This is a genomic window from Rhizobium sp. Root1203, from assembly GCF_001424945.1.
Classification (GTDB): domain Bacteria; phylum Pseudomonadota; class Alphaproteobacteria; order Rhizobiales; family Rhizobiaceae; genus Rhizobium.
Window position 1 is genome coordinate 113,308 of record NZ_LMCW01000056.1, and the last position, 57,671, is coordinate 170,978.

General features: G+C 59.5%; 52 protein-coding genes (2 of these 52 only partly in view). 34 read left to right on the forward strand and 18 right to left on the reverse strand.

The features are described from left to right. The 7 genes from ASC97_RS28720 to ASC97_RS28750 form a co-directional block, all read left to right on the forward strand. On the forward strand, positions 1-603 hold the 3' portion of the coding sequence (locus tag ASC97_RS28720; RefSeq protein ID WP_162246729.1) for a GntR family transcriptional regulator. 522 nt of this gene lie to the left of the window's left edge; 603 of the gene's 1,125 nt are visible here — the last part of the coding sequence; the start codon falls outside the window, past its left edge; its stop codon occupies positions 601-603. 318 nt (positions 604-921) lie between these two features. Beyond that, positions 922-2,475, forward strand: a complete 1,554-nt coding sequence (locus tag ASC97_RS28725) for a hypothetical protein (RefSeq protein ID WP_057471733.1) — start codon at positions 922-924, stop codon at positions 2,473-2,475. Between the two features lie 56 nt (positions 2,476-2,531). Further along, the gene (locus ASC97_RS28730) at positions 2,532-3,890 is read left to right on the forward strand and encodes an extracellular solute-binding protein (protein ID WP_057471734.1); all 1,359 of its coding nucleotides are present in this window, start codon (positions 2,532-2,534) and stop codon (positions 3,888-3,890) included. A gap of 118 nt (positions 3,891-4,008) precedes the next feature. Further along, entirely contained in the window at positions 4,009-4,944 is a 936-nt protein-coding gene (locus ASC97_RS28735; protein ID WP_082530217.1) for a carbohydrate ABC transporter permease, read from the forward strand. Continuing rightward, on the forward strand, positions 4,941-5,774 hold the full coding sequence (locus ASC97_RS28740) for a carbohydrate ABC transporter permease (RefSeq protein ID WP_057471735.1): 834 nt from the start codon (positions 4,941-4,943) through the stop codon (positions 5,772-5,774). Before ASC97_RS28735 ends, ASC97_RS28740 begins: the two co-directional genes overlap by 4 nt. A gap of 46 nt (positions 5,775-5,820) precedes the next feature. Then, the gene (locus tag ASC97_RS28745; protein ID WP_057471736.1) at positions 5,821-7,377 is read left to right on the forward strand and encodes a sulfatase; all 1,557 of its coding nucleotides are present in this window, start codon (positions 5,821-5,823) and stop codon (positions 7,375-7,377) included. Positions 7,378-7,430: 53 nt separating this feature from the next. Further along, on the forward strand, positions 7,431-8,516 hold the full coding sequence (locus ASC97_RS28750; RefSeq protein WP_057471737.1) for an ABC transporter ATP-binding protein: 1,086 nt from the start codon (positions 7,431-7,433) through the stop codon (positions 8,514-8,516). Between the two features lie 28 nt (positions 8,517-8,544). On the opposite strand, the gene ASC97_RS28755 is transcribed toward ASC97_RS28750, so the two are convergent. Beyond that, on the reverse strand, positions 8,545-9,570 hold the full coding sequence (locus ASC97_RS28755; protein WP_057471738.1) for an AraC family transcriptional regulator: 1,026 nt from the start codon (positions 9,568-9,570) through the stop codon (positions 8,545-8,547). Between the two features lie 166 nt (positions 9,571-9,736). Here ASC97_RS28755 and ASC97_RS28760 point away from each other — a divergent pair, with 166 nt between their 5' ends. From ASC97_RS28760 to ASC97_RS28785, 6 genes are all read left to right on the forward strand, one after another. After that, a complete protein-coding gene (locus ASC97_RS28760) occupies positions 9,737-10,600 on the forward strand; it encodes a sugar phosphate isomerase/epimerase family protein (RefSeq protein ID WP_057471739.1) in 864 nt (287 codons plus the stop codon). Beyond that, a complete protein-coding gene (locus ASC97_RS28765) occupies positions 10,597-12,117 on the forward strand; it encodes a sugar ABC transporter ATP-binding protein (protein WP_057471859.1) in 1,521 nt (506 codons plus the stop codon). The genes ASC97_RS28760 and ASC97_RS28765 overlap by 4 nt, the downstream gene beginning before the upstream one ends. After that, positions 12,114-13,100 carry an ABC transporter permease gene (locus tag ASC97_RS28770; protein WP_057471740.1) on the forward strand — a complete coding sequence of 329 codons (987 nt, stop codon included), beginning with the start codon at positions 12,114-12,116 and terminating at the stop codon, positions 13,098-13,100. The genes ASC97_RS28765 and ASC97_RS28770 overlap by 4 nt, the downstream gene beginning before the upstream one ends. After that, the gene (locus ASC97_RS28775; RefSeq protein ID WP_057471741.1) at positions 13,097-14,080 is read left to right on the forward strand and encodes an ABC transporter permease; all 984 of its coding nucleotides are present in this window, start codon (positions 13,097-13,099) and stop codon (positions 14,078-14,080) included. Before ASC97_RS28770 ends, ASC97_RS28775 begins: the two co-directional genes overlap by 4 nt. A 61-nt stretch (positions 14,081-14,141) precedes the next feature. After that, complete coding sequence (locus ASC97_RS28780; RefSeq protein WP_057471742.1) at positions 14,142-15,269, forward strand: substrate-binding domain-containing protein; 1,128 nt, start codon at positions 14,142-14,144, stop codon at positions 15,267-15,269. Between the two features lie 199 nt (positions 15,270-15,468). Beyond that, the gene (locus tag ASC97_RS28785; protein ID WP_057471743.1) at positions 15,469-16,362 is read left to right on the forward strand and encodes an aldose 1-epimerase; all 894 of its coding nucleotides are present in this window, start codon (positions 15,469-15,471) and stop codon (positions 16,360-16,362) included. Positions 16,363-16,482: 120 nt separating this feature from the next. Here ASC97_RS28785 and ASC97_RS28790 read toward each other — a convergent pair whose 3' ends face one another. Then, complete coding sequence (locus tag ASC97_RS28790) at positions 16,483-17,634, reverse strand: mandelate racemase/muconate lactonizing enzyme family protein (RefSeq protein ID WP_057471744.1); 1,152 nt, start codon at positions 17,632-17,634, stop codon at positions 16,483-16,485. Positions 17,635-17,752: 118 nt separating this feature from the next. Here ASC97_RS28790 and ASC97_RS28795 point away from each other — a divergent pair, with 118 nt between their 5' ends. The 9 genes from ASC97_RS28795 to ASC97_RS28835 all read left to right on the forward strand — a co-directional run bounded on the left by ASC97_RS28795 (position 17,753) and on the right by ASC97_RS28835 (position 27,456). Further along, positions 17,753-19,486: an SMP-30/gluconolactonase/LRE family protein gene (locus ASC97_RS28795; RefSeq protein ID WP_057471745.1), complete on the forward strand. Its 1,734-nt coding sequence runs from the start codon at positions 17,753-17,755 to the stop codon at positions 19,484-19,486. Positions 19,487-19,504: 18 nt separating this feature from the next. Continuing rightward, positions 19,505-20,599 carry an ABC transporter ATP-binding protein gene (locus tag ASC97_RS28800; protein ID WP_057471746.1) on the forward strand — a complete coding sequence of 365 codons (1,095 nt, stop codon included), beginning with the start codon at positions 19,505-19,507 and terminating at the stop codon, positions 20,597-20,599. Beyond that, positions 20,596-21,402, forward strand: coding sequence for an SDR family NAD(P)-dependent oxidoreductase (locus tag ASC97_RS28805; protein ID WP_057471747.1), 807 nt, complete (start codon positions 20,596-20,598; stop codon positions 21,400-21,402). Before ASC97_RS28800 ends, ASC97_RS28805 begins: the two co-directional genes overlap by 4 nt. An 80-nt stretch (positions 21,403-21,482) precedes the next feature. Beyond that, on the forward strand, positions 21,483-22,760 hold the full coding sequence (locus tag ASC97_RS28810; RefSeq protein WP_057471748.1) for an ABC transporter substrate-binding protein: 1,278 nt from the start codon (positions 21,483-21,485) through the stop codon (positions 22,758-22,760). 59 nt (positions 22,761-22,819) lie between these two features. After that, on the forward strand, positions 22,820-23,752 hold the full coding sequence (locus tag ASC97_RS28815; RefSeq protein WP_057471749.1) for a carbohydrate ABC transporter permease: 933 nt from the start codon (positions 22,820-22,822) through the stop codon (positions 23,750-23,752). A gap of 1 nt (position 23,753) precedes the next feature. Beyond that, on the forward strand, positions 23,754-24,590 hold the full coding sequence (locus tag ASC97_RS28820; protein WP_057471750.1) for a carbohydrate ABC transporter permease: 837 nt from the start codon (positions 23,754-23,756) through the stop codon (positions 24,588-24,590). Continuing rightward, positions 24,587-25,498, forward strand: a complete 912-nt coding sequence (locus ASC97_RS28825; protein WP_057471751.1) for a dihydrodipicolinate synthase family protein — start codon at positions 24,587-24,589, stop codon at positions 25,496-25,498. The genes ASC97_RS28820 and ASC97_RS28825 overlap by 4 nt, the downstream gene beginning before the upstream one ends. A gap of 10 nt (positions 25,499-25,508) precedes the next feature. Next, positions 25,509-26,684: a mandelate racemase/muconate lactonizing enzyme family protein gene (locus ASC97_RS28830; RefSeq protein WP_082530219.1), complete on the forward strand. Its 1,176-nt coding sequence runs from the start codon at positions 25,509-25,511 to the stop codon at positions 26,682-26,684. 160 nt (positions 26,685-26,844) lie between these two features. Beyond that, positions 26,845-27,456 (forward strand): DUF1349 domain-containing protein, encoded by a 612-nt coding sequence (locus ASC97_RS28835; protein ID WP_057471752.1) that lies wholly within the window; start codon positions 26,845-26,847, stop codon positions 27,454-27,456. Positions 27,457-27,498: 42 nt separating this feature from the next. Here the strand turns inward: ASC97_RS28835 and ASC97_RS28840 are convergent, their stop codons facing one another. Continuing rightward, entirely contained in the window at positions 27,499-28,218 is a 720-nt protein-coding gene (locus ASC97_RS28840; protein ID WP_057471753.1) for a FadR/GntR family transcriptional regulator, read from the reverse strand. 312 nt (positions 28,219-28,530) lie between these two features. Here ASC97_RS28840 and ASC97_RS28845 point away from each other — a divergent pair, with 312 nt between their 5' ends. From ASC97_RS28845 to ASC97_RS28860, 4 genes are all read left to right on the forward strand, one after another. Next, complete coding sequence (locus tag ASC97_RS28845; RefSeq protein WP_057471754.1) at positions 28,531-29,514, forward strand: arabinose ABC transporter substrate-binding protein; 984 nt, start codon at positions 28,531-28,533, stop codon at positions 29,512-29,514. A gap of 66 nt (positions 29,515-29,580) precedes the next feature. Next, the gene (gene araG, locus ASC97_RS28850) at positions 29,581-31,086 is read left to right on the forward strand and encodes an L-arabinose ABC transporter ATP-binding protein AraG (RefSeq protein WP_057471755.1); all 1,506 of its coding nucleotides are present in this window, start codon (positions 29,581-29,583) and stop codon (positions 31,084-31,086) included. 15 nt (positions 31,087-31,101) lie between these two features. After that, a complete protein-coding gene (gene araH, locus ASC97_RS28855; protein WP_057471756.1) occupies positions 31,102-32,052 on the forward strand; it encodes an L-arabinose ABC transporter permease AraH in 951 nt (316 codons plus the stop codon). A 207-nt stretch (positions 32,053-32,259) separates the two neighbouring features. Beyond that, positions 32,260-33,036: an SDR family oxidoreductase gene (locus tag ASC97_RS28860; protein ID WP_057471757.1), complete on the forward strand. Its 777-nt coding sequence runs from the start codon at positions 32,260-32,262 to the stop codon at positions 33,034-33,036. 64 nt (positions 33,037-33,100) lie between these two features. On the opposite strand, the gene ASC97_RS28865 is transcribed toward ASC97_RS28860, so the two are convergent. Together ASC97_RS28865 and ASC97_RS28870 are read right to left on the reverse strand one after the other, a co-directional pair. Next, complete coding sequence (locus ASC97_RS28865) at positions 33,101-34,108, reverse strand: porin (protein WP_057471758.1); 1,008 nt, start codon at positions 34,106-34,108, stop codon at positions 33,101-33,103. A gap of 504 nt (positions 34,109-34,612) precedes the next feature. Further along, complete coding sequence (locus ASC97_RS28870; protein ID WP_057471759.1) at positions 34,613-35,305, reverse strand: FadR/GntR family transcriptional regulator; 693 nt, start codon at positions 35,303-35,305, stop codon at positions 34,613-34,615. A 155-nt stretch (positions 35,306-35,460) separates the two neighbouring features. Between ASC97_RS28870 and ASC97_RS28875 the strand changes: the two genes are divergently transcribed. Continuing rightward, positions 35,461-36,759, forward strand: coding sequence for an MFS transporter (locus ASC97_RS28875; RefSeq protein WP_057471760.1), 1,299 nt, complete (start codon positions 35,461-35,463; stop codon positions 36,757-36,759). Between the two features lie 14 nt (positions 36,760-36,773). Next, complete coding sequence (locus ASC97_RS28880) at positions 36,774-37,676, forward strand: dihydrodipicolinate synthase family protein (RefSeq protein ID WP_244481616.1); 903 nt, start codon at positions 36,774-36,776, stop codon at positions 37,674-37,676. Positions 37,677-37,687: 11 nt separating this feature from the next. Here the strand turns inward: ASC97_RS28880 and ASC97_RS28885 are convergent, their stop codons facing one another. After that, positions 37,688-38,452, reverse strand: a complete 765-nt coding sequence (locus ASC97_RS28885; RefSeq protein WP_057471762.1) for a FadR/GntR family transcriptional regulator — start codon at positions 38,450-38,452, stop codon at positions 37,688-37,690. A gap of 135 nt (positions 38,453-38,587) precedes the next feature. On the opposite strand from ASC97_RS28885, the gene ASC97_RS28890 reads away from it, so the two are divergent. Further along, complete coding sequence (locus ASC97_RS28890; RefSeq protein ID WP_200959560.1) at positions 38,588-40,315, forward strand: IlvD/Edd family dehydratase; 1,728 nt, start codon at positions 38,588-38,590, stop codon at positions 40,313-40,315. Between the two features lie 672 nt (positions 40,316-40,987). Here ASC97_RS28890 and ASC97_RS33665 read toward each other — a convergent pair. The 4 genes from ASC97_RS33665 to ASC97_RS28905 all read right to left on the reverse strand — a co-directional run bounded on the left by ASC97_RS33665 (position 40,988) and on the right by ASC97_RS28905 (position 44,785). Then, a complete protein-coding gene (locus tag ASC97_RS33665; protein WP_274534185.1) occupies positions 40,988-41,305 on the reverse strand; it encodes a response regulator transcription factor in 318 nt (105 codons plus the stop codon). 13 nt (positions 41,306-41,318) lie between these two features. Continuing rightward, positions 41,319-41,966 (reverse strand): helix-turn-helix domain-containing protein, encoded by a 648-nt coding sequence (locus ASC97_RS28895; protein ID WP_057471763.1) that lies wholly within the window; start codon positions 41,964-41,966, stop codon positions 41,319-41,321. A 1,451-nt stretch (positions 41,967-43,417) separates the two neighbouring features. Further along, positions 43,418-43,786, reverse strand: coding sequence for an ArsR/SmtB family transcription factor (locus ASC97_RS28900; RefSeq protein ID WP_057471764.1), 369 nt, complete (start codon positions 43,784-43,786; stop codon positions 43,418-43,420). 129 nt (positions 43,787-43,915) lie between these two features. Next, positions 43,916-44,785 carry a LysR family transcriptional regulator gene (locus ASC97_RS28905; RefSeq protein WP_057471765.1) on the reverse strand — a complete coding sequence of 290 codons (870 nt, stop codon included), beginning with the start codon at positions 44,783-44,785 and terminating at the stop codon, positions 43,916-43,918. A 411-nt stretch (positions 44,786-45,196) separates the two neighbouring features. Here ASC97_RS28905 and ASC97_RS28910 point away from each other — a divergent pair, with 411 nt between their 5' ends. From ASC97_RS28910 to ASC97_RS28925, 4 genes are all read left to right on the forward strand, one after another. Then, positions 45,197-45,430 (forward strand): hypothetical protein, encoded by a 234-nt coding sequence (locus ASC97_RS28910; protein ID WP_057471766.1) that lies wholly within the window; start codon positions 45,197-45,199, stop codon positions 45,428-45,430. A gap of 122 nt (positions 45,431-45,552) precedes the next feature. After that, complete coding sequence (locus ASC97_RS28915) at positions 45,553-47,016, forward strand: phospholipase D-like domain-containing protein (protein ID WP_057471767.1); 1,464 nt, start codon at positions 45,553-45,555, stop codon at positions 47,014-47,016. 95 nt (positions 47,017-47,111) lie between these two features. Continuing rightward, complete coding sequence (locus ASC97_RS28920) at positions 47,112-47,921, forward strand: endonuclease/exonuclease/phosphatase family protein (RefSeq protein WP_057471768.1); 810 nt, start codon at positions 47,112-47,114, stop codon at positions 47,919-47,921. A 204-nt stretch (positions 47,922-48,125) separates the two neighbouring features. Beyond that, positions 48,126-49,145, forward strand: a complete 1,020-nt coding sequence (locus tag ASC97_RS28925) for an alpha/beta hydrolase (RefSeq protein WP_443216791.1) — start codon at positions 48,126-48,128, stop codon at positions 49,143-49,145. Between the two features lie 60 nt (positions 49,146-49,205). On the opposite strand, the gene ASC97_RS28930 is transcribed toward ASC97_RS28925, so the two are convergent. From ASC97_RS28930 to ASC97_RS28955, 6 genes are all read right to left on the reverse strand, one after another. Further along, on the reverse strand, positions 49,206-50,699 hold the full coding sequence (locus tag ASC97_RS28930) for a sensor domain-containing diguanylate cyclase (protein WP_057471769.1): 1,494 nt from the start codon (positions 50,697-50,699) through the stop codon (positions 49,206-49,208). A gap of 192 nt (positions 50,700-50,891) precedes the next feature. After that, complete coding sequence (locus ASC97_RS28935) at positions 50,892-51,935, reverse strand: sulfate/molybdate ABC transporter ATP-binding protein (protein WP_057471770.1); 1,044 nt, start codon at positions 51,933-51,935, stop codon at positions 50,892-50,894. A 10-nt stretch (positions 51,936-51,945) separates the two neighbouring features. Next, positions 51,946-52,818: a sulfate ABC transporter permease subunit CysW gene (gene cysW / locus ASC97_RS28940; protein ID WP_057471771.1), complete on the reverse strand. Its 873-nt coding sequence runs from the start codon at positions 52,816-52,818 to the stop codon at positions 51,946-51,948. After that, on the reverse strand, positions 52,808-53,665 hold the full coding sequence (gene cysT / locus ASC97_RS28945) for a sulfate ABC transporter permease subunit CysT (protein WP_057471772.1): 858 nt from the start codon (positions 53,663-53,665) through the stop codon (positions 52,808-52,810). The genes cysW and cysT overlap by 11 nt, the downstream gene beginning before the upstream one ends. 8 nt (positions 53,666-53,673) lie before the next feature. Next, entirely contained in the window at positions 53,674-54,699 is a 1,026-nt protein-coding gene (locus tag ASC97_RS28950) for a sulfate ABC transporter substrate-binding protein (protein ID WP_057471773.1), read from the reverse strand. Positions 54,700-54,914: 215 nt separating this feature from the next. Next, entirely contained in the window at positions 54,915-55,373 is a 459-nt protein-coding gene (locus ASC97_RS28955) for a PTS sugar transporter subunit IIA (protein ID WP_057471774.1), read from the reverse strand. 374 nt (positions 55,374-55,747) lie between these two features. Here ASC97_RS28955 and ASC97_RS28960 point away from each other — a divergent pair, with 374 nt between their 5' ends. Continuing rightward, positions 55,748-56,791: an NAD(P)-dependent alcohol dehydrogenase gene (locus ASC97_RS28960; RefSeq protein WP_057471775.1), complete on the forward strand. Its 1,044-nt coding sequence runs from the start codon at positions 55,748-55,750 to the stop codon at positions 56,789-56,791. A gap of 22 nt (positions 56,792-56,813) precedes the next feature. Here ASC97_RS28960 and ASC97_RS28965 read toward each other — a convergent pair whose 3' ends face one another. Then, positions 56,814-57,383 carry a DedA family protein gene (locus tag ASC97_RS28965; RefSeq protein ID WP_057471776.1) on the reverse strand — a complete coding sequence of 190 codons (570 nt, stop codon included), beginning with the start codon at positions 57,381-57,383 and terminating at the stop codon, positions 56,814-56,816. A 45-nt stretch (positions 57,384-57,428) separates the two neighbouring features. Further along, positions 57,429-57,671 carry the end of an FAD-containing oxidoreductase gene (locus tag ASC97_RS28970; protein WP_057471777.1) on the reverse strand. Its footprint extends 1,125 nt past the window's final position, so 243 of the gene's 1,368 nt are visible here — the last part of the coding sequence; the start codon falls outside the window, past its right edge — the gene reads right to left on this strand; the stop codon is at positions 57,429-57,431.

Genomic DNA, 57,671 nt, shown 5'->3' on the forward strand with positions numbered 1-57,671 from the left:
TCCGGCGTCGATATCGATCGCATCGGGACAGATTGGGAAGAGGCGCTGGAAATGGCGCTTCGTCACCTTTCGGACCTCGGGCACCGCGCTATCGGACTTGTCTCGCTCGATACGATGGCGCAGCCCATATTGGCGGTGCGCCGTGCCTATTCCCGGATCGGAATGCGCCGCGATCTCGATCTCGAACTGTCTTCACCCATTCTGCTTGAGGGCCTGCCGCATCCTACGCAAAGCGTCGGCAAGGCGCTTGAAGAGGCGCTGTCGGCCGTGCGGGATGGAGAGGGCAGGCTGCCTTTCTCGGCAATGATAACGGTCGGCTTCTCCGACACCACGGGGATCCGGCAGAGTCTTGAAAGGCTGGGTCTGCGCAGCCCCGACGATTTGAGTGTCTACGTGCTCGGCCACCACGATGTTCCGACGGAGCATTTCGGTTTGATGACCATGGCCGGGAGTACCTACCTCGAGGCGGCGCAGCAGTTGATTGGGTGCATCCGCCGCCGCCTTTCCTCTCCGGAGTTGCCTCCGCAAGTGGTCTATCTGGAGTGCCGGGAGGTAATACGTCATAGCACCGGCGCGGCTCCGTCTCTCAAAACGCCGTCGTGACGGCGGTAAAGCCTGGCTTTTGACCGGTCGCGTCAGACGCGCGTCATGCCGGGCCTGATTTCGATCTGCTAGCGCATTTTGTGCAAACCGCCCCAGGCTGATCGGCCGCCGGGCGGTTTTTGCATGCGCGTGCTTCACCACATATTGCAAAGCGATTTTTATCAACGAGCCGAAAAACAGCTTGCAATACGCTTGGCTTGCGCGTAGCAATACAATACATATTGTACTGGTAAATACGCAGGGGAGGCGTCATGCCGCAATTGTACTCGCTCATTGCCGCAGCATCAGCGCCATACTCGCTTGTGAGGCGGGCCTGCCATGCTCGGTGAGCGTCTTCCGCCGCGCCTGTCGCCGCTCGCCAGCGAGCTCGGCTTTCGTGCATACTACGGCGATATCCACAATCATTGTGACCTTTCGTATGGTCACGGACGGTTTGAAGATGCTTTGGTACGATCACGCCGGCAGCTTGACTTCGTATCTGTCACGCTGCACGCTTTCTGGCCGGACATGCCGGTCGACGATCCGCGTGTTGCCCATATTGTCGACTTTCACGTGAAGGGCTTTGCCAAGCTTGAGAAGACCTGGCCGGAGCATTTTCGCCAGATCGAGGCATTCGACGATCCTGGGAGCTTCACCGTTTTCCCTGGCTACGAGATCCATTCCTTCGCGCATGGCGACTACACCATTGTCTACCGGGATCTCGACCAGCGACAATTGATCGAAGCCGACACGCCGGGCTGTCTGCATGAGCGGCTCCGATCCGCCTATGGATCGCGCGCGATGGCCTTTCCCCACCACATCGGCTACCGTCTGGGTGCCCGCGGCATCAATTGGGGCAGTTTCAACGAGGACCTGTCGCCGGTTCTGGAGATCGTCTCCATGCACGGATGCTCCGAGACGTCGATGGTGGACCGGCCGTTTCTGCATTCAATGGGGCCAAGCGACGGCCATTCGACAGCGCGACACGGATTGAATCAAGGGCACATCTTCGGCTTCCTCGGCAACACCGACCATCACAGCGCGTACCCCGGTTCTTACGGTCACGGCCGCTCGGCGGTATACGCGGCGGAAAACGACCGGACAGCGCTTTGGGATGCAATCGGCAAGCGTCGGACGAATGCGCTGACCGGCGACAACACGCATCTCTTCACGGCCATCGGCGACATCGCCCAGGGCGGAACAGTATCGCCCTCGTCCAATGCGAGGCTGGATATCGAGGCCGTGGGCGGCAGCTTTATCGACTTCATAGATGTCATTAGAAGCGGCCGTATCGTCTCGCGCGTCACGCCGGATCTGCACCAGAGCCCTATCGCCACTGATACAGACGGAATGATCGAAACGATCTTCGTCATCGAGTTGGGCTGGGGCGCGCGCGGCACGGTCCATGATTGGAAGGGATCGATCAGCCTCTCGGGCGGGGAGATCCTGGCAGTCGAGCCACGTTTGCGCGGCGCGGAAATCGTCTCCCCACTCGAAGGCAGCGATCTCGCACGCGACCGGGATTCGGTGGAGCTGGACGGAAACGTCATCGATTTCGAAATCCAGTCGAGCGCCAATCCCAACAACTCGACAGTGGCGACGCAAGCGATTGCAGCGCGGGTTCGGATACGCCCGGATTCGACGTTCCACGCCGTGTTCAATGGAAAGGCAGTCGATGTGAGCGCCTCCCGATTGCTGGAGAGTGCGCTTTCAGGAAATCTCGGTCCGATCGACAGCCCAGCATACCGTTTCCATCCGCTGCCGCTGCCGCACCAATGGCAGTGGCGCGGTCACGTCGACTTGAACGATCTCAAGTCAGGCGAATGGCTCTACGTCCGCATGCGTCAGTCAAACGGTCAATGGAGCTGGGCAAGCCCGATCTTCTGCAGGTGAGCGCCACCGACGAATAACTCAACGGTTCGATCGAATTATAAAGGGAGAGCAAAGCAATGAGATCAAATTTCGAATATCGCAGACGCAGTGTCCTGAAGGGTATGGGAGCTGCGGGGCTCGGTGCGGCCGCGATGGCTGCAGGAATGCGTCCACTGTATGCATCCTCGGTTTCACCGATCACAATCGTCGTCAATCAATCGCCCTGGTTCGAGAGCTTCCGCAAGACCGTCGAACTCTACGAGACAGAAACCGGCAACAAGGTGGAACTCGACGTCAATCCGTTCGCGGGCTCGCTCGAGAAGCAGCGCAACTCGGTGCGCGCCAGCAGCGGCCAGTACGATCTGCTGATCATGAACTCGGGCTGGTTCACGGAAATGTATGCCGGCGGCTTCGTCGAAGCGATTACCGACATCGATCCGGGCTTCAAGCTGGATCCGGAGGTCTATACGCTCGGCAACACCATCTACTACAATGCGGACAAGAAAAGCCTCACGCCCGACGGCAAGCTGATGTCCATGCCGGTCTCGCCGCTAATTCCGATGCTTTACTATCGAGGCGACCTCTACAAGGAAAAGGGCCTGAAAGCGCCGGAGACGTTCGCGGAACTGGAAGCGAATGCCCGCGCCTTGCATTCGCCGCCAGGTATGTACGGCATTGTCCAACGCGGTGCACGCGGCCCTCACACGGTTGCCTACGACTTCTATCCGTATCTCTTCGGACATGGCGGCAACATCTTCAAGGATCAGGCGGCCGGCGACTATACGGTCATGATCAACAATGCCGAGGGCCTCGAGGCACTCGAATACTATGTGCGCCTTGCCAAGGAGGCGGGCCACCCGAAGACGGCGGCTCTCGATCAGGCAGAGGTGATCCAGAACATGGTGACCGGGCATGCGGGCCACATCATGATGGTCATTGCGGCATGGTCGCAGATGGACGACCCGGCCAAGTCGGCAGTCGTCGACAAGATCGAATGGGCACCGCCGCCATCGCTGCCGGGTCTTCCTACGGCACCGGCGCTGGGGCACTGGCTCGCGGGCATTTCGAAGAACGTTCCGGACGATCGCAAGCGCGGCGCGGTCGAATTCCTGCGTTGGTTCCAGACCAAGCAGGCGCAACTGGCGACTGCCCAGGCGGGTGGTATCCCGATCCATGCCGCAGTCTACAACGAGCCGATCGCCGACGAGCATCGCTATCGCTGGATGAAGCCCCTTGCGAAAGCCTTGCCCCACGCGGTCAACCCCTATCAGTTCCCGGAGGCGAGCGAGGTCATCGCGGTGCTGGAGCTCGGTCTGAACAGGGCTGTCGCCGGCGAGGTTGCACCTGCTGACTCACTGAACGGAATGGCCAAGGAAATCGAGACGGTCATGGCAGGCTACAAGTACAAAACCGGCGCTCTGCAGCCGTTGCGCTGAGGAGGGCATGCCCTGCGGTAGCGGTGCTGCGGCAATGCCCGCGCACCCTCGGCATGATCACTAACCTGTTCCGGCGGCTCGGCATGCCGCCGGAACCGCGTTTGAAGAGGGATGTTGGATGACCATTCATGAGCAATTGGGCGTGCAGACACTGGGCATCACGCCCCGAAAGGCCAGGCGACGCGATGACCAGCAACTTTGGCGGTGGCTGACGTTCGGTCCGGCGCTCGGCATGATGGTCGTTCTGAGCATCCTCCCACTCGCCAACCTCTTCCTTTCAAGTTTCCAGGACATTGCCTGGGTGAACGGCACTGCCGTGCGCACTGCGGCGGGGCTCCGTCACTACGCGGCGCTGCCCTCCGACGAGCTCTTCAGGGCCGGCCTGTCCAACACCTTCCTGTTCGCGTTCGGCGCCGTCGCCGGGCAGATGGTGCTCGGGTTCATGCTTGCATTGCTGTGCAGCGAGGTTACACGCGGCCGCGTGCTCTATCGCGCCATTTTCATTCTTCCCATTCTTATCCCGGGCATCGTGATCGGCGCGATCTGGAAGCTGATGCTCAATTTCGACTTCGGGCTGGTCAACAAGAGTCTGTCGCTGTTCGGCCTTATGCCGCATGACTGGCTCGGCACGCCTGAGACCGCGCTTCTCTCGGTCATCGCGGTCGATATCTGGCACTGGACGCCATTCTGCTTTCTGCTTTTTCTGGCGGGGCTGGAGTCATTGCCGCAGGACGTCTTCGAGGCCACGAAAATGGACGGTGCGAGCCCGTGGCAGGAGCTTCGCTACGTGACGCTTCCGCTGATGGTGCCGACGATCATCGTGACCTTTGCATTCCGCCTCGTGCTCGCCTTCAAGGTGTTCGACGAAGTGTACCTCCTGACGAGCGGCGGCCCCGGCACGTCAACCGAGGTGGTTAGCTTCACGCTCTACCAGAGGTTCTTCACGGAAGATCGCATCGGCTACGGATCCGCCATGTCGGTGGCCGTCATCTTCATCGTCTCGCTGATGCTGGTCGTCGCCCTGGCGACGCGACGTTCGGGAGCATCGTCATGAGCAGAAATCCTTCGAGTCCACGCGTGGCGCTGCTTCATCTCTCTCTCGCGGCGGCGGCCCTCGTCGTTATCGCTCCGGTCGTCTGGACCGTTGCGGCAGGTTTCCGCACCCAGATATCCCTCCTCATTGGCGATGTCCTCTTCACGCCCATATGGAGCAACTTTGCGGAAGTGCTATTCTCGAAGACATCGGACTTCCTGCTCAACTATCGCAACTCGCTGATCGTCGGCGTCACGAGCACGGCAATCTGCCTGACTGTCGCCACCCTTGCGGCCTGGTCGCTCCACCGCATGCGGTGGCCGTCCTGGGTCGTTCATATCTTTTTGGCGTGGACCCTGATCTTTCACATGATTCCGCCTGTCGCCCTTGCCGGAGCCTGGTTCTCCATGGCCCGCGCCGTTGGTCTCGACAACACGCTGACGGGCCTCATTCTGGCGCACGCAACGCTCAACCTGCCCATGGCTCTCTGGCTGATGGGCGTGTTCGTTCGCGATGTGCCTAAGGAACTCGAGGAGGCGGCGATCATGGACGGCGCGACAACCCCCATCCTGCTGCGCCATGTCGTGCTGCCGATCATCGCGCCCGGCCTTGCTGCCGCAGGTGTCCTGACGTTTGTCTTTTCGTGGAACGAATTCGCAGTGGCTCTGACCCTCACGATGAAGCAGACGGCAACGGTTCCCGTCGCGATCGCCAAGTTCGCGCAGGACTTCGAGATACAATACACGCAGATGGCGGCCAGCGCCGCGCTGTCGATCCTGCCCGCTCTGGTGTTGCTGCTGATCGCGCAACGCTACATCGTCAGCGGGCTGACCCAAGGAGCCGTGAAGTGAACGGCTCCGTCTCGTCCCTTGAGAACAACGAAATCGGGAGACAAGCGTGAAAGCTGTTTTTGTCCTGTTCGATTCCCTCAACCGGCACCTCCTGGGTTGCTACGGCGGAACGCGGGTGCCGACGCCCAACTTCGACCGGCTGGCTGCGCGGAGCGTCACGTTCGACCGGCACTACGCAGGCAGCCTTCCCTGCATGCCCGCCCGCCGCGACATGCTGACGGGGCGGCTGACGTTTCTCCACCGCAGCTGGGGCCCGCTTGAGCCGTTCGACAACGCCTTCCCGGAGATTCTCCACAAGGAAAAGGGGATTTACAGTCACCTGATCACCGACCATTTTCATTATTGGGAAGATGGCGGCGCCACCTACCACAATCGCTACGATTCCTACGAATTCGTGCGTGGCCAGGAGGGTGATCGCTGGAAAGCGATGGTGCAGCCGCACTGGGAACGCCTGCGCGAAAAATACCATGCCCGGCAATTCGGGACCGGCCGGCGCTCCTATTTCGCCCAGAATATCGTCAATCGCGAATTCATCCGCGAGGAGAAGGATTTTCCATCGCTCCAGTGTTTCGCCAAGGGCTTCGAGTTCCTCGACCAGAACCGCGACGCCTCCGACTGGCTGCTGCAGATCGAAACCTTCGATCCGCACGAGCCGTTTCACGCACCCGAGCGTTTCAAGGAGCCCTACGAGACAGGATGGAAGGGGCCGGTGCGCGATTGGCCGCGTTACGGGCGCGTCGACGAGCTTCCCGAGGAATGTGAGGAACTGCGCGCCAACTACTACGCCGTGGTGGCGATGTGCGATCATCTTCTCGGCGAACTCCTCGACTATTTCGATGAACACGACATGTGGAAGGACACGGCGCTCGTCGTCACGACAGATCACGGCTTTCTGCTCGGAGAACATGACTTCTGGGCAAAAAACCGCATGAACCTCTACGAGGAAGTCGCACATATTCCGTTGTTCATGCATGACCCGCGCCATCCCGAGAAAGCCGGAACGCGGTCGGAGTCGCTGACCCAATCCATCGACATTGCGCCGACGTTCCTGGATTTTTTCGGGGTAATGCCCGCACCGGAGATGGAGGGCATCTCACTCTGCCGAATGGCTGCCGGTGAAACCTGCCGGCCCGCGGCGCTCTACGGATACTTCGGCGGGGCGGTAAACGTGACCGATGGACGCTACACCTACCATCGTTTCCCGCACGACCTGTCGACGCAGGAGCTTTACCAATACACGCTCATGCCGACGCATATCTTCTCACCCTTTTCACCGGACGAATTGGCGGCGGCGGGTATTTCGGAGCCGTTCGATTTCACAAAGGGCGCCCGGGTGCTGAAGGTCCCGGTCACCGAGCGTTCGCCGATGTACAACAACTACGGTCCCGGCGCGCTGCTTGAATCCGAAACCCGGCTCTACGATCTTGCAAGCGACCCCGGCCAGGAAAGCCCGCTATCCGACAGCGACGAGGAGGGCAGGCTGATCGGGTTGATGGCCGATCTCATGCGGGCCAACGGAGCTCCGCCCGAAGCTTTCGCCCGCCTCGGCATCCACGAAAAATCGGGGGCCGTAGTTCCTGCTGTCTCGGGTAGCCGGGCATAACGCAGCGCTTGCAAGTCAAATACGATTGAAAAGACTGTCGGAGGAGAATGGCGATGGCCCCGGTCACGATACAAGGCATCAAAAAAGTATATGGCACGGTCAAGGTCGTTCACGGGGTGAACATCGAGGTCGCCAATGGCGAATTCGTGGTTCTGGTTGGGCCGTCCGGTTGTGGAAAGTCGACCCTGCTGCGGATGGTCGCGGGCCTTGAAGGCATCACGGAAGGCGAGATTCTCATCGGCGGCCGTGTCGTCAATTCGATCCCTCCAAAGGAGCGTGACGTCGCGATGGTATTCCAGAACTACGCGCTCTACCCGCACATGACGGTTGCCGAGAACATGGGATTTTCGCTGAAGCTCGCGGCGCGGCCGAAAGCCGATATTGACCGGCGTGTCGCGGGGGCGGCCAGCATTCTGGGCCTCGAAAAACTGCTCGATCGCCTGCCGAAGCAGCTATCCGGTGGCCAGCGGCAGCGTGTGGCAATGGGGCGCGCCATCGTTCGCGATCCCCAGGTCTTTCTGTTCGATGAACCGCTTTCGAACCTCGACGCGAAGCTGCGGGTGCAGATGCGCACCGAGATCAAGGCGCTCCACCAGCGCCTCGGCACCACGACGATCTACGTCACGCACGACCAGGTGGAAGCGATGACGATGGCCGACAAGATCGTCGTCATGCGTGACGGAGTGGTCGAACAGATCGGCAGCCCCCTCGACCTCTACGATCGCCCTCAGAACGTCTTCGTAGCTGCCTTCATCGGCTCTCCAGCAATGAACATGCTCTCGGGCAGGCTCATCGACGGTGGATTTGCAGCCGCCGATGGCGTTCGCTTCGCCTGCGACGCGCAGGGCCAGGCGCGAGAGGGCCAGAAGGTTGTTTTCGGCATTCGTCCTGAGCACATCGATCTTCACGAGGCTGGCGTCGAGGCAAGGGTGATCGTTGTCGAACAGACCGGTTCCGAGGTTCATGTGGCGACCCGCATCGGTGACAATGTGCTGAATTGCGTCTTCCGCGAGCGGATATCGCTTCAGCCGGGCGAAACTATCAAGGTTCTTCCGCGTGCAGGCCACGGCCATCTGTTCGACGAGGCCAGCGGTCAGCGGTGCAACGCCCAGACGTCGAGGAAAGCGCTTGACTCGTAGCCGCTCCGCCGCCGTCGTGCCGCTTACGTCAGAGTTGAGCCGTTGATCCGGGTGCGTGCCCATAGCGCTTGCGGAACGCGCTTGAAAAATATTGGCTGGAGTTGAAACCGCAGGAGAAAGCGATATCGGTGACGCTGCCGCGATCGGGCAAGCGCAGCATCGCCGCGGCTTGCTCAAGGCGCAGATGTTGAAGATACTGCACCGGGCTCATGTTGGTCAGGAGCTTGCAATAGTCCGCAAAGCGGGTCCTCGACAGACCGCATTCCTCGGCCATGACGTCCAGCGTCCAGTTCTCAGCGGCGCTCATCGACAGCCGTCGGAGAAAGATCTCGACAGTGTGTTTCGATGTGGAAAGATCCGGATCAAGGGTCGGGGCCTGTTCCGTCATCCGGTCCAGCAGCCCGAGCATGATCGTGTTGATCGCGACCTTCAGGCGTGTTTCGCCGTTTTCCGGCGTGCGGTTCAGGAGGATTTGCGGAAGGCTCTCGAAGGCGGTGTTGAGTTCGCTGCCGCCGTCCCAGACGGGCTGGTTGTTCTGGGTCAGCAGTTCCCCAAGCCTGCGGGTTTCCTCCTGCGAGAACACCATCCATTCCGGCCATTGCCACACTTCACTGGGGCGCCTCAGTCCTGCATCGAGGATCAACCATAAGAGGCGGCTCGGCCCTACCGTTGGATCGCCGATCGAGTGAAGCTGCCATGGACGGATGACGATGAACTGGCCCTGCTCCAGCAGGTAGCTCTCGTCATCGACGACCAGCCGCAGGTTTCCGCGCGACAGATATGCGATCTTGAAACCCTCGTTGCAGTGGCGTTTCAGGCCCCAGTTCTGCGAAAACCTCGCGTCCCAGTACCCCGTCGTGCAGATGCCGGGCAGGCGGTCCCCAAGTGCAATGCCCGGATAGCTTCCACGCGTCCAGGCGTGGAGCTCTACCTCTCCTCGTTGCGCCGCCGTCTGCAGGTCACGGCAGTTGTCGGCATACATCAGGGAACTCGGTTGGCGAAAAACCGAAGGCTTCATATCGCCGGGGCTATCGATTGCCGCGTGTTTATTCATCGGTGCGCCTCCCAACGCTGAAAATTTGATTAAGAAATTTACCAGTGTTCAATGACGCAAGCAATCGCTTTTGAAATGGGCCAGAGTCATTCACGACGAACGACCGCTCCTTGGAGGAGAGGCGGCACGAAAGCCGTCCTGAGGGTTTGGTTTATGGGGGAATGCATTGAAGGTCGGTTTCAACCTGCTGGTTCTCGGCGCGGATATCACCGTGGAGCATGCGCGCCAGCTCGAGCGCTTCAAGGCGCTTGGATATGATGGCGTAGAAGTGCCCGTCATGTCGGGCGATGTCGCGCGATATGCAGCACTCGGCAACCTGCTCAGAGAGATCGGTCTTGCCGCCGCAACTGCAGGAACGGTGCCGCCGGAAGCCAACCCTATCAGTACTGACCCCGCTGTCCGCGCCCGCGCCTACGACCATCATCGTTGGCTGGTCGACTGCACGCATGCGATGGGTGGAGAGATTATCGCCGGTCCCGTGCATTCTCCGGTCGGCGTATTCACCGGCTTCGGTCCTACCGCGGATGAGCGGGCACACTGCGTCGAAGCCATGCGCGCCCTTGCGGATTATGCCGTGCCGGCAGGCGTGAGGATTTCCGCCGAGGCGGTCAACCGTTTCGAGTGCTATGTCATGTCGACGACCGAACACGCCTCGGAGATATATCGTCAGGTGAACCACCCCAACTACGGCTATATGTTCGATACGTTCCATGCCAACATTGAGGAAAAGGATCCGGCGGCGACTTACGAACTTTACCACCGCGAGATCAACCACTACCATATTTCGGAGAACGACAGGGGCATCCCCGGCACCGGCCATGTGCCATTCGCGGCCCATTTCGACGCATTGCGGCGCTGCGACTATGACGGCTGGCTCACGGTTGAGGCCTTTGGCCGGGCAGTGCCCGAACTTGCGGGCGCCACGCGGGTATGGCGGAACCTCTTTGACGATGCGGACCGGCTGTTTTCCGAAAGCATCTCCTTCATCCGGCGGGAATGGGCGGCGGCCGGCGCGAGGGTGTCGGCATGATGGCAGACCCCGCCCTCGACATGCGCGCCATCAGCAAGTCTTTTCCGGGCGTCAAGGCACTGGACGCGGTGGACTTCGATTGCCGTGCCGGAGAGGTGCATGCGTTGTGCGGGGAAAACGGCGCCGGTAAATCGACGCTGATGAAAATACTGGGCGGCGTCTATCGCCCGGACGGCGGGCGGCTGCGGGTCGGCGGCGAGACCAAAGAATTCAAGCATCCCCGGGAAGCGCGGACCGCCGGCATCTCGATCATCCATCAGGAACTCAGCCTGATGCCGTTCCGCACCGTGACGGAGAATATCTTTGCCGGGCAGGAGCCGACGCGTCGCGGCCTGCTGGACCGGGCGCTGATGGAAAGACGCACCGGCGAACTGTTGCGGCGCCTGGGGTCGACCATTCCGCCGGCCACGCAGGTGTCCGCTCTATCCATTGCCGAGCAGCAGCTCGTGGAAATCGCCAAGGCGCTTCTGTTGGACGCCCGCGTTTTGGTCATGGACGAGCCGACCGCCGCGCTCGATGACCGCGACGCACGATCTTTGCTCGATTTGGTCGGCAAGCTGAAGGCCGAGGGCGTGGCGATCGTCTACATTTCCCATCGTATGCCTGAGGTCATGGCGATTGCCGACCGCGTTAGCGTGCTCAAGGACGGGCGCAAAGTCTGGACGCGGCCACGAGAGGAAGTTGACGTCGCTGCCGTCGTCACGGCGATGGTCGGCCGAGATATCGCCGAATTCTTCCCGAAACCGGGACGTGGCGGGACCGGAGAGGTTCTGCTGGAGATATCGGATGGTGCAAACCGGACCTTGCGGGGGATTGATCTGGCAGTGCGCGCAGGGGAAATCGTCGGGACCGCGGGCTTGGAAGATTCCGGCAAGACGGCGCTGGCGCAGGCCATCTTCGGCGATGATCCGCTGACAGAAGGTACGCTCCGCGTTGCCGGCAAGGTCGTTTCCGTGCAGTCGCCACGTCAGGCGATTGCTGCCGGGATCGGTTACCTCCCCGGCGACCGCAAGCGCGAAGGTCTCCTGCTGCGCCAATCCGTCCGCGACAATGCTCTTTTGACGCTCCAGGCTATGTCCAATGTATTCAGGCGGCCGCATCGCGCCGGGCTCTCCCGGGCCGAGACTGACCGCAAACTGAAGGCGATCGGGGTACGGGCCGCCGACTATGGTCAGGAGATCCGCACCCTGTCCGGAGGCAACCAGCAGAAAACCATCATCAGCCGATGGCTGGCGCAGGCACCCAAGATCCTGGTCTTTGCTGAACCGACCCGCGGTATCGACGTCGCCGCCAAAGCGGCGATCTACGAAACCATGCGCACGCTTGCCGATTCCGGTCGCGCCATCCTCATGGTGTCGTCGGATCTGCCCGAGGTCGTCGGCGTGAGCGATCGCATCGTCGTAATGCACGAGGGCCGCATCGCCGGAGAACTGGGCCGAGGCGCCAGTGAGGAAGCGGTCATCGGATTGGCACTCGGAATCCCGGCAGAACCGCAAATCAAGGCTGGAACAATATGACCCCGACATCCTCGCTCGCCCTAAAGCGAATTCCGCAGCGCTCTACGCTGCCCGTTCCCGCAATCGTCCTGGCTGTCGCAGCTTTCATCTATATGGGCGCGGCGGTCATCACCGGGCAGCTGGCACAACTGACCTTTGAAGGATTTGCCGGCTTGCTTCAACGCACAGTGGCACTTGGTATCGTCGGTCTCGGGCAGACCTTCGCCATTCTGGTAGGATCCATCGACCTCTCCGTTGCTGCCCTGATCAGTCTTGTCGCGGTCCTTGCCAGTTTTCTGATGCAGGGTGATCCGGCCATGATCCCGCCCGCCATCATCGTCTGCATCCTTGTTTCGCTCGGCGTCGGCGCCGTCAACGGCATCCTGGTTGCCTACTGGGGAATCAATCCGCTGATCGCTACACTCGGCAGCGGCCTGATCATTCAGGGCGGGCTATCGGCCGGCTTTACCCATCTTTCCGGAACCGTTGCACCGCAGTTTCAGGCCTTTGCGTATAGCAGCGTCCTCGGCGTGCCCTATCCGGTTTTGATGTTCGCAGCACTGACGTTCTGCGGCTGGTTCCTTTTGGCCAAAACCCGGTACGGCGCCGACATCTATTCCGTGGGGGGCAATCCGGACGGCGCAAAGCTCGCCGGCCTCCGCACCGAGCGCTTCGTCTTGTCGGCGCATATGCTTGCCAGCCTTTCTGCGGGGATCGCCGGCCTTTATCTGGCTGCTCGCCTGCAATCAGGCACTCCGTGGATCGGCCGCGACGGCATCTACGACCTGGAGTCCATTGCCATCGTCGTCATCGGCGGCACCATCCTTGCCGGCGGCAAGGGCGGGGTAATCGGAACGGCGGCAGGTGTGCTGCTGTTTGCCTCGCTCGACGCAAGCTTCAACATGTTCGGCGTCGATGCCTTCCTCAAGCAGGTGCTGCGCGGCGCGATCGTGATCGTGGCGGTAGCTATCTATACGGCGCGCAGCAAGGGGCATGTGGCATGATCGCAATTTCCGAAACAGCAACCGTGAAGCGCCGGATGCCATTGCAGGACATCAACATTGCGCTGCTCATCTTCCTTGTCCTTTATGCTGCCATCGCGCTGATCCAGCCCAACTATCTCGAGGCCGGCCTGTTCATGAACTTCCTGCGCCGCGCCGCGCCGCTGGTCATTCTCGCCTGCGGCCAGCTTTGCGTGATCCTCACCGGCGGTTTCGACCTGTCGATGGGCGCGCTCATCACGCTGGTCGTGTTGGCTGCATCGATCCTGATCGACGGCGATCCTGACATGACCTGGGCGGTGATCGCCGGTCTCTATGCCATGGGAGCAACGGTCGGGATTCTCAACGGTGCCATCGTTGCTTTCCTGAGGGTGCCTTCGATCATCACCACGCTTGGAACCTCGCTGCTTGTCACCGGGACCGCGCTCGCCTGGTCCGGTGGAGCGCCGCGCGGCGATTTGCCCGACAACTTTCGCGATGCCGGTCGGCTGGTCCTGCGTGACATTCCGTTGACCGGCACGCTGCCGCTGGCGGTCATCATTCTCGTCGTCGTCGTCGCGCTGGTCTGGTGGGGCCTGCAAGCGACGGTCTACGGAAAGCGTCTGCTGGCGTTGGGCGACAATCCTCGAGCAGCCGAGCTTGCAGGCGTTCCCGTCACCGCGACCCGCATTTCCGCCTTTGTCATCTCGGCGCTTGCCGCCGTGACGGCGGGTATTCTCGTGGGCGGCTTTTCCGGCGTTTCCGTCAATGCGGGCAAGGGCATGGAGCTTCAGGCGATTGCAGCCTGCGTAATCGGTGGGGCGCAGTTGCTCGGGGGACGCGGCACCGTCTGGGGAGCCGTCTTCGGCGCACTCAGCCTCTTTGCCTTGTTTACGCTTCTCAATCTGCTTGGTCTGCCGCAGGCACTCCGCGACAGCGTGCAGGGAATTATTCTTATTGCGGCAGTGGGGGCCAGTGTCTGGCGCCATCGCCGCTCCAACTGATTGCTGGCACTGGCAGCAATAATCGGCCGGGCTCACTGGCTTCTGTGGAGGAGATGAAGGCATGCGATACACGACGATTTTAACGGGAATGCTGATGCTGACGACCGCCGGCGCTGCGTTCGCACAGGAATTCAACGACCCGGCGGAATTCAAGCGCCAGCGCGACTTGCTGTCGATGACGGCGGAGGGGCCGGCAGGGCAGCCCTGGATCCAGCATCTGGGCGGGGCAATGGCCGATACCGCGAAATACAAGAAAGAGGGCGCTCACACGATCTGCTTCTCGAATGCCGGGATCTTCAATCCCTGGCGTGTCGTGGGCATGAACAATCTGACGGCAGAGGCCGAACTGCACAAGAACGAGATCAAGGAACTGATCGTTCTCGATGCCGAAGGCAAGGACGACAAGCAGATCTCCGATATTCAGTCGCTGGTGAGCGGCGGCAAATGCGATGTGCTGATCGTTTCGCCGAACACCACGGCGGCACTGACCCCGGCGGTGGAAGCCGCTTGCGAAAAGCTCCCGGTCATCGTCTTTGATCGCGGCGTCAATAGCAAGTGCCCGGTCACCTACATCCATCCGGTCGGCGGCTACGGCTTCGGCATTACATCGGGCGAGTTCATCGTGAGCAAGGTGCCGAAGGGCGCAAATGTACTGGCGCTTCGGATCGTGCCCGGCGTCGATGTTCTGGAAACCCGCTATTCGGCGGCCAAGACGATCTTCGATGAAGCCGGCCTGAAGGTTATCGGATCCGAATTCACCGGCAGCGACCGCGCCAAGACCAAGGCGATCGTCGAGGACTACATCAACCGCGGCGAAAAGATCGACGCCGTCTGGATGGATGCCGGCGACACCGCAACGGCGGCGCTTGAGGCGTTCGAGGATGCGGGCCAGCCCTATCCGGTGATCAGCGGCGAAGACCAGCAGGACTTCCTGCGCAAATGGCAGAAAGAAAAGCTCGTTGCTATCGGTCCATCCTATCCCACCTACCAGTGGCGTACGCCGATCATCGCCGCTCTGGATATCCTCGACGGCAAGCCGGTCCCTGGACCTGAATGGAACCTGCCACAGCCGGCCATTACTCAGGAAACGCTCGCAAGCTATATCGATGAAAAAATGCCTGCCCTGCACTATAGCCTGTGCGGATGCCAAGAACTGCCAGGATACCCCCAGCGCTGGGGTGGCAAATAGTCGCCTTTTTCTAGAAGTGATGCCGCGATTGGAAATTCGCGGCATCTTGCCGCTGGAAATCGACTGCAATGTGTTTCAGAAGACGTCACCTGAACGCAACGCCTGAGGGAGACGGAAACATGCGGTCTCAGCCGTTCAACGCTTTCAATCAGCGCGCAAGATCATCCGGCCGATGCGACAAGCCGGGTCGTGTGGTTTCATGAGCTTTCGGGTCGTCGAACTGGAAAACGGGTTTGCCCGCATCGGTGTCCGGCCGGATCTCGGGGCTGGCCTGACGTGCTACGACATTTTCCGGGACGGAGAGTTCGTGCCAGTCCTGCGGCGCGTCGATCCGCAAACCGCGCACCCGTTTTCTCTGTCCAATATCGTCCTCGTGCCGTTTTCCGGACGCGTATCCCGGGGAGGGTTTACATTCGGCAATAGCTTCCACGCGATCGAACCGAATATGCCTGGCCAGAAGCATCCTGTTCACGGAAGCGGCTTTTCATCGGCATGGGCGGTCACGCGGCAATCGTCCGTCGACATTTCCCTGGCCCTGAGCGGGGTAGGCCCCGGCCCGTTCGTGTACAATGCAGTGTTGAACTACCAGCTGGACGGCCGGTCACTGATCATGACGATGAACGTGACCAACAGGGCATCGGTCACGCTTCCCTACGGCAGCGGCTTTCATCCCTGGTTCGTGCGCGACGATGCCACCTATTTAACGGCCCCGGCGAAAGCTGTCTGGCTGGAAGACGAGGATCATCTGCCCGCCGGCTCCGTGCCGGTCGGTGACCGCCCTGACATGGACTTTACCCAAAGCCGGCGTCTGCCGGACCAGTGGATCAATAACTGTTTTTCAGGCTGGACCGGGCATGGCCAGATCGATTGGCCGAAGAGGCGGGTGTCCGCAGCGGTTTGGGCGAGCGCAGAGATTTCGCACTATGTTGTCTTCTCCCCATCCGCCGATGCCGATTTCTTCTGTTTCGAACCGGTCAACCATTCCGTCGATGCTTTTAACCTTCCAGGAGGGCCGCAGGCGCATGGCATGAAATTGCTTCCGCCAGGTGCTTCGTCCAGCGTTTCAATGGTTATTGCACCGGCAGCAACCTGAGATGCCTGAACTATGTCGGTTCGGGAGCTTGCCGGTCGTGACCCGCAATCCGCCTGCGCGCCCTCGCGCAGGCGTCGTCTCCAGATACGTCGACCGATCATTCCCCTCGGTTTCGCCGCATCAGTAGGCCGGCTTTACCGGAAACCAGTCGCTGCGTTCACCGTCAAGATATGCGCCGGCAATGCCGTCGACGCGATACTTTTCAAGCGCGCTTTCATCGACGTCGATGCCAAGGCCAGGACGTTCGGAGACCTCGAAACGGCCGTTTGAAAGTACGGGTGCGTTCGTACTGATGTCACCGCCGAGATAAGCACGCTCGGTGTCTATCGCGATCGAGAGGTTGGGTATCGAGGCCGCCAGATGGATGTATGCGGACTGGGAGAGTGCCAGTTCTGCACCGGAATGCAGCGTAACCGGGATGCCGACGGCCTCGCAGATCGCCGCCGCCTTGATCGTCTGCCAGAGCCCGCCTGCCTCATGTGGATCCAGCAGCACGACGTCGGCTGCCCGCGCCCGCACAATATTTCCGACATCCGACAGCGTATAGGCGCTTTCATCGAGGGCGATCGGGACGGGGCCGGCAGCAACGAGGGCCGCATGCCCAGCGAGATCGTCCAGTTCGAGGGGCTGTTCGACATAGGCGGGATCCAAGGCCCGGAGCTTTTCGAGCTGGCGTTTTGCCGTCGCAACATTCCATGCACCGTTGACGTCGAGGCGCAGCGCTCTGTCGCCAATCACCGTTCGTGCCGTCTCGGCAAGGCGAATGTCGCTGCGTTCGTCAAAGCCGATCTTCACCTTGAACGTCTCGTATCCGGAATCCAGGAACCGCTGCAGGCGGGGCTTCAGCGCTTCGGGATCGTTCGTGAAGAGATATGCGGCGGCTTCGACGTCCTTGCGCCAGCGACCACCCCAAAGCGCGTAAAGAGGCAGCTTGGCCTGTTTGCCCAGCGCATCCCACATTGCCATTTCCAGCGCTGCGATCGCCATGACCGCGGCGCGCTTATGGTGATAGAAGCCCGCGCCAAGCACGTGTCGGTGCAGGCGCTCGACGTCTGCGACAGGATAGCCGATCGCCAGTCTCGCAACGATATCGGTAAAAACCGCGGGCACGTTGGCAATCAGCGAAATGGTTTCGCCCCAGCCGGTAAATCCTGCGTCTGTCTCTATCCTGCAGACCAGCCGGGTCGTTCCGATCCTGCGTCCCGACCCCCATAGGATATCCTCGGTAAAGGGCATGCGGATCAGCCAATGACGTACTTTTACGATGCGCAACGTGTTCTCCTTGCGTAAGCGAAATTCAAGGTGCGGTTAGTTTGATATTGACATGGAACTTAGTTCCAAGATATCAGCTTGGTCAAGGGAGGCGACATTTTCGCTGCAGGGAGAGAGAATGACCAAGGCCCAATTGAGCATCGATGCGACGGACCGGGACGCTGCAGGAGCGGACGTCCACGGTGTTCCTGGCGTCCAGGCGTTGACCCGCGGGGTCCAGATCATCGAGGCGATTTCCGCCGAGCCGCGCGGCCTTCGTTTCACGGACCTTCTGGACCAGACGCAGTTGCCGAAGGGCACATTGCATCGCCTGCTGCAGGCGCTTGTCGAGGAGCGTCTTCTCGGTTTCGACAGTCGGAACCAAGTATACCGCCTTGCGCCGAGGCTCTTCCAGTGGGCTCACACGGTCTGGGACAATTTCGACCTTCGCGGCGCCGCCGAGCCAGAGCTTGAGCGCTTGCGCGACATGACCGGCGAGGCAATTCGCCTCGGGGTCCTTGACGGACCAATGGTGCTCTACATCGATCAGCGCGAAGTGCCGCAACCGCTGCGGCTGAACAATGGTGTGGGTGGCCGCGCTGCGCCGCATGCAAGCGGGATCGGAAAGGCAATTCTTGCCCATCTTTCGCTGGAAAAGCGTCGGGCACTCTTTGCCGACATCGAGTTGGAGCGGCTTACACCCAGCACCATCATCAATGCGGAGGAGCTGCAACACCAGCTCGACCTGACCAAGGCGCGCGGTTACGCCATCTCGGTTGACGAGCAGAACGCCGGCATTTCATCGGTCGCAGCCCCGGTCCTCAACCATCGGGGCGAGCCTATCGGCGCTATCGGCATCATCGGGCCGTCCTTCCGGCTTCCTGTGGACCGCCTGCACGCACTTGGCCGCGACGTGATCGAGGCTGCACGTCGCACATCGGGTAATTTCGGAGAATTCGCAATGTCGCTTGCCGTTAAGCCGCGTCCACTCGGACCTGATCGCGCCGATGTCCGCTGCGTCATTCCGGCCAGCGCCTTCCTGGGCGAGGGGCCGCATTGGTCTCAGGAGGATGGCAAGCTCTACTTCGTCGATATCTTGGCGCCTGCGGTCTATACCGGCGATACGATCAAGGGCACGTACAAAGCGATGCAGGTGCCGGAACTAATCGGCTTTGTCATTCCCCGCAAGCGAGGCGGCTTCATCGCAGCGATGCACGGTGAAATCCGAGGGCTGGACCTTGCGTCGGGCGCGCTCACGACGATCGCCAAGCCTGAGGCCGATCGGCCGGGCAATCGTTTCAACGATGGCAAGTGTGATCGTGCCGGGCGTCTTTGGGCCGGCACTCTGGCCATCGATACCGCACCGGACCAGGGGCGCCTGTGGCGTATTGATACTGACGGTCGCACCCGCGAGATGGATCGTGGTTTCCACGTATCGAACGGCCTCGGCTGGAGCCCGGACGACAAGATCTTTTACTTTACCGACACTGCAAAGCAGACGATCTATGCCTACGATTTCGATCTGGAGAGCGGCGCGATCAGCAATCGAAGGGTGTTTGTCACAGTGCCGGAGGCCGAAGGCAAGCCGGATGGCTTGACGGTCGATTCCGACGGTTTCGTCTGGGTTGCACACTGGGATGGCTGGTGCGTCACCAGATACGACCCCGAAGGCAAGGTAGAGCGCGTGATCAACCTGCCGATCCCGCGTCCGACCAGCTGCGTCTTCGGCGGTCCCAACATGCAGACATTGTTCGTAACATCGGCTCGCATCCGGCTGTCGGCTGCTCAGCTTGCCGACGCGCCGTTGTCCGGGAGCGTTTTTGCGATCGAGACCGGCATCAAGGGCCTGCCGGACGCTATGTTCGGCGGTTGAAATCGGGAGGAGGATTGGATGGCAAAACTCGAACTCAGCGGGATTAGAAAAACCTTCGGCAGCGTTGAGGTGCTCAAGGGAATTGATCTCACTGTCGATGATGGCGAGTTTGTCGCTTTTGTCGGTCCGTCGGGCTGCGGAAAGTCGACACTTTTGAGGCTGATCTGCGGGTTGGATGAAATCAGTGCCGGCCAGATGGCCATTGACGGGCAGCTCGTCAACGACGTGCCGCCGGCCAAACGCGGCATCGCCATGGTGTTCCAATCGTATGCGCTCTATCCGCATATGACGGTGGCCGACAATATGGGCTATGCGCTTCGACTGGCAGGGACTCCGAAGGAAGAAATCGTGAGCCGCGTTGCAGCCGCTGCAAAGGTTCTGCGGATCGACGACTATCTTCAGCGCAAGCCGCGCCAGCTCTCCGGGGGGCAACGCCAGCGCGTCGCGATTGGGCGGGCCATCGTACGCGAGCCGAAGATTTTCCTGTTCGACGAGCCGCTATCCAATCTCGACGCCGCGTTGCGCGTTGAGATGCGTATCGAGATCGCCCGGATGAAGGAAGAACTCGGCACGACGATGGTCTATGTCACCCATGATCAGATCGAAGCCATGACCCTCGCCGACAAGATTGTCGTTCTCAATGCGGGAAAGGTCGAGCAGATCGGCTCGCCGCTCGATCTCTACAACAAGCCGCTCAATCGCTTCGTCGCCGGCTTCATCGGCAGCCCGAGGATGAACTTCCTCAAGGCAGGCAGCCGAAAGGGCGACGGCATCTATCCTGTCTCCGGAGGCGAGGTGCGGCTGCCGCCAAACCTCAAGGAGGAACCGGCGGAAATCGGCATTCGACCGGAACATGTGTCGCTGACAGCGCGCGGTGCCCCCGACACGCTCGCCGGCAAGGTGACGATGACGGAACATCTCGGCAGTGACACCTACGCCTACGTCGCGCTCGATGGCGCGCAGGAAATGCTGGTCGTGCGTCTTTCCGGTGAAAAGGCAATCAAGCGCAATGAACCGATCGGCGTCCAGGTTGATCCTTCCATGCTGCATGTTTTCTCCGCGGGCGGCCTTTCACTGGCGTCGGCGCGTCCGGTCGCACTGGTGGCCGCATGACCGTTCATCCCGAACTCATCGCCAGGGTGGACGTCGAAGGTGCACGCTACCCGACCCTCATGGATAAAGGCATCATCATAACCGGCGGCGGTTCCGGCATCGGCGCCTCGCTGGTCGAGCACTTCGCGGATCAGGGCGCAAAGGTGGGCTTCATCGAGCGGGACGCAGGGGCAGCCGCCCAGAATGCCGAAGACGTAGCCCGCAGGACGGGCAACCGTCCGTCCTACAGAGTTGCGGATCTTCGCGATATCGAGGCGTTGCGGCAATGCATCACTGAACTTGCCGAGGAGGTCGGACCTGTCCGCATCCTTGTCAACAATGCAGGCAATGACGACCGCATGCCGCTTGAAGAGGTGACGCCCAACTACTGGGACGATCGTTTTGCGACCAACCTGCGCCACCAGTTCTTTGCCGCCCAGTCGGTCATCGGCGGCATGGCGAAATCGGGCGGCGGTTCCATCATCAACATGGGGTCGATTTCCTGGATGCGCGGTGCCCCGGGGCTGATTTTCTATACCGCGGCGAAGTCGGCCGTCATGGGCATGACCAAATCGCTCGCACGCGAGGTCGGTGACCGCAATATCCGCGTAAATTCCATCGCTCCCGGCTGGGTGCTGACGGAGCGTCAGGTGGAGCGCGCCAAACGCATCTACCAAGGCAAGTTCACGGAATATCTCGAAGCGCAGTGCATCAAGGAGCACCTGCTGCCGCCCGATATCGCTCGAATGGCCTTGTGGCTGGCGGCGGACGACTCACGGCTGGTAACGGCGCAAACCTTCATCGTCGACGGAGGCGTTGTCTGAAAGCAAGCGGGCCGGCACTCGCCGCATATCCTTTTTCGGATTGAAACAGAGTTCCATAATTGTTCTTTTGGGAGGAACCAGTGAACAAATTTGCAAAAATGGTGAGTGTCGCGGCCCTGGCCGTGGGCGGTACACTGGCAGCGGGAGCCGTTCAGGCCGCGGATGTCAGTTTCATGAGCTTCACCTACGCGGAGGAGGCAAATACAAAGACGGTTCAAGGCGTGCTCGACGCATTTAAGACGGCTGACGGTTTGACGGTGGAACCGCTTGGCTTTGCCTGGGGCGATATGCAGAAGAACATCTTTCTGCGTGCACGCTCGAAATCCTTGCCGGACATTGCGCAGCTTTCCGAACGCTGGCTGCCGACCTTTGTCAGCCTCGACACGCTCGTTGATCTCAACACGGTCTACGGCAAGGAAAAGCTGGAAGCAGCCTTCGCGCCGGATGCGCTTGCCATGGGCAACATCGATGGCAAGCAATATGCGCTGCCGCTGATATCGGGCACGATCGGCATGGTTGCCAACAAGGAGGTGCTGGAGAAGGCCGGCGTCTCCAAGGCGCCCGAAACGCTGCAGGAATTCAAGGACGCGCTGGTCGCTGTCCGCGACAAGGTTCCGAACTCCGTGCCTTATACCATGGCAACGAAGAACAACGGCTCGATTCTCATCGACTTCATGTTGTGGAACTGGGTGCATGGCGGCCGGATCATCAACGATGAGGGCAAGGTGGTCGTCGACAGCGATGCCGGACGCGCCGCGCTGCAGTTCATGGTCGATCTGGTGAAGGATCGGCTGGCCGCGCCCGAAATCGATCGCCCGGACTCTCGCCGCCTGATGGCACAGGGCGCTTCGGCCTTCTATTTCGATGCACCGCAGACCCGCACCTTCCTGCGTGACTTTTCCGGCAAGGGCGTCGACTTCGACAAGAACGTCTTGCCGATGACCACGCCGGTACTAAAGCAGGGCGACAAGCCGGTTTCGGTTCAATGGGGGCACCTCCTCGTGCAATTTGCGCCGGGCGCCACCGCTGCATCCGATGCTCCGGCCGACAAATTCCTTGCCTATCTGACCTCGGACGTGGTGCAGACCGACTATCCGTTGAAGATGAGTGCGCTGCCCGTCACCAAATCCGCACGCGAAGCGGTTTCAGGTGACGCCTATCTGGCCGCCTGGTCGAAGGCGACAGGCGACGCACGTCGCAACGAAGTCGGGATCTGGTCAAACGCCGCGGAGCTGACGCAGATCGTTGGGGAAGAGGCGCAGGCCGCCATGCTCGGACAGAAGAGCGCCGATGACGCCATCAAGACCATGCAAGGCCGCCTGACCGAGTCGATGGCGAGCGCCAAGAAGGCAAACTGATCTCCATCCCCCGGTCGGGCGAAACCGGCCGGAGCCATCCTCTCAAGGACGATTTCACCATGGCCGCCATCGACAGCGACATCAGGCAATATCCCGTCTCGCCATATGCGAACCGCCGCGGCTTGAAAGCCGGGCAGAACCGCGTGGGTCTGCTGCTGCTCCTGCCCGCAGCCGTGGCCTTTGCGGCGGTCATCCTCTATCCCTTTCTGCAGGCTCTAGGTCTCTCGCTCTTCGAATACACGATCGAGATGATGTCGCCGCGGTTCATCGGACTGGAGAATTTCGCCAAGATCGCGGCGTCGCCCGACGTGTGGGCCGCCTTCGTTACGACAGCCATCTATGTGGTGTTGACCACAACGGGCACGCTGGTCATGGGTCTCGGCTGGGCCTTGATCATGAACCAGCCCTTCCGGGGCAGGGGCGCGTTGCGATCGCTGTCATTGTTGCCGTGGGTGTTGCCGTCGACCGTCAGCGCCTTCATCTGGAGCTGGATCTTCAATGCCCGTTACGGCGTTCTCAACGCCTTGCTGATGGAGATCGGTCTTATCGACGTTCCGCAGGCCTGGCTGTCAACGCCGCAGGGGGCGATGCTTGCGGTCGTGCTCACCAAGATCTGGTTGTCGATCCCGCTCTTCATGGCGTTTTTCCTGGCCGGATTGCAGAACCTCGACCGCGAGCAGGTCGACGCTGCCCGCGTCGATGGTGCGGGCAACTGGGCGGTGTTTCGCGATCACATCCTGCCGCACCTGCGCCCGGTCCTGATCATCGTCGTGGTGCTTGGCGTGATCGGCAATCTGCAGCAGTTCGATACGATCTATGCGCTGACCGGCGGCGGCCCGGTGCGTGCGACAACGGTCCTTTCCGTCGAGGTCTATCGCCGTGCCTTCGAGCAATGGGATATCGGCTTTGCGTCCGCGATCGGCGTTCTCTGGGTTGCAACCCTATTGCCCCCCGCATTTCTCTATCTGCGCATGCTCGTGAAAGGAAACTGACATGTTTGACCTTTCAAGCCGTCAGGCCAAGACGGGGTTCGTCCTTGCCCTGCTTTTCATCGGCTTCTTCCTGTTCTTCCCACTCTATTGGCTGGTGATCTCGTCGCTTAAGGGCAACGCTGAACTCTACCGCGTCGTGCCGACACCGATACCCACCATGCCGACACTCGAGCACTTCATCACGGCGTTGACGAAAGGCAAGTTGCCGATGTACCTGATGAACAGCCTGATCACGTCGGGCGCCAGCGCCTGCCTGGTGACGGTTCTTGCACTTTATGCCGGCTTCAGTTTCGCCAAGTACCGGTATTTCGGCCGCCAGCCTGTCATGCTCTTCATGCTGTCTGCGCAGATGTTCCCGTTCGGCCTTCTGCTGATCTCGATCTATCCGTTGATGGGGCAGCTGAACCTGCTCGATACGCGCCTAGGCCTAATTCTCAGCTACATCGTTTTCGCGCTGCCGGTCTCCACCTACATGCTCTACAGCTATTTCTCGCAGGTTCCCGACGAGCTCATCGATGCGGCGCGTGCCGATGGCGCAAGCGACCTTCGCATCTTCCACACCATCGTCATTCCGATTTCGGTGCCTCCTATCGTGACGGTGTTCCTCTATTCGTTCATGTGGTCCTGGAACGACCTGCTCTACTCGATGACCATCATCGCCTCGGACGACAAACGCACCATCGGGCCGGGTCTCCTTCTCACCTACCTGAACGAGGTCAATTCCGACTGGGGAGGCGCCATGGCAGGGTCCCTCATCGCTTCGGTGCCTATCGTCCTCGCCTTCATGTTCCTTCAACGCTATTTCATTCAGGGCGTCACCGCCGGAGCTGTCAAATGACCAAGAAACTTGCCGGGGCGTTTCCGGTGCTTCCAACCCCCTTTCGCCATGACGGCGCGATCGACGAGAGCGACTTCTTCGCGATCATCGATTTCGCGATCGGAAGCGGAGCCGATGGCGTCGTCTATCCGGGCGTTGCCAGCGAAGTGGACACGTTGACGCCGGAAGAGCGTCGTCGCCAGGTGGCACTTCTCGCAGAGCGCGTCGCCGGCCGCATACCGATCGTCATCGGCGCCAGCGATCCGGATCCGAAGGCCTCCGCGCAGCACATCGCGCAGGCCGCCGAAATCGGCGCCGCCGCCGCCATGGTCATGGCGCCCTTCCATCTCGGCAACGACATCGCCGCGCAGACGGCCTATTTCAAGCAGGTATCGGACGGTGCCGGCGTACCTATCATGCTGCAGAACCAGCCGAAACCCATCGGCGCCGGGCTAACGCCGGAGGAGGTGGCCGATGTCGCCAAGGCGGTGCCCGCGATCCGTTACATCAAGGAAGAGACGCCACCCTGCGGCCAGCACCTCACGCGCATAAAGGCTGCAACAAACGGCTCAGTCGATGCAATCTTCGGCGGCGCCGGCGGACGCTACATCACCGACGAACTGGCGCGAGGGGCAGCGGGTACCATGCCGGCGGCAGAGTTGGCCGACATCCATGCAGCGCTCATCCATGCCTGGCAATCGGGCGACGTCAGGACAGCGCGCAAGCTCTATGTGGCTTCCCTGCCGCTGCTGAACTTCCAGGCGATCTTTCGCATGCACATGACAAAGGAAGTCCTGCGCCGGCGCGGGGTCATCAAGAACGTCTTCGTGCGCGGCAAGGGACCGAAGTTCGACGACGGCGACCGCGCCGAACTTGCGCTGCTTCTCGCCGAAGCCGACTTGCCCTACAAACATTTCGTTCCGAATTGAGGCGACACGCATGGGTCAAAACATCGTCGATGCGATCGTCTCGGTCGAAACCTTCATCATTTCGATCCCGCGCGAGGTGCCCTATCTCGGGCCACTCAAGCAAGGGGAGGTGATCAACGAGCGTGGCTATCTGGTGCGCAAGGGCAACCGGACGATCTATCCGTCGACGGACATGACACTACTCGTCAAGGTGAGCGGTGAAAGTGGCAGGGTCGGTTGGGGCGAATGCTACGGGATCGTTGCCCCGGAAGCGACGAAGGCGATCATCGACGACGTCGTCGGCCCCGTCATCCTCGGCCGCGACCCTGGCGATGCCGTCGTTATCCACGAGGATCTTTATGACCTGATGCGCGTGCGGGGCTTCTTCGGCGGCTATTATCTCGATGCGCTCGCGGGTGTCGACATCGCGCTCTGGGATCTGACCGGCAAGAATCTGGGCGTGCCCGTATCGACGCTGCTCGGCGGCCGCCGGCATGACAGACTTCCAGCCTATGTGTCAGGATTACCGCGTGCCACCATCAAGGAGCGTTGTGATCTGGCAGTCGAATGGATCGGCAAGGGATACAAGGGCATAAAGTTCGCAGCCGCCGTCTCCGATGAAGGCATCGTCAACGAAATGGCGGCGCTGCGCGAGGCGGTCGGGCCGGATATCGACCTCATGGTCGATCTGCACTGGAAATTCGAAGCCGCTGAAGCCATCCGGCTTGTCAGACGGCTCGAGCCTTACAACCTGTATTTCGCGGAGGCTCCGTGCCAGCCGGAGAATCTCGAGGGGCAGGTGCGTGTGGCGAGGGGTATCGGCGTCCCCCTGGCGCTCGGCGAGGAGCTTCGCACCGCTTACGAATACAGGCCGCGCTTTGAAGCAAGAGCCATGAGTATCGTCCAGCCGGAGATCGGCCACTCCGGCATCAGCGAATTCATTCAGATCGGCCGGATGGCGCAGGCGTTCCACATGAACGTCATTCCGCACGCTTCGATCAGCATCGGCATCTTCATGGCCGCGAGCCTTCAGGCCGCATCGGCGCTTCAAAACGTTCCCTATCACGAATATCAGCATTCCGTTTTTGACCGGAATCTCGATTTCGTCACCGGGGACATGGGATGCCGCGAGGGCTGCTACACGGTGCCGACCGGAGTTGGAATCGGCGTCGAGCCGCACGAGCGCATCTTCGAGTATGTGAAGTAGATGCTTGCGCGATTTTCAGCAGTGACAGGACCAGGGCAATTGTCGTTGCCAACCGAAGCGTGTACGGGTGAATTCGTGTTTCGTACCGCTATACAGCTCAGAGGCAACCACTCGCTGATCGGGACCCTCTTCAGGCATCCAAGCCAACAAGGAATATTCCATGCACGCGCCGGCCGAACTGAACCCTTATTTCAAGGGCAGAGAAATTCGACTTCAAAACAGGGAGAGCGGGACGGCCGGATCCGACGGCATTTTGACGATCGAAGCAAAGTCTCGCACGAACTACTTTGTAAATCCTGATGACGAGCCAGCGGAGTTGAATGCGCCGTTCCTCGAGTTCGACGTTCCCGACCGGATTTTCACGCTGCAAGCCAGAGTAAGAGCACCGCTTCGTTCGATGTATGACGCCGGCGGATTGATCGTCAGGGCAGGGGCGTCGTGGGCCAAACTGGTCGTGGAATTGTCGCCTTTTGAAAAGCCGACCATCGTTTCCGTCGTCACGAAGGGGACCTCCGACGACAGCAATGGCGAGGAGGTTGCCGACGATTGGATATTCCTTCGACTGCATCGCAACCACAGTGTCTACGCGTTCCATTGGTCGCTTGACGGGAAAGTTTGGAAGCTCGCGAGGTACTTCGGCCTCGGGTTGCCGGATGAGCAGGTTTCCATGGGCATGATCGCTCAAGCGCCCATGGGGCCGCCAATCCTCGTCGCGTTCGACGGGATCGAGCTTGTCGGCGGGGTCCCTCTCGATGTGCGAAATGGCAGTTAGCCTCCAGCGCATCCAGGATCGGCCGCGCTTTCACGAAAGCGGCTACTGAAGCGCTTGCACGTCGTTGAGCAAGTTCATCATATGGGCTCGCGCCGTTTCCGGTTCGCGTTGGGCGATGGCCTCGTAGACATCCTGGTGACGCCTGATCCAATGATCGTCGTCACGCGTCTTGTTGACGATATCGATGGTGAACACCTGTCGAAGTGCCGTGGAAATTAAGGCTCCAAGTGCCTGAAACAACGTATTTCCGGTCGCCGTCAGGATCGCCTTGTGAAATGCGAGGTCGTGTTCGAGAATTTCTTCCGAGTTCGAGGCGAGTGCCATGCCGAGGAGCGCGTGCTTCATGCGCTGGTGATCCTGTGGGCTTGAACGCCGTGCCGCAAGTTCGGCGGCGCTCGGCTCAAAGTAGGCCCGGAGTTCATGAAGGTCCTGCCGAGCCTTGCTGTTGTGCTGGGGGCTGTCCAGTCGCCATTCGAGGACCTGCGGATCAAGAAGGTGCCAGGAACTGAGCGGCATTACGCGTGTCCCGCTTCTCGGTATGCTTTCCAGAATACCCTTTGCGGACAGGATTTTGACGGCCTCCCGGATAACGGTTCGAGACGTTCCAAATTCGTCGCAAAGAACCTGCTCGGGCCCAATCAACGAGCCGGGAGCTGTCTCTCCGCTGACGATGCGCCGCCCCAGGGCGTCCACCACGACGTCATGAAAACGTTCACGGTGGGAGCTCTCGTCATCACGGGCCACATCTTCAGTCTTTTTCATTTCGGATTCCCCATCGCCGCCGCCTTACGCTCTAAAGGGCTATAGGCAGGGGTTCAAGATGTCGAAACGCTCATAAATTCGCGCAGACAGGGAATTCGCCGTCTCAAAACATCAGAAATACCGAACAGCATGTCCAGAAATGGAGGAAGGAACCGGACAGAAGCGACAGCTTGGAGACCATGGCCGGCATCGAAAATGCATAGCTAATAACCAAATTAATCATCATACAATAACTTGACTGATGAGATGAAATGCCATAGTCGAATTGACGTGACCTGGGAGGCAGGTCGATTGGCTTTTTGGGAGAAAAGAATGCGTGTATTCAAAGCAGCGATTCTTGCTGGCGCGCTTGCCGCCATGGCGGCAGGATCAGCGTTTGCTGAGGAAGTGAAGATCGGCTTCATCGTCAAGCAACCGGAGGAACCTTGGTTTCAGGACGAATGGAAGTTCGCGGATCAGGCAGGCAAGGAAAAGGGCTTTACCGTCGTCAAGATCGGCGCCGAAGACGGCGAGAAGGTGCAGTCTGCTATCGACAATCTAGGCGCGCAGGGCGTACAGGGCTTCATCGTTTGCACGCCCGATGTGAAGCTCGGACCCGGTATCGTTGCAAAGGCCGCAGCCAATCAGCTGAAGCTAATGACGGTTGATGACCGCCTCGTCGGCGCCGATGGCAAGCCGCTTGAAGATGTGCCTCACATGGGCATCTCAGCCACCAAGATCGGTGAGACCGTTGGACAGGCGATTGCCGATGAAATCAAAAAGCGGGGCTGGGACATGAAGAATGTCGGCGCGATCCGCGTCTCCTACGATCAGCTGCCGACGGCTGTCGATCGTGTCGACGGTGCGATCGCGGCGCTGACGGCTGCCGGCTTCCCGGCTGCCAACATTTACGACGCCCCGCAGGCGAAGACCGACACCGAAGCCGCGCTCAACGCCGCGACGACGGTTCTCAACAAGCATTCGGATGTTAAATACTGGGTCGCGTTCGGCCTGAACGACGAGGCAGCCCTTGGTGCCGTCCGGGCTTCCGAGAGTGTTGGAATTCCTGCAGACAACGTGATCGCCATCGGTATCGGCGGCGCGGAGTCGGCAATCAACGAGTTCAAGAAGCCGTCTGCGACGGGCTTCTTCGGCTCCGTGATCATCTCGCCGAAGCGTCACGGCTACGAAACCGCGCTCAACATGTATGACTGGATTGCCAACGACAAGGCGCCGGAAAAGCTGATCCTGACTTCGGGTTCGCTGGCGCTGCGCGGCGATTACGAGAAGGTTCGCAAGGACCTCGGAATTCAGTAAACATTTCCAGGATCATCTCACCCGGCGGCGCGCAACGTGCCGCCGGGTTTTCTCGGCGGAGTGATGATGGCTTTCCTCGAATTTAATGGCATTTCAAAAGGTTATCCTGGGGTCCAGGCGCTTTCAGACATTTCTTTCAGTGTCGAGAAGGGGGCCGTCCATGGGCTGATGGGCGAGAATGGCGCCGGCAAATCCACTCTTATCCGAATTCTCTCGGGCGACCAGGCAGCCGACAGCGGCGGCATCGTCATTGGTGGAGAGGAGCAGAAATATGGGTCGGTGCGCGATGCCTTCCATTCAGGCGTCGTCGTCATTCACCAAGAATTGCAGCTTGTGCCCGAGCTCACTGTTGCCGAAAACCTGTGGCTTGGCCGGTTCCCCGCCAAAGGCGGCATCATCAACGGAAAGGTGCTGATCGAAACCGTCAAAGCCAAGCTCGACGAAATCGGCATCGACGTTGATCCATCCGCAAAAGTCGCTTCTCTTTCCATCGGTGCGAGACAGATGGTCGAGATTGCCAAGGCGGTGATGCTCGACGCGCGCGTGATCGCGCTCGACGAACCGACCTCTTCGCTATCCTCCCGCGAAAGCGAGATCCTGTTTTCCCTGATCGGGATGCTGAAGGCCAAGGGAACGGTCATCCTCTACGTCTCCCACCGCCTCGATGAGATCTTCCGTCTCTGTGACAGCCTGACGGTGCTGCGCGACGGCAAGCTTGCCGCCCACCACGACCGGATCGCGGAGACGACGCGAGAGCAGATCATCTCCGAGATGGTCGGTCGCGAGATCGCCAACATATGGGGCTGGCGCGAGCGCCCGCTTGGCGACGTACGTTTGGACGTCAAGAACCTTTCCGGCTCAAGACTGACCAATCCCATAAGTTTCTCCGTCCGCAAGGGGGAAATCCTCGGCTTCTTCGGCCTTATCGGGGCCGGGCGAAGCGAAATGGCACGACTTCTCTATGGCGCCGATCACCGCCATCAGGGAACCGTCTCGATTGACGGTGTCGCCGTGGCTCCCAACAATCCAAAAGCGGCAATCAATGCAGGGATGGTGCTTTGCCCCGAAGACCGCAAATTTGACGGGATCATTCAGGGTCGATCGATCGAGGAGAATATCGCCATTTCCTCGCGGCGCCATTTCTCGCCCTTCGGCGTTTTAAGCCTGAAGAAGGAGGCAGCGGTCGCAGATCAATTCATCGCCAAGCTGCGGGTGCGGACACCGTCACGCAAGCAGGACATCATCAATCTCTCCGGCGGCAACCAGCAAAAGGTCATTCTCGGCCGCTGGCTGTCCGAGCAGGGCGTCAAGGTTCTCGTTATCGACGAGCCTACGCGCGGGATCGATGTCGGCGCCAAATCCGAGATCTATGAAATCCTCTACGAGCTTGCTTCCGGCGGCATGGCGATCGTCGTCATATCGAGCGAGTTGCCGGAGGTCATGGGCATCTCCGACCGCATCATGGTCATGTGTCAGGGCAAGGTCGTGGCGAATGTCGCCCGCCCCGAATTCGACGAGCGCAGCATTCTGACGGCGGCGCTGCCGGACAGAAACGCTGCAGGCATACTCTAATCAGGAACTGTAGTGATGAACTCGTTGAAAAAAATCCTTCTCGGCGAACAAGGTCTGGTTGTGATCTTCGCCCTTGCATTCGTCGTCGTCTCGCTTCTGGTGCCGAACTTTCTGACTGAGCGCAATATGCTCGGCCTGCTGCAATCTGTCGTGACGATCGGTATCGTCTCCTGCACGATGATGTTCTGCCTTGCTTCCCGTGACTTTGACCTTTCCGTCGGTTCGACCGTCGCCTTCTCCGGAATGGTGGCTGTCATGGTCTCGAACGCCACGGGTTCTATTCCGCTCGGCCTGCTGGCCGCGATCGTCTGTGGCGGCCTTGTCGGGTTCGTCAACGGCGTCGTGATTGCCAAGTTCCGCATCAATGCTCTGATCACTACGCTCGCGACCATGCAGATCGTCCGTGGGCTGGCGTTGATCGCTTCGGATGGCCGCGCCGTTGGAATCAATGATCCCGCCTTTTATCAGCTGGCGCTGTCGCGGCTGCTGACGGTTCCGACACCAATCTGGATCATGATCATTCTGTTCATCGTTTTCGGCTTCATTCTCAACCGCACGGTGTTCGGAAAGAACACGCTTGCGATCGGCGGCAACCCGGAAGCATCGCGTCTTGCCGGCGTCAACGTCGTCAACATGCGTATCTGGATCTTCGCGCTTCAGGGCATCGTCTGCGGCATCGCCGGCATCCTGCTCGCGTCGCGCATCACGTCAGGCCAGCCGAATGCGGCCACTGGACTGGAGCTTTCGGTCATCTCTGCCTGCGTTCTCGGGGGCGTTTCCCTGGCGGGCGGTAGAGCGGCAATGACTGGCGTGATCGTCGGCGTGCTGATCATGGGTATTGCGGAAAACGTCATGAATCTCCTCAATATTCAGGCCTTCTATCAGTATGTCGTGCGTGGCCTCATCCTGCTGGTCGCCGTCCTCCTGGACAATCTACGATCAACCGCAGCTGGACGGCGCGGGTGATCGCGGCTCGCCGCAAGGACCGGATCGGGATCTCGTCGTCTCGGTATATCGTTGAGCAGTGCTCGCCCGGCAGCGGCGGGCATCTGTCAAGCGGCAACCAGCTACAGAATGTTGGTGGGTTAAAGCGGCTTGTACCGGTGAGATTCTGACGGGAAGGACAGCGATTTAGCTGTCGTAAACATGAGCGTTAGCAACGGAGAATTGAAGATGGCCAATCGGCTGATCGGCAAACGCATCCTGATCACTGGGGCGGCACAGGGCATTGGTCTTGCCATAGCAAAGGCCTGCATCGGGGAGGGAGCCCGCCTGTTCCTCGTGGACAGGGATGCTGCGCTTCTGAAAGACACCGCGGACGCCCTGCGAGCAGATGGTGCCAAACTCGGGAGCATGACTGCCGATATCACCGATGCGGGGGCTATCTCGACAGCCGTCAAGCGCGCGGGCGATGAAATCGGTTCGCTGAACGCGCTGATCAACAATGCCGGGGTCAACGTCTTCGCGGAGCCTTTGAAGTCGTCCGACGAAGACTGGGATCGTTGCTTCGACGTCAACGTTCGGGGAGCGTGGAATTGCTGCAAGGCTGTGCTGCCGGGAATGATCGAACAAGGCGGCGGCGCAATCCTCAATATTGCGTCGACGCATGCTTTCACCATCATCCCGCACACGTTTCCGTACCCGTTGGCAAAGCACGCACTTCTCGGCCTCACGAAGTCGCTGGGGATCGAATATGCATCGAAGAACATTCGCGTAAACGCTCTCGCTCCCGGCTATGTGCTGACGCAGAAAGCAACCGAATACTGGAACAGCTTTCCGGACCCGAAAGCGGCCGAGGCTGAGACCATGAAGCTACACCCTGCGGGGCGTATCGCCACTGCGGATGAGATTGCGATGGCTGCGGTTTTCATGATTTCCGATGAGTGCCGGTTCATGAATGCCGCCTGCCTTACGGTTGATGGAGGCCTTAGCGTCCAACAGCATCAGTAAGGACGGCATCCCTGGGAATCTGCGCCTGACACTATGTCAGGCGCAGATTGTCGCGCGGATGAGCTTAGAAAGCACGCTGCAGGCGGAAATAGCCGCTCGTCACGTCTGCCCCCGTATTTGGCTTGAGGTGCTGAACCGAAGCCTTGGCGTATAGGTTTTCGGCGATCTGATAGTCGATCGTCACGCCCGCCTTCCAGGCGTCGTTGTTGTCCACGAACTCAGCACCACTGACACCGTAGTTGCCGTAGTACTGAACGCCAGGGGTGATCTTGAGCTTGTCGGTGGCCTTGATCGCAAACTCCGCTGCGACCGCCCATTCAGCAGCGTTGTAGTAGGCGTTTGGACCGCTGGCATAGACGGCGCCAAGGCCGAAAGTGCCCGGACCGATTGCAACGGTTCCCAGGGCGCGCAGGGCGCCTTCTTCGTTGTCGGTGTCGTAGCCGGCGGTCACCTGGTAGGTGAAGCCATCTGCCTTGCCGCCGATGCCGCCGGCCACGCCAATGTTGTTCGCACTATTGCCATTGTAGTATTTGCTATCCTCAAGCTCATCGACACTGACACCGGCGAAGAAGCCATCAACCTCGTACTGATATCTGAGGGAGTTGTGCAGCGTCGGGCCAGATGCCAGGTCGTCGGTTTCACCAGACAGCCCCGCGTCCCACCAGCTGTAAAACAGTCCGGCGCGTATTCCGGCAATGTCGAGATAGGCGGAGTCGAGCTTAGCGACCTGGCTGTTTGCGTTGTCGGCGTTGGTCTGAAGCACCATGACACCGGTTAGCGGACCATACTCGGTATCGCTCTTGGCAGTAAACTGGACCTGGCCGCGTGTTATTGCATCCCAGTCCGAGGAGACATCCGTCGGGCCGCCATTCACCTGGAAGCGCACGTATCCTTCGATCTTAAGGCAGGTCTCAGTGCCCGGTATATAGAAATAGCCGGTTCCAAACGCGTCGCAAACGCGCACGTATTCGACCGCCTCTGGCTCAGCGGAAACGACAGCGTTGGCAGCGAGAGCGCCGGAAATCGGTGCAAAAGCGGCAATGGAACCGAGTAAAACAAACTTAAATTTCATTGGTTTGACCTCCCAACTATGAAAACGCGGCCGGTAGAAGGATCTGTTGTGATAGATCCCCGATACCCAGCCGAAGTTGCTATAGAGCTGCGACGCACATGCGCCTCGGCTCCGGTGGCAAGATCATTTTCTGGGGAGAGGTCAGCAACCTATCTAATGTGTCACATCTAATCTGGCGTATGGCTCTCCGGACAAAGTCAGCGGTGCCCACTTCCATTCCTGCCGCAAAGATGCACATGGAATCCGACAAGCAATGGGATGGACAGTCGGTCAAATTCGACGCTGTATGTGGTAGGGCGAAATCATCAATGCTGCCAACGACATAGCATGCCCGGTCGAAGCTGTGACACGCCGCAATGGTTGGGAAACCGAGCAGCGAACCAGACATCGGTGCAGGCGGAGGACCTGGCGGGTGATGGACAAGTGCCGGGCCGCATGCAGCTTAACGTTGAGTTTCACTTGCCCGATACCCCTTCTGATCAGGTAGGGCCACGGTGAAAACGGCTAATCGATAGGACAGTTTTCGAGGAACTGTGTGGTTTCGCCCAACAAAACCTGCATGTGTGTGCGCGCGGCCACAGCATCGCCGCGCTCTATAGCGCTTGCGAGTTGCTTGTGATTTTCAAGATTATCCGCAAAGGCTCCGACGGTATGCGGAAACACGGCGTCGAGAATCGATTCGATCGCGTGGCGCAGGCTCTGCAAGACAGGGTTTTGAGTGGCCTCCAGAATGGCGAGGTGAAACTCCTTGTCAGCCGCGACGGCTCGCCCCGGATGCGCTTGTTCAACCTCCATTCGGCCATAGGCTGCAACGATCGCCTTTCGCTGCTCGACGCTGGCTCGCGTCGCCGCGAGTGCCGCGGCTCCGGGTTCGATGATCTCCCGTGCTTCCGCGAAAGCGAGCAACTCGGCCTTCGCAATCCGTCCATCCGACAGCCAATCGATCAGCTCACCGTCGAGCCATGTCCACTGCTGACGCGGATTGACGCGCGTGCCGTGGCGCTGGCGGACCGTGACGAGGCCTTTGGCCGACAGCATCTTCATTGCCTCGCGGATCACCGTCCTGCTTACAGAGAATTCCTGCTCCAGTTCGGTTTCCGACGGCAGCAGTGCACCGGGTGCGAGTTGGCCGCTCGCAACTCGGATGCCAAGCGCCTGGACCACTGTTTTCGTTCGGTTCGGCTTCCCGCTCTTCATATCGTTCCCTGTGGCTTCCGCTCGTGCGCTCTCACACGTTCTTCACGAATGGCAATAAAAAAGCAAAACGTAACTTGAGAATCAAACATCATATGTTAAACGTATGATGTTTGATGAGGCCGGATGCAAGGGGCGTTCGGCCGGGGAGGAGACACATGGCACACGACAACAATGCCGAGGCGATCCGGCGGATAAACTTTCGCATTCTACCTTTCCTGATGGTTCTCTACCTCGTCGCCTACATCGACCGGTCGAACATCTCGGTGGCCGCCCTTGGAATGAATGCGGAGCTGCAGCTCACCGCACAGATGTATGGACTTGCCGCGGGCCTTTTCTTCGCCACTTACATCGTCTTCGAAATTCCGAGCAATATTCTCCTTACCAAATTTGGCGCGCGCCGATGGATCGCGCGTATCATGATCACGTGGGGGATAGTGGCAGCCGGTATGGCATTCGTGACCTCCGCCCACCAGCTGTACGGGATGCGACTTCTCCTGGGTGCTGCGGAGGCGGGATTCACGCCGGGCATCATCTACTATCTGGCGAAGTGGTATCCGTCGCGCGACAGGGCGAACGCCATGTCGTTCTTTTATATCGGTGCGGCACTTGCATCCGTCATCGGGTTGCCGCTCTCCGGGCTGCTTCTGAACGCCCACGGCCTTCTGGGTATGTCCGGCTGGCGCTGGGTCTTCCTGATCGAAGGTATTCCCGCGATCGTGCTTGGCTTTGTCGTTCTTCGCTTTCTGCCCGACCGTCCGTCAGATGCGGCGTGGTTGACGCCTTCCCAACAGTCGGGTCTTGAAAGGACGATTGAACTGGAGCAGGCGTGGGCCCCGGTCTCACACAATGCTGCGTGGCATGCCGCCTTCACCAACGGCCGCGTGTGGCTCCTTGCGGTATTCTGGTTGCTGCAGGCCTTCGGAACGATCGGCATCACGCTCTTTATGCCGCTGATCGTCAAGAACCTTTCAGGGGGCGGAAATCTTGCCGTGAGCCTGCTCTCGGCCCTGCCGTTCCTTGTCGCCTGCGTCTTCATGTTCTTCAATAGCCGGCATTCCGATGCACGGGGCGAACGCGCGCTTCACATGGGTGTTCCGCTGGCTCTTGCCGGCATCATGCTGCTATGCGCCGTCTATGCCGGCAATGCTTATCTGTCATTTGCGCTCATCGTGCTGTCGGTCGGTTTGAACTGGGCTGTCATCCCGATCTTCTGGGCGGTGACGACCGAACACGTCTCCGGCGTCGCCGCGGCAGTTTCCATTGCGCTGATCAACGCTCTGGCGAATGTGGCCGGTCTGGCTTTGCCCCCGGTGATCGGCTGGATCAAGGACACGACCGGCAGCTTTGACGTGGCGCTGACACTGGTTGCGTCGGCGCTGATCGTCGGCGGTGTCCTGGGTATCGCGCTCGGACGGCATAGAACGAGCCAAGTCGCTCAATTTTCCGGTCGATGAGGGAGGGAAAGCCTGTGATTTCAGACGCAGCAAATCTTCACGGCATCCATGCAATCCTCTACGCATTCTTCGATCGGGACGAACGGCTCGACCGGAATGCGATGCGCCGGCAGACGGAGCTGGCGGTCGATGCCGGCGTACACGGCCTTGCGGCGCTGGGTCTTGCAACGGAAGTGGCGAAGCTCACCGAAGCCGAACGGCGCACGGTCATGGACTGGCTTGCCGAAGACAATGCCGGCCGGCTGCCGTTGGCGTTTACGATCTTCGGCACTTCGGTGGGCGAGCAGATAGGGCAGGTTCGTCATGCGGAGAAGAGCGGAGCCGATTGGATCATCATCCAGCCTCCGATCGCCGGCACCTTCGGCGCGCAGGAATACATCGACTTCTTCGGCCGCGTCGCGGATGCGACCCATCTTCCCGTGGCCATACAGAATGCCCCCGCCTTTCTCGGGCGGGGATTGAACGGCGCGGATATCGCTGCGCTGACTACAAAACACAGCAATATTCGCCTGCTCAAGGCCGAGGGCTCGGCAATCGACGTCAAGGCCCTGATGGATACGATCGGAGGCAGGGTGCCCGTCTTCAACGGAAGGGGCGGCCTTGAGCTTGTCGATGGCCTGCGGGCTGGATGCGGAGGCTTCATCCTCGCTCCCGATGTGATCGACTACGCCGTGCGTGCCTACAACGAATATCGCGCAGGAGACGTAGACAACGCCGAGTTGACCTACGCCATGATGTTGCCGGCGGTCACCGCGATCATGCAGGGGATCGAACATCTCATGTGCTATGGCAAGCGGCTGTTTGCAGCGCGCGCGGGACTCGAGGTTTTCGACCGCGCGCCGGCCATGCGTCCGACGTCATTTGGAGAGGAAATCGTGCGTATCCACGCCGAACGGCTGGGGCGTTTCGGGCGGTGAAGCTCGATCCGCTATTCTGGCATCGCGCCCCTCTTGGAGCGATCCCGGTGCAGTTTCTGCACTTCCTGCCCCTCGTTCAGAAGCTTGATCATCTGACGTCGCGCAGCGTCAGGCTGCCCGCTCGCGATCGCCTCGTAGACGTCCTGATGCCACTTGATCCAGCGTTCGTCATCAGCAGGCGTTCTCTCGAGGCCGACGTGAAAGATGTGTCTCAATGCAGCGGAAATCAGCGCTCCGAACGCCTGAAACAACACATTTCCTGTCGCTGCCAGGATCGCGTTGTGAAACGCCAGGTCGTGCTCGATCTTTTCCTCGATGGTGCTCGCAAGAGCCATGCCGAGAAGGGCGTGCTTCATGCGCTGAAGATCCTGAGGGCTCGAACGGTCGGCTGCAAGCTCGGCCGCAGTCGGCTCGAACGACGCTCTCAGCTCGTAGAGATCCGCACTCGCCTGCTCGGCCTGGTTCCGGCTACCCAATCTCCACGCGAGAACCTGGGGATCCAGCAGGTGCCAGGAACTGGGATGCGTGACGCGGGTGCCGCTACGCGGTCTGCTGTCGATAATGCCTTTGGCTGAGAGGATCTTTACTGCCTCCCGGATCACTGTCCGTGACGTGCCGAACTCCGCGCTCAAATCCTGCTCGGTTCCGATGGACGCGCCGAAGGTCAACGCACCTCCGACAATCCGTCTGCCCAGCGTTTCAACAACGGCGTCATGGAATCGTTCACGGCCAGGACCTGCACGGCCATCGCCCAATCCGGTGCTCGCGCTTGTCATTTTTGCAGTCCCCGTCTGTCCCGATAAACGCTCTAAGCTGTTGTGACAAACCAATCAAGACGGCTTGGCACTTGACGTCCGATCAATCCGTAAAATATATAACAAATAGCATAATCATCATACAAATAGGAATCAATGGTGTTGAAGGTCAAAATGCAGCGGCGGTCGCAAGCCTGGTTCGGAGGAATGGACAAGGACGCCTTCATACACCGGTCCTGGATGAAGAATCGTGGACTGCCTGATGACGCATTCGACGGGCGCCCGATTATCGGAATATGCAACACCTTCTCAGAGTTTACACCCTGCAACGCGCATTTCAGAGAACTCGTCACGGACATCAAAGCCGGCGTGCTTGAAGCGGGCGGGCTACCGCTGGAATTCCCGGCATTCTCCTGTGGCGAATCGAATCTGAGACCGACGGCGATGCTGTTCCGCAACCTGGCCTCGATGGATGTGGAGGAGGCAATCCGCGGAAATCCGATGGATGGCGTCATTCTGATGGCCGGTTGCGATAAGACGACGCCCTCGCTCCTCATGGGTGCCGCAAGCTGTGACCTCCCGACGATCGTGATTTCAGGCGGGCCTATGCTCAACGGGCACTACCGCGGCAAGACCATTGGATCCGGCACCGACGTATGGAAATTGTCTGAAGACGTTCGCGCGGGTGTGATGAGCCCGCAGGAATTTATGGAAGCCGAAAGCGCGATGTCGCGCTCGGCCGGCCACTGCATGACGATGGGAACTGCTTCAACGATGGCGTCCATGGTCGAAGCGCTCGGGGTTGCCCTGCCCACGAACGCGGCATGGCCGGCGGTGGACGCGCGCCGTGCAAGGCTCGCCCGCATGACGGGGCGTCGGGCGGTGGCAATGGTCGACGAAGACCTTCGCCTTTCGAAAATATTGACGAAGGAGGCGTTCGAGAACGCCATCCGCATCAACGGCGCGATCGGGGGTTCGACCAATGCCGTGGTTCACTTGCTGGCAATCGCCGGTCGCATCGGCGTCGATCTGACGCTGGAAGATTGGGACCGGCTCGGCAGGGACGTGCCGACCATTGTCGATCTGATGCCATCTGGCCGGTTCCTTATGGAGGATTTCTGTTACGCCGGAGGTATTCCAGTTGTCATGGCAGAGATTGCGGATCTGTTGAAACTCGATGCTTTGACGGTGACGGGGCGCTCCGTGGGCGCCAATATCGAGGGTGTCGTGAACTACGGTCCCGAAGTCATCCGCAGCCGCGACAATCCCCTCGTCGAAAGCGGCGGCATTGCTGTTCTCAGGGGCAATCTCGCGCCCGATGGAGCCGTACTGAAACCATCCGCCTCCTCCCCACATTTGCTTTCGCATCGTGGCCCGGCCGTCGTCTTCGAGAACATCGAAGATTTCCACGCGAGGATCGATGATCCCGAGCTCGACGTCGACGAGAACTCGATCCTTGTGCTGAAGGGGGCGGGGCCGCGTGGCTATCCCGGTATGGCGGAGGTCGGAAACATGGCTCTTCCGAAGAAATTGCTCGCGCGGGGCATTCGCGACATGGTGCGGATATCCGATGGCCGCATGAGCGGCACTGCCTATGGCACAGTCGTGCTGCATGTGTCGCCGGAGGCCGCGGCCGGCGGCCCACTCGCCCTCGTGAGAACCGGCGACATGGTTTGCCTCGATGTCGAAATGCGAACTCTGACGCTCGAAGTCTCGGACGACAAGTTGGCTGAGCGGCGGGCGAATTGGAAGGCGCCTGAACCGGCCATGGCCACCGGCTATCAGAGTCTCTACGTGAAGTCCGTCATGCAGGCAAACACGGGCGCAGATCTCGATTTTCTCGTCGGTTGCCGCGGTGCTGCCGTGCCGCGCGAGAGCCACTGACAGGCCGAGCCAAGTCAGAGTACCCAAGCGAAGTCAGCACTCCGAAACAACGGCTTCTGCTGGGCATGGCGAACGCTTTAGTTTGCCTCAGACTATTGCGGAGAATTCACTGGACGCCGTTCAGCCTTTGGACGAGCGTTGCCACGCACGGTAAGCCTCTCTGTGCCCCTCCCGAACGGGGTCGTTGCACATCCGTCTCTCCATCCAGCTCGAGAGACGGGTGGTTCGCTCTAAATGCCAAAAGCGGCACTTGGCAATCCTTGGGGAGATTGATGGGAGAAAAGGTCGAGCACGCAGCCACCCATTCATGGGTTGAGGTCCATATCCCTGGGGTCAGTTGGGTCGGTTTCGATCCTGTCGACAAGCGCTATCCCGATGTGCGTCATATGCGTGTCGCCGTGACCGAGGCACCGGGTTGCCGCGAGTTTAGGGACGGTTGTCAAAGGCTGTCGGTTCCACCAAGCTTCCGTTGAAGCAAAAGCCGGTGGATGAATTCGGACCCGTACTCCAGTCGCCTCTCGTCGGATCGCAACACGATACCCTCGCGCCTATCGCAAGCGCTGCCACATCACAAATGCTCAGCACGTCTACCTCGTTTACATCAGTTGACCCGAGATGGAGGCTCCGCCAGCTCAAGGACCCGGTGGATGGCATTCATCAGCAGCGCGGCTTCTATCGGTTTCGATATCCAACCGGTTGCTCCGGCGGAACGAGCTTTGAGCTTGTACTCCCGTTCCGTCTCGGTCGACAAAACCAGGATGGGCAATGCTTTGAACCGTGCCGAATTGCCGACGCTTCTATGAGCTGGAGCCCGTCTAGCCGCAGCATGTGGACGTCCGTTATCAAGAGGTCCGGATTGACTTCCCCCAATAAATCCAGCGCCTCCTGGCCGTCCTTTGCCTGATAGACACTGAATGAGGTCAAGCCGAGCGAAAGGAGAATGAGGTTTCGAATTGTTCGCGAGTCATCGACTATCAATATTCGTTTCATGAAATCGTCTTAGCTATATGATGCGCAACCGGCAGGCCAACGCCACGGCCTGGGTTCTATTCGTCACGTCGAGTTTTCTGATTGCGGACTTGATGTAGGCGTTGATCGTTGCGGCTGACAGGTCGAGGATCATGGAGATTTCCTCGCTGCTTTTTCCAGCCGCCGTCCATCTCAAGCATTCAACTTCCCGCCTCGAAAGCGGCCGCCCTTGGGATGCCTTGAGCTCGAAAAAAGTATTCACGGCTGCCAGTGATCGTACGAAGGCGGTATGAATATTCCACTCGCCCGACGAAGCGCCGCTGAAAATCACAAGATACCGTGACCCGCTTGGATCATGCAGAGTGAAACCGCAAATCTCAGTTCCAATTTGAGGCAGGTCTACATCGCGGTTCAATCCTGAGTACAATGCGCTTGAGGGCGAGACGACGGGTAACGTCGTCCGGCGGCACCGATCCATGAATGAGCTGGCAAAGAACTGGTCAGACTGCCTGTATTTTCTAATCAGGTCATCTGGCCAATTGGTGGCGATCATATTCTCGAAGAAGCTCGTCTTGTCAGCCTGAGGGAACTGAAGCGCGACATAATATTGAAAGTTTTCGGCAGCACAGATCTCCATCATCTCATCGCCGAGCCGTGAGGACCTGTCCTCTTGAATAGCCATTACTATCGCCAACGGCGGAACCCCTGAACGAAGCTGACCTGATGCGTTGTCAGCATGTATGTGATGAAGTCAGCGGACGTAGCGCGTCGGCAGTCGCTGCATCGTATGTTGAAGTCCAAGTGGTTCTCCTCCAGTTTGTCGAGTTCATCTCGGGAATGCTGATGTCAGTACACAATCCTGTGATACGAAGCTCAGTTGGATATTGTTACAGGCGATGTCGGTAATGTTCGTTCGATGTCAGCCACAAGGTGAAATGCGGGCAAAGCACCAAAAATACCGCAGTGCCGACCCGCGAGCGACGCGACGCGGGCCGGCACCAGAAGTGTCTGCTGGGTGACGATGGCATCCTTAGTGGATGGACAGGGCGCATGCGGCAATGCGACCTAAGCAGACACTTTTTCCGAACGTCTCAACGCGTATTTTCGATCGCGTACTTGAGGGGCACACCACTCGAACGCAAACGCATGGCGCATCGTTTTTGAGAGGAATCTCGGCTTGCAGAATCTCACCGTCAGGCTATTCCAGCTAGCAAACAACGCATTTCCCCCGGCGTTTTGAGCGATTGTGAGCGGTTGAAGGAATTCTAATTTGCGGTTGATGCGCTGCAATACATCAAATTTGACGAGACGTTTTGTGGCCCTGCATTCGCGGCCCCGGCCCATGTCGCCTATCGCGAAACATCCATTCCCATTGCGATACCTACAGGGTTGTGCCCAGTAGGGGCGACCAGCGATGCGATCAGTGTCGACGCGCCTGGACGCTACAAGAAAGACGGTTTGTGGGCCGTGGAAATTGGCCCACGACACAAACATTGCTCTCAATTTAATTGATAAGATGCAATGGGATAGGCCAAGCGAGCCATTTGCGGTTCCGAGCCCTCCCGTAACGCCAGAGGCATTCCGCGACGAGGTGACCGGTCAGTTTTTGCAACGTTGGGAGCTTACATATGGGCGATATAGCGCGAGCGTGCCGAGTGAAGGGCCTCGGATATATGGCGGCGAACAAGCATGAATAAAACTCATCCAATTGAGTTTTATTCATGGAAGGCGGACGGCGATTAGGCCGGGCGACAGATCTCGCTCGGGGCCCCTACTAAAAAGCCGTGATCTGCATCCGAAACGACAAGGAGGACGGAGCGCAGGGAGCTATTTGAGTACGGTCCGCTTTGTCGTTTTTGCAACCAGTCTAAGTCGAATGTTGCGCCAACCAACGCACCTGGGTGCAGGACATGGATGTGAGAATTTCTCACGGTATCTCTGGAAGGCGGAACAATTGTGAAACGGGCTGCACCCTCTATGCCATCCGGCCGCAGCGAGAGCTTCTGTGTCAAGTCTTCCCGACGATACACTAAGACGATGGAAGACCTGTCAACGTGGATGCATCACGAAAAGCAGGCCATGATCGCCTCAAAAGGGCTAACTAAAATTCCGGGCTAGCTGTTCTCTTCAAACCTACGAGAGAGCAGACAACAAAGCGGCGTTCGCGTCGTGTGCCTGCAAGCTCGGTTCATCTTGAACGCCCGCCTCCACCGGTATGATGTCGCCCAAGCGTCCTCTGACCTCAGCCAGCGTCGCGTGGTCCACCTCATAGAATACCGTTTGCGATTGACGGCGGCCTCTGACCAGCCGACTTTCGCGCAATATGGCAAGATGCTGGGAAAGGGCCGATTGGCTGAGGCCAACGCGCCCGGCGAGCACATTGACCGAGAGCTCCCCTCGGGCCAATTCGTTTAGAACCAGCAGACGATTGCCATTGGCAAGTGCGCGAAGCAGCCTGGCAAGACTAAGCGCATCCATGCGAAATTCAGAATAACGTTCCATCGGCCTCTCTCTTGGAATTTCATGTTTGTTGGTTTTCCCGGCAAGGACAATTGTTTAAATCTCGTCAACGTGAGCTCAACTCACGATGGCAATAGCCGTCTTTGGGGCATATCGATGCGTACGACTCCTTCACGCGCCCTGGCTCGCGGTCCGTCGCACCCAGGAGGCAAAGTCCCTGATCTGCGGCTCGTGTCTGCGGGCTTGCTTGATGTTCATGAAATAGGATCTGCCTGATGGCATCCTCCCTTGATGCCAAAGGACTACCCGTCGCTTTGCAACGGCGCCCTCAGCGAGAAAATGAGGGACAAGGCCGATGCCCAGACTGTGCTCAGCCATCTCCAGGGCGAAAATGTAATGACTGGCGCCAACGAAGGAGGCGCCTTGAAGCATCTCCTTCCGCTGTACGAAATCTGCAAATCTAACCCAGTCTTCGCCGATCTTGCGATGGTCGAGATTGGTAGAAATCAGCGTACATCGGGGTTCGCATTTTGCGGGTGATCGGTCAGGCCCAGTCACCGCCACGAGCTCCTCGTCGAGGAGTTTCGTGCTCCAGAAGCCATCCTTTAGCGGTTCGTTCGTAAAGAACACGTCTGCGGTCGCGTCGCCTAGATCGGGGTCGTACGGCTGCATCTTCAACTGGATATTGAGATCCGCCAGTTTCGTGCATTGCTTGATACGGCGGATGAGCCATCCCGAACCGAAGCAGCTGCAAGCGGCAACTCGCAATACGCCCTGAGCGTCGCCGACGCTCTGTGACACCGAGCTCTGGATGTGGGAAAAAGCGAAACTCAGCGATTGGGCAAGGCGAATCCCGCGTTGGGAAAAGATCAGCTTTCTCCCATTCTTTTCAATAAGCCCTTCTCCGACCTGTATCCTGAGGTGGCGCAATTGGTGACTAATGGCGCTTGGCGTGATCGCAAGCTCCATGGATGCGCCTATGATCGATCCATGCCGGTAGACACATTCGAAAATCTGCAATGCCCTGATATTATAGTGCATTTCCGCATCCTGCCCGGTTGGCGCAAGCGGTCGCTTACGTTTGCCCAGTCCCTGTCTGGTGGACACGGGGGCGGCGTGAACAGCGATCACGTGGCTTGGTGCATGGCCAAGCCTGCGTCTTCGGAGGTGCGATATAACAGCAGTTTTCGTGGTCGACAATTGGGAGCAATGGTAATATCTTTATATTAGCTGGTATTATGCTGAATTCCTCTGATACTTTGGTCTTAGCGTGCTGTATTTCACGGCAGCGCACCTCCCAATTGACCTGCAAATCGCCGAAATTAGCCCTCCTTCGGGGCGAGTGCGGAGGATGCTTGAGTTTGGTTCATGTGTTGCTCACTGCGCGCGCGATATGCATTGAGAATATAACTAGACAAAATCCTTGCTACCGAACGATTTGGCGGAGATACAATGGCCGGTCTTGATATTGAAAGCTGGGCTTTTGCAGCCCACAATATCGTTTTGCATCAAGGGCTGAATCTGGCCAAGGCGGCCCAGGACCTCGACCATACGCGGTCCAAGAGGGTTGTGGAGGAGCTTCGGACTGTCATTACCGAGGCCATTATCGAGGCCTGTTCGTTCTCCCGGCCCAGCCAGTCGGATGCCGCGTTCGAAAAGGTTTCCCCCCAGTTCCAGTGGGTTTAGCCCGCGCGCCTATGTCGGAAGCCGACCGGATATGCACGGAAGAGAGATTTTGGGCGCCGTCGCTGACGTTTTATGGGTTCAGTAGCTTTTGCTAAGGATCTTCTCAGCTATATTTTCAACCCATGCTTTATCTCATATCGACCTATTGGCCGCATATTCTCTTCGTAGTCTCATTCGCCATGGGAACGGTGGCGGCGATTCACGCCACCATGACCAAGGAAGAGGTGCGCGCTGCCATCGGCTGGGTCGGCGTGATCGTGCTGTCGCCCATCATTGGTGCGGTGCTCTATGCCATTGCCGGCATCAATCGCATGCGCCGGGCCTCCCTGAGCCTCCGGCGCGATGCCTTGATCTCCGAGGCCGATCTGGACGAGCTGGAAACGTTCGACGCCAACGCGGAGCTGGTCATCAGCGGCTTTGGACAACGCTTCGCGGCCCTTCAGACGCTCGGCGACCGGGTGGCCCGCAATCCACTTGCCACCGGCAACACGATCGACATGATCGAGACGGGCGACGACTGCTACGCCGCGATGAAGGCGGCGATTGATGCTGCCGAGCGCAGTGTGCTGCTCGAAACCTACATCTTCGATCGAGACAGGATCGGGCTGCGGATTGCCGATTCCTTGATCGCTGCTGCAAAACGTGGCGTTGAAGTGCGGGTGCTGATCGACGCCGTTGGCGCCCGTTACTCGGTGCCCAGCATTCTCGGGCATCTCAGCGACGGCGGCGTGACCGTCTCGGTGTTCAATGGCAACGTCATCATGGGGCTGCGCCTTCCCTATGCGAACCTGCGTACGCACCGCAAGATACTGATTGTCGACGGCCGTGTGGCGCTGACAGGCGGAATGAATATCAGAGAGGGATTTACTCGCGAGGTGGCGGGCGAAAAATTTGCGCGCGATACGCACTTCCTGGTCACCGGTCCCGTCGTTGCCGATCTCTTCGACGTAGCTGCTGAAGACTGGCGCTTCACCACCGACGAGGAACTTACAGGGGACGAATGGCGGATTGCCGCCCCGGAGCGGGAACCCGGTGACCCCGTATTCATGCGGGTTGTGGCTTCAGGCCCGGACAGGCGGATCGAAACGAACCATAAGATGCTGATGGGCGCATTTTCCGTCGCACGCAAATCGATCCGGATCATGTCTCCCTACTTCCTGCCGGACCGGGAGCTCATCAGTGCCCTGGCAACAGCGGCCAGACGCGGCGTCGACGTCGATATCGTGGTGCCCGCCCTCAACAACCTTGTCCTCGTCGATCGGGCGATGACGGCCCAGTTCGATCAGATCGTAAGCAACTATTGCCGCATCTGGCGCTCAAGCGGGGCATTCAGCCACTCCAAGCTGCTGTCTATCGATGGTGCTTGGTCCTATGTCGGATCCTCGAACCTCGATCCAAGGTCGCTGCGGCTGAATTTTGAGATCGATCTCGAAGTTCTGAACGAGGGCTTCGCCACTGAAATCGATGAGCATATCGACGAGGTGATCAAGTCGGCTTCGCCGGTGACGCTGAGCGCGCTTCGGTCCCGGCCCTTCGCCGTTCGGCTTCTCGATAAGATACTCTGGCTCGGTTCGCCCTATCTTTGATCGCCATTTCCGGCGCTTGGCCGTGGCAAGTTTCCTTGCAGCGCCTATAATTGCTAAGCAGTCGATTTCATTCAACGGAGCGCCGGCAAACAGCGATGCATGCCAGAAAAGATAACCTGCCCGCCAGCATCCTGGCGTCTATCAGGAACCGCAAGAGACGTCTGGATGCAACGCACCCCGAGATAAATGCGCGCGCCGAAGGCACGCTCATCGCGTCTTATAATGTCCACAAGGGTGTCGGAAACGATCGGCGCTTCGATCCAGAGCGCACGAGCCGCGTCATCCACGAGATCGACGCCGATGTCATTGCCCTGCAGGAGGCCGACACCCGTTTCGGCGAGCGAACCGGTATTCTCGATCTGGCCAGACTGGAGCGAGAAACGGGCCTGCTTCCCGTACCCGTCAGCGGCATGGCAAAAGCCCACGGCTGGCACGGCAATGTCGTCCTGTTCAAGAAGGGGCTGGTCCGTGACGTCCATCAGATCAATCTTCCCGGATTGGAGCCGCGCGGCGCCCTGGTGGCGGAACTTGAACTCGAGCGGGGAGGTGCGCTGCGTATCATCGCCGCGCATTTCGGTCTGCTGCGGCATTCGAGGGCACAACAGGTAAAGGTCCTGGTCGAGCTGATGGCCGACAAGTCGGATACGCCGACCATCCTGCTTGGCGATCTTAACGAGTGGCGGCTTGGTGACCGATCTTCGCTGCATACATTTCAATCCATCTTCGGCCCGCAACCAGCCGCCGTGCCGAGCTTTCCGGCCCGGCTTCCGGTCCTGGCACTGGACCGCATCATGTCGAACCGCAAGGGCGTGGTCTCGGCTGTGCGCGCCCACGACACGCCGCTTGCGCGCGTCGCGTCGGATCATTTGCCGATCAAAGCTATCGTCACCCTCGACCAGACATAAGGCCTGGCAAGGTCGCAGCCGCCCGACCTGCCAAAGTTCCGGGTCGACAGGAATTCGGTCATGTCGATCTTTCGTCGCAGCGGGCAATCGCTCTTGACTCCGTTTGCAGTCGTGGCACGTTCTGCTCATCACGTCGACTTGCAGGGGAGTGGCATCTGAGTGTTTTGGGCTGGTAATTTTCGACGACATGCGAGGCGCCCGGGCTTGGCCTGGGTCCTGTGTCGTTTGCTCGCCGGAGGCATTGCTGTCGGCCTATCCGTTGCCGTTTTCCTGTCGCCGGCTGTCGCAGTTGATCAAGCCACGCAAACTGAGGCGTCGAAACAGCAGGTCGAGAAACTCCTGGGTCTCTGGCACCAGCACTATGCCGATGCAGCCAGTCTGAACGAAAGACGATCCGCGTTCGAACGCTTGATGGAGGAAGCGCCTGGCCCGTCGCGCGTGCAGATCAGGCACGTCGATGCCGGCGGTGTGGACGCCGAATTGATCTGGCCGGCGCGCCTTCATCACCCGATCGGCCGGCGCGCCCTTCTTTATGTTCACGGGGGAGGCTTCTACAGCGGCTCGCCGGATACGCACCGTGCCCTGGCCGGATCGCTTGCCAAGGCTACGTCGGCGGACGTCCTCCTGATCGATTATCGGCTGGCGCCGGAGTATCCCTATCCCGCACAGATCGACGATACGCTGACGGCCTATGGCTGGCTGCTCGACTCCGGATACGAGAACGACAACATCGTTATCGTCGGGGACTCGACTGGCGGCAATCTGGCGATCGAAGCTGTGCTTCGACAAATGCAGCTGAAGGGTCCGTTGCCGGCCGCCGTCATAGCCATGAGCCCGATCACCGATCTGTCGGCAACCGACAAGAGAACAGAAACGAACGAAGTCGGTGATCCGGTGTTGGGCATCCTTGCACTCGATGCTGCGAGCAAGAGATACCTTAAAGGCCTCTCGCCGAAGGATCCGAGGGTTTCACCCTATTATGCAGACATGGCGGGATTTCCGCCGTTGCTGGTGCAGGTCGGCACCGCAGATGCCTTGGGGGACAACGCGTTGCATTTCGCCGACAAGGCGCGCGTGGCAGGCGTCGACGTGACGACGCAGGTATGGCCCGGCATGGTTCATCAGTGGCAGCTGTTTCCATTCTGGCTCGATGACGCTCGAAAGTCGAACCAGAGCGCTGCCGATTATGCCATGCGGCACTTTGCCGATAAACCCAAACAATAGGATCAACTCGGCATTGCCCACCGCGGCAGCGGGGCACGTTGGCTGATGTCAATGCCGATATCAGATGGCGGACAACGACGGGTCTGTTGTCTGGAGCGGTTCTTCACCATGAGGTTCCAGTGCCTTGCGATCGGCATAGTGCGCTCGTTTCTGCTCGTACATCGCGAGGTCGGCGCGTCTCACCATGGCCTCGATCGTTTCTCCCGGTTCGCTGGTGGCGAAGCCAAGCGCAATGCTCAAGGGAGCGTTGGAGTAGAACTGATTGTTTATCTTCAGCAGCTCGCCGATCGTCTCTACCATTGCCAGGGCGTTCTGTCGGTCGGCCCCGGGCATCAGTACCGCAAACTCGTCTCCGCCGATCCGCGCCGCGTGATTGGGCGCCGAGACGGCACCGTTTAGAACTTCGCCAAGCCGGCGCAGCAGCGCGTCGCCGGCGTCGTGCCCACGTTGATCATTGGCATCTTTCAAGCCATTGAGGTCGATGATGATCGCAGAAACCGGCCGCAGCGACTTGCGCTCCAACCTGTTCAGTTCGTCCATGTAGAAGGCGCGGTTATGCAGCTTGGTCAGCACGTCATGCTTGCCGAGATATTCGAGATAGGCTTCGGCCTTTTTGCGCGCCGTAATGTCGGTCAGGGCCACCTGCACCAGCGACCAGTCGCCTTCGTGTCCGGGCAGTATCGAGAACTGCAGCAGGACAAAGCGCTCGGAGCCGTCGAGAGCATAGTTTATCACCTCACGCTGGTGGAAGAAATTTCCGTTCCACAGCTCGATGAGCTGTTCCCGGAAGTGCTTCTCCATGTCGTCGCGGAAGATTTCTCCCAGGCGCTGCAGGAGGATGTGCCGGTCGGGCGCAGAGAAAAGATCAAGTGTTGCGTGGTTGACATCGATGACCCGGATCTCGCTCATGCACTGACGGACAAACTCCGGATGAACGTCGGTAAACACACGAAAGTCGACGATACCGCGGTTGCGCACGTCCTCAAGGAGAGACTTGATGCGGCTGAAATCCTCGACCCAGAGCGATACCGGCGAGTGCTCGAAGATGCCTTCCGCATAGCGCCGGTTCTCTTGCTCCCTGCGCCGCGCTTCTTCACGTGCCGTCACGTCTTCCGTCGTCAACAAGAGCCTGTCCAGCGTCTGCTCATGCCCCGGCAGGACGGCCCCGCGCAACTGGATATCCAGCCGGCGGCCGGACAACGTGTAGTTCACCGCGCTGCCGCTGAACTCCGTCTGTCCCTGCCAAAGGGCTGCCAGCTCGTTCACATGGCTCTCCAGCATCTCGTCACGAAAAACGCTGGACAGGTTGGCGACGAGGTGATCGAGGCTCTGCGCCTCGAAGAGGTCGAGCGTCTTGCGGTTGACGCGCAGGATTCGGATCTGCTGGGAGCACGCGGCAACGCGACTGACGTCTTCCTTCAAATAAGCGCGGATGTCCTCGATTCCGCATTCTCTCCAGCGATCGAATTGCTCTTTCACGCCGCTGAAATCTTCGATCCACATCGCGATGGGGGCCAGGTCGAAAACGTCGGTGTCGGAAGAATCGAGGGTCATGGGCTCATTTCCTGCTGATGCGTATGCGCGTCAAAGTCATTCCGATCGACCTTTTACAGCGATTCGAAAATTGTAATTTGACGTAGAATGAGCGATGCGCCAAGCAGATGCCCAGATGAAGGGCAGCCGCACGTGATGGCGGCTGCGGGAAAATGCGCAGACCTGACGAAAGTGAGCGTTGCGAGAGGCTTTTCAGGCGTTCCGAAACAGCTTCCAGCGCGTGGGACGGAAAGCAATCCGGCTACGATCGAGCCTGCCAGCCTGAGCCGGGGTCAGTTCGAGTTCGATCGAGGGGTGGCTCGCGCCGATATCGACCTCGATATGCCTCGTTCCGGCGACACGGCGGCTACTGGACAGCAGGCCCGCTATGCAGCCGTTGCCACTATCGCGCAGCTCGATGTCGTGTGGGCGGAAATAGAGCTGCGCATCGCCGTCCGGCTCACCGTCGGCCTTAAGATCAAGGGAACGATCCTCAAACCAGATCTCACCATCGGCGATCCTGACCTGCAGGCAGTTCGACTGACCGACAAAGCCGAACACGAACGGCGAATTCGGATTGTCGTAAACTTCATCAGGGGTGCCGACCTGTTCGATCGCCCCTTGGCTCATGACGACGACGCGGTCAGCGAGTTCCATCGCCTCGTCCTGGTCGTGCGTGACGAAAACCGTCGTATGTCCGGTCCGATCGTGAATCTCGCGCAGCCATCTGCGCAGATCCTTGCGCACTTGCGCGTCGAGCGCGCCGAACGGCTCGTCGAGCAACAGTACATTTGGTTCCACCGCCATGGCGCGCGCAAGCGCCACGCGTTGCCGCTGTCCGCCGGAGAGCTGCGCCGGATAGCGCTTCTCGAGACCTGAAAGTTGCACCAGGTCCAGCAGTTCGAGGGCACGCCTGCGGATTTCGGCCCTCGTCGGGCGGCGGGACGAATTGCGGACCTTGAGACCAAACGAAACATTGTCGAGCACGGTCATGTGCCGGAACAGCGCGTAGTGCTGGAACACGAAGCCGATATTGCGCTGCTGCACCGTCTTCTTCGATGCATCTTCCTCGCCGAAGTAGATCAGGCCCTCGGTCGGGCTTTCAAGCCCGGCGATCAACCTCAGCAGAGTCGTCTTGCCGGATCCTGAAGGCCCAAGCAAGGCGATGAGTTCACCGGAGTGGATGTCGAGCGAAACGTCGTGCAGAGCCGGAAACCGATCGAATTCCTTGCGTAGATTTTGAACGCGAACTTCCATTCTAATTCCTTCAGTGCCGCCGGCTGGCGGCGATTTCATCGCTGTATCGCATTTCGAGCAGCGTCTTCAAAACAAGGGTTACAAGGGCCAGGAAGGCAAGGAGGGTAGCAACGGCAAAGGCGCCGGTGAAATTATACTCGTTGTAGAGGATTTCCACCTGAAGCGGCATGGTGTTCGTCTGGCCGCGTATATGGCCGGAGACCACCGAGACTGCGCCGAACTCACCCATGGCGCGGGCGTTGCACAACAGCACGCCGTAGAGCAGGCCCCATTTGATGTTGGGCAAGGTTACGTGCCAGAAAGTTTGCCAACCGCTTGCGCCGAGCGAAATCGCTGCCTCCTCGTCGCCGGTGCCCTGTTCCTGCATCAGGGGGATCAATTCACGTGCGACAAAGGGAAAAGTCACGAACATGGTTGCGAGGATGAGGCCCGGAACAGCGAAGAGGATCTTGATGTCGTGGGCGCTAAGCCAGCTTCCAAGATGGGTGTTGGCGCCGAACAGGAGGACGAAGACGAGACCCGAGATCACCGGCGATACCGAGAAAGGCAGGTCGATCAATGTCGTCAGGAATGCCTTGCCCTTGAATTCGAACTTGGCGATTGCCCAGGCGGCGGCGACGCCGAAGATGAGGTTTAATGGCACGCTGACGCCTGCCACGATCAGCGTGAGCCTGATCGCAGAAAATGTCTCGGCATCCTGGAGAGCGTCGAAGAATGCCGGAGCGCCCTTGCGAAACGCCTCCACGAAGACCGCCGCCAGCGGCAGAAGCAGGATCAACGCCAGGAACACCAGCGACGCGACAATCAGCGTCCAGCGTGCAATTTTGTTTTCGGTCACGACGGAGCGGACCTTTGCTGATCGAAGACCAGTATCAAGCGCCATAGCCATACCTCCGTCTGCTCCAGCTCTGGATCAGGTTGATAACGAGCAGCATGGCGAAGGAGAGTACCAGCATGACAGCTGCGATTCCCGTCGCGGCGGCATAATTGTATTCTTCGAGCTTGATGACGATCAAGAGCGGCGCGATCTCCGACTTGAACGGCAGATTTCCGGCAATGAAAATCACCGAGCCGTATTCACCCACGCCGCGCGCGAAGGCAAGCGAAAAGCCGGTGAGGACCGCCGGCGCCAGCCCGGGTAGCAGCACCCGGAAGATCGTCTGGAATCGGTTCGCGCCGAGCGTGGCGGCTGCTTCCTCCACTTCCTTGTCGATCTCTTCCATCACCGGCTGCACGGTCCGCACGACGAAGGGAAGCCCGACGAAAACAAGCGCGATTACGATGCCGAGCGGCGTGAAGGCGATCTTGATGCCGAGCGGGGTCAGGAACTGCCCGATCCAACCGTTGGGAGCGTAAAGCGTCGCAAGCGCTATGCCCGCGACAGCCGTTGGCAGGGCGAAAGGCAGATCGACCATTGCGTCGATAACGCGCTTGCCCGGAAAACGGTAGCGCACCAGCACCCAGGCAAGAACGACTCCGAATATCGCGTTTGCGCATGCGGCGGCAAAGGCTGTCCCGAAACTGATGCGAAGAGCAGCCAGCGTGCGTGAATCGAACGCAATCGACCAGAATTTCTCCCAGCCGAGTTCGCTCGAGCGCCAGGCAAGGCCCGACAGAGGAATGAGGATCAGAAGGGTGAGCCAGATCAAGGTAAAGCCGAGTGTCATTCCAAATCCTGGAATGACACTCGGCCGCTTGAACCGCCACCGCGTGGGGCTATGTGCTTTCATGTGGTGTATTATTGGGCCGGCTTGTAGATTTGGTCAAATACACCGCCGTCGCCGAAGAATTTCGGCTGCGCTTCCTTCCAGCCTCCGAAGTCGTCGATGGTCGCAAGCGTCAGCTTCGGGAAGCGGGCGATATCCGCCGGATCGGCTGCCTCCGGCTTGATCGGGCGATAGAAGTGCTTGGCGGCGATCTTCTGGCCTTCATCGGCATAGAGGTAGTTGAGGTAGGCCTCGGCGACTTTGCGCGTTCCCTTCTTGTCGACGTTGCCGTCAACGATTGCAACCGGCGGATCCGCACGGATCGAGAAGGCAGGCGTTACGATTTCAAACTGATCGGGGCCAAGCTCTTCGAGCGAAAGATAAGCCTCGTTCTCCCAGGCAAGCAGAACATCGCCGAGACCACGCTGGACGAAGGTGGTCGTCGCGCCACGGGCGCCGGTGTCGAGGACCGGCACGTGCTGCAGCAGCTTCGTCACGTAATCCTGCGCCTTGGCTTCGTCGCCGCCGTTTGCCTGCTTGGCCCAGGCCCAGGCGGCGAGGAAGTTCCAACGCGCGCCGCCCGAAGTCTTCGGGTTCGGCGTGATGACCTGAACGTCGTCCTTGACGAGGTCGCCCCAGTCCTTGATGCCCTTGGGATTGCCCTTGCGGACAAGGAAAACGATGGTGGAGGTATAGGGTGTCGAATTGTTCGGGAACTTGGATTTCCAGTCGGCCGGGATTTTACCGGTCTTCTTGGCGATGGCGTCGATGTCGCCTTCGAGTGCCAGCGTTACGACGTCTGCTTCCAGTCCGTCGATGACGGACCGTGCCTGAGCGCCGGACCCACCATGCGAGGCCTGAATGGCCACGGTTTCACCGGTGTCCTTCTTCCACTTCGCAGCGAAAGCGGCGTTGAAATCCTTATACAGTTCTCTCGTCGGATCATAGGATACGTTGAGAAGCGTCTGATCCGCGAATGCGGGAGCGACAGCACCCAGGGCGACACTGCCCGCCAGAACCGCGGCCGCGAAAAGCCGGGTGATCCGTAATGACTGCATGGAAACCTCCTTCGTTTGTGACCGAAACTCTACCAACTTGGTCGTATAATGAAACGCAGATTGTTTCTGTTCCGTGCCCGGCTCCTAGAATGGAGTGCCATTTCCCGCCATATTTTGAAATGAATGTGCTCGGGCAGGCCGCGGCCAACCAGAGCATGGTGGCGGCCACGCGCGCAGCCACCTCCATCCCTATTCAGCGTCCGCGGTTCGCCGGATTACAACACGCGGGAATCGGCCAGGAAATCGGAATATAATTCTTCTGCTGTTTTTGCCTTGCGCATCGACGCTACAATCCCGGGCGATTGCAGTTGCCGGGCGATGGCAGCAAGGACATTGAGGTATTCCCCCCGGTGGTTTTCGCCGAACAACAGGACGAATGCGATGTCAGTCGGCACGTCGTCAACGGCCTCGAAATCGAGCGGACGGGCAAAGCGGATCAGCAACCCGCGTGGATGGGTCATGCCCAGGACGACCGCGTGCGGCACGGCAACGCCGTTACCGATGCCGGTTGATCCGAGACGTTCGCGGCTTTCCAGAGCCCGAAGAATTATTTTGGGGTCAATTTCGAAAGCCTCTGCCGCTTTCTCTGCGATTGCTTGCAGCCCTCGCCATTTTGTCGCTGCACCGACCCCGACAAACGTATGGTCGGGACGAATTACGGCCGAAAGGTTCATGTGGTCTCACTTGTCGTTCCTGCAACGCCGTCGCCGAACGCGACGCACTGCTATCATGCGCTTGGAGCCTCGAGGGCCAAGTCCACTGCACGTGTTCATAGGCCCAAGTGAGTAAGCGTTCCAGTAGGTCTTTGTGGGGTAAAAATAAGCATCTGATAAGGATTATGGTCGTTTTCAATGGGTGCTTTGTCAGGGCTCGCCTCCGGGGATACCCGCTGCCGTCGCTGAACCTCGTCAGGTTCGTTTGAGCATTTTACCATCTAGTGGGCAAAAGCCTTCGCAACAGAATTGAATTGCGGAGGCATCGAGTCCTATAGTTCTCTGAAGGTCTCGCCCGATTCAGGCGGCGAGGCGATAGGGAAGGAAACAGGCCAATGACCAAAGTCCGTGCGCTGGTGCTGGAGCGCCAGCATGAACTCGCTCTTCGCAGTATCGATCTGCCGCTGGACACGGGCCCTGGAGAGGTAAAAATCAAGATCCATACGGTCGGCGTCTGCGGTTCCGATGTCCATTATTATACGCACGGCAAGATCGGACCCTTCGTCGTTAACGAGCCGATGGTGCTGGGTCACGAAGCTGCCGGCACCGTCGTCGAGGTCGGCGAAGGCGTCACGCATCTGAAGGTCGGTGACCGCGTCTGCATGGAGCCGGGCATCCCAGATCCAAATTCCAAGGCGAGCCGGCTCGGCATGTACAATGTCGATCCCGCCGTCGCCTTCTGGGCGACGCCACCGATCCACGGCGTATTGACGCCCGAGGTCGTGCATCCCGCCAACTACACGTTCAAGCTGCCGGACAATGTCAGTTTCGCCGAAGGCGCAATGGTCGAGCCGTTCGCAGTCGGCATGCAGGCGGCAACCAAGGCGAAGATCGCGCCCGGCGATACCGCCGTCGTGCTTGGCGCTGGCCCGATCGGTACGATGGTGGCGATCGCGGCCCTTGCCGGCGGCTGCGCCCGGGTGATTGTCGCTGATCTCGCCCAGCCGAAACTCGATATCGCCGCTCAGTACCAGGGCGTCATTCCGGTCAATATTCGCGAGAAGAACCTTGCCGAACAAGTCTCTCGCCTGACGGATGGCTGGGGCGCAGATGTCATCTTCGAATGCTCCGGCTCGCCGAAAGCCTGGGAAACGATCATGGAACTGCCGCGCCCGGGGGGCGTCATCGTCGCTGTCGGCCTGCCCGTCAATCCGATCGGTTTCGACGTGTCGACCGCTTCCACAAAGGAAATCCGTATCGAGACCGTCTTCCGATATGCCCATCAGTATGAGCGTTCGATCGCCCTGCTCGGCTCTGGCCGCGTCGACTTGAAGCCGTTGATCTCGGCAACGTTCAAGTTCGAGGATTCGGTCAAAGCCTTCGACCGGGCCGTCGAGGCGCGTCCGAGCGACGTGAAGCTGCAGATCGTGATGGACTAGGACCGGCATTTTCCCATCCGACCTATGACTGCCCCACGCTCGGTTTCAGTCTGCGAAACGCAAGGGCCGCGACGGCAACGATGGCCGCGGCCCCTAGAGCGATGAGCAGACGGTGATGGATGGGAAGATTGCCCAAGGCCTGTTGGATGCCGTGCCCGAATACATAGCCGAGAGCGGTGAACAACTGCCCCCAGACGAGTGCCGCCGCGGCGTTCAGGACGAGGAACTTGCGGGTGGAAATTCCTGTCGTGCCTATGACAACGGGGCTGATTGTCCGCAATCCGACCAGAAAGCGAAACGCAAAGATAAAGCCGGTGGGATAGCGTTCGAGAAGCTGGGTTGCACGTGCAAGGGCCGGCCTTTCCATCAGGCGGCGGACAACCTTCCACTGCTCGGCGTAGCGCCCGGCATAAAACCAGATCTGGTCGCCGGCAAAAGACCCGGCAGACGCTGCCACAGAGGCTGACCAGTAGGTCAGCAGACCGTGATGCGAAATCACACCGCCCAGGAAGGCAGCGGTCTCTCCCTCGAATGCGGTGCCGAGAAATATCGCCAGCAAGCCGTAGTTTTCGATCAGCAGTTCGATGGACAAGAGGGCCACCTTTGCGGGTCTCGGTTTTGGCAGGGATCTCGCAAGCTAGACCGACTTCAGGTCTCCGAGCAATGTCGGGATCAACTCCGAAACCGTCGGATGGATAGGCATTGCCCGTTGCAGCACCGGGTAGGGCGACTTGGCGTTCATCGCGTCGATGAAGCCATGGATCGCCTCGTCGCCTTCGATGCCAAGGATGGCAGCGCCGAGAATCTGCTTGGTTTTTGCATCCGCGATTACCTTCATGAACCCCTTGGTCTCACCTCGCTCGTTGGCGCGCCCGACGCG

What these genes read in the sequence shown, in the direction of transcription:
- ASC97_RS28770 (WP_057471740.1), top strand. Translation starts at nt 12,114, where the DNA reads ATGACCCCGACATCCTCGCTCGCCCTAAAGCGAATTCCGCAGCGCTCT.
- ASC97_RS28795 (WP_057471745.1), top strand. Translation starts at nt 17,753, where the DNA reads ATGACCAAGGCCCAATTGAGCATCGATGCGACGGACCGGGACGCTGCA.
- ASC97_RS28805 (WP_057471747.1), top strand. Translation starts at nt 20,596, where the DNA reads ATGACCGTTCATCCCGAACTCATCGCCAGGGTGGACGTCGAAGGTGCA.
- ASC97_RS28875 (WP_057471760.1), top strand. Translation starts at nt 35,461, where the DNA reads ATGGCACACGACAACAATGCCGAGGCGATCCGGCGGATAAACTTTCGC.
- ASC97_RS28820 (WP_057471750.1), top strand. Translation starts at nt 23,754, where the DNA reads ATGTTTGACCTTTCAAGCCGTCAGGCCAAGACGGGGTTCGTCCTTGCC.
- ASC97_RS28780 (WP_057471742.1), top strand. Translation starts at nt 14,142, where the DNA reads ATGCGATACACGACGATTTTAACGGGAATGCTGATGCTGACGACCGCC.
- ASC97_RS28750 (WP_057471737.1), top strand. Translation starts at nt 7,431, where the DNA reads ATGGCCCCGGTCACGATACAAGGCATCAAAAAAGTATATGGCACGGTC.
- cysT (WP_057471772.1), bottom strand. Translation starts at nt 53,665, where the DNA reads ATGAAAGCACATAGCCCCACGCGGTGGCGGTTCAAGCGGCCGAGTGTC.
- ASC97_RS28910 (WP_057471766.1), top strand. Translation starts at nt 45,197, where the DNA reads ATGGCCGGTCTTGATATTGAAAGCTGGGCTTTTGCAGCCCACAATATC.
- ASC97_RS28785 (WP_057471743.1), top strand. Translation starts at nt 15,469, where the DNA reads ATGAGCTTTCGGGTCGTCGAACTGGAAAACGGGTTTGCCCGCATCGGT.
- ASC97_RS28830 (WP_082530219.1), top strand. Translation starts at nt 25,509, where the DNA reads ATGGGTCAAAACATCGTCGATGCGATCGTCTCGGTCGAAACCTTCATC.
- ASC97_RS28865 (WP_057471758.1), bottom strand. Translation starts at nt 34,108, where the DNA reads ATGAAATTTAAGTTTGTTTTACTCGGTTCCATTGCCGCTTTTGCACCG.
- ASC97_RS28930 (WP_057471769.1), bottom strand. Translation starts at nt 50,699, where the DNA reads ATGACCCTCGATTCTTCCGACACCGACGTTTTCGACCTGGCCCCCATC.
- ASC97_RS28815 (WP_057471749.1), top strand. Translation starts at nt 22,820, where the DNA reads ATGGCCGCCATCGACAGCGACATCAGGCAATATCCCGTCTCGCCATAT.
- ASC97_RS28730 (WP_057471734.1), top strand. Translation starts at nt 2,532, where the DNA reads ATGAGATCAAATTTCGAATATCGCAGACGCAGTGTCCTGAAGGGTATG.
- araG (WP_057471755.1), top strand. Translation starts at nt 29,581, where the DNA reads ATGGCTTTCCTCGAATTTAATGGCATTTCAAAAGGTTATCCTGGGGTC.
- ASC97_RS28825 (WP_057471751.1), top strand. Translation starts at nt 24,587, where the DNA reads ATGACCAAGAAACTTGCCGGGGCGTTTCCGGTGCTTCCAACCCCCTTT.
- araH (WP_057471756.1), top strand. Translation starts at nt 31,102, where the DNA reads ATGAACTCGTTGAAAAAAATCCTTCTCGGCGAACAAGGTCTGGTTGTG.
- ASC97_RS28765 (WP_057471859.1), top strand. Translation starts at nt 10,597, where the DNA reads ATGATGGCAGACCCCGCCCTCGACATGCGCGCCATCAGCAAGTCTTTT.
- ASC97_RS28755 (WP_057471738.1), bottom strand. Translation starts at nt 9,570, where the DNA reads ATGAATAAACACGCGGCAATCGATAGCCCCGGCGATATGAAGCCTTCG.
- ASC97_RS28885 (WP_057471762.1), bottom strand. Translation starts at nt 38,452, where the DNA reads ATGACAAGCGCGAGCACCGGATTGGGCGATGGCCGTGCAGGTCCTGGC.
- ASC97_RS33665 (WP_274534185.1), bottom strand. Translation starts at nt 41,305, where the DNA reads ATGAAACGAATATTGATAGTCGATGACTCGCGAACAATTCGAAACCTC.
- ASC97_RS28840 (WP_057471753.1), bottom strand. Translation starts at nt 28,218, where the DNA reads ATGAAAAAGACTGAAGATGTGGCCCGTGATGACGAGAGCTCCCACCGT.
- ASC97_RS28955 (WP_057471774.1), bottom strand. Translation starts at nt 55,373, where the DNA reads ATGAACCTTTCGGCCGTAATTCGTCCCGACCATACGTTTGTCGGGGTC.
- ASC97_RS28775 (WP_057471741.1), top strand. Translation starts at nt 13,097, where the DNA reads ATGATCGCAATTTCCGAAACAGCAACCGTGAAGCGCCGGATGCCATTG.
- ASC97_RS28860 (WP_057471757.1), top strand. Translation starts at nt 32,260, where the DNA reads ATGGCCAATCGGCTGATCGGCAAACGCATCCTGATCACTGGGGCGGCA.
- ASC97_RS28835 (WP_057471752.1), top strand. Translation starts at nt 26,845, where the DNA reads ATGCACGCGCCGGCCGAACTGAACCCTTATTTCAAGGGCAGAGAAATT.
- cysW (WP_057471771.1), bottom strand. Translation starts at nt 52,818, where the DNA reads ATGGCGCTTGATACTGGTCTTCGATCAGCAAAGGTCCGCTCCGTCGTG.
- ASC97_RS28895 (WP_057471763.1), bottom strand. Translation starts at nt 41,966, where the DNA reads ATGGCTATTCAAGAGGACAGGTCCTCACGGCTCGGCGATGAGATGATG.
- ASC97_RS28920 (WP_057471768.1), top strand. Translation starts at nt 47,112, where the DNA reads ATGCATGCCAGAAAAGATAACCTGCCCGCCAGCATCCTGGCGTCTATC.
- ASC97_RS28870 (WP_057471759.1), bottom strand. Translation starts at nt 35,305, where the DNA reads ATGAAGAGCGGGAAGCCGAACCGAACGAAAACAGTGGTCCAGGCGCTT.
- ASC97_RS28905 (WP_057471765.1), bottom strand. Translation starts at nt 44,785, where the DNA reads ATGCACTATAATATCAGGGCATTGCAGATTTTCGAATGTGTCTACCGG.
- ASC97_RS28890 (WP_200959560.1), top strand. Translation starts at nt 38,588, where the DNA reads ATGGTGTTGAAGGTCAAAATGCAGCGGCGGTCGCAAGCCTGGTTCGGA.
- ASC97_RS28950 (WP_057471773.1), bottom strand. Translation starts at nt 54,699, where the DNA reads ATGCAGTCATTACGGATCACCCGGCTTTTCGCGGCCGCGGTTCTGGCG.
- ASC97_RS28845 (WP_057471754.1), top strand. Translation starts at nt 28,531, where the DNA reads ATGCGTGTATTCAAAGCAGCGATTCTTGCTGGCGCGCTTGCCGCCATG.
- ASC97_RS28935 (WP_057471770.1), bottom strand. Translation starts at nt 51,935, where the DNA reads ATGGAAGTTCGCGTTCAAAATCTACGCAAGGAATTCGATCGGTTTCCG.
- ASC97_RS28725 (WP_057471733.1), top strand. Translation starts at nt 922, where the DNA reads ATGCTCGGTGAGCGTCTTCCGCCGCGCCTGTCGCCGCTCGCCAGCGAG.
- ASC97_RS28915 (WP_057471767.1), top strand. Translation starts at nt 45,553, where the DNA reads ATGCTTTATCTCATATCGACCTATTGGCCGCATATTCTCTTCGTAGTC.
- ASC97_RS28735 (WP_082530217.1), top strand. Translation starts at nt 4,009, where the DNA reads ATGACCATTCATGAGCAATTGGGCGTGCAGACACTGGGCATCACGCCC.
- ASC97_RS28800 (WP_057471746.1), top strand. Translation starts at nt 19,505, where the DNA reads ATGGCAAAACTCGAACTCAGCGGGATTAGAAAAACCTTCGGCAGCGTT.
- ASC97_RS28740 (WP_057471735.1), top strand. Translation starts at nt 4,941, where the DNA reads ATGAGCAGAAATCCTTCGAGTCCACGCGTGGCGCTGCTTCATCTCTCT.
- ASC97_RS28900 (WP_057471764.1), bottom strand. Translation starts at nt 43,786, where the DNA reads ATGGAACGTTATTCTGAATTTCGCATGGATGCGCTTAGTCTTGCCAGG.
- ASC97_RS28960 (WP_057471775.1), top strand. Translation starts at nt 55,748, where the DNA reads ATGACCAAAGTCCGTGCGCTGGTGCTGGAGCGCCAGCATGAACTCGCT.